Raw genomic sequence first — 56,198 nt, 5'->3', positions numbered from 1 at the left:
TCGCCTCGGCCGAGCGGGCCTTCGGGTGCGCGCTGGAGTACGCCAAGGACCGCACCGCCTTCGGCCGGGTCATCGGCGAATTCCAGGCCAACCGGTTCGCCCTCGCCGACATCAAGGCCAAGCTGGGCGTCGCCCGGGTCTATCTGGACGGCTGCATCATGGCCCTGGTCGAGGGCGAGCTGACGCCCGAGGAGGCCGCCGCCGCCAAGTACTGGACCACGGAGACGGGTTGGGCGGTCATCGACCGCTGCATGCAGCTCTTCGGCGGCTACGGCTACGTCAACGAGTACGAGATCGCCCGCATCTGGCGGGACAGCCGGGTGCAGCGGGTGTTCGGCGGCACCTCCGAGATCATGCAGGAGATCGTCGGACGGTCCCTGGGTCTGTGAAGGACTGCGGGTGTTCGCCATTGATTGGTTCGGCTAAATAGGTTATCTATTTAAGCTGTACGGATGTGAGGGCACCGGGCTCCAGGAGGCACCGTGGTCACGGTCGACGTGAAGCTGCACCAGGATCGGGCCGAGCGGGACTTGCCGCGCCCCCGGCTCGTCATCGGGGGCAAGGACCTCCACGAACCGAGCGGCGGGCTCTACGAGCACGTCAACCCCGCCACCGGCCTCGTCCAGGCCCACATCCCACTCGCGGGGCCCACCGAGGTGGACCAGGCCGTGGCCGCCGCCCGCCAGGCCTTCGAGGTGTGGGGCACCATGCGGCCCGCCGAGCGCCGCCGCCTGCTCACCCGCTTCGCCGGACTGCTGCGCGACCACATCCCCGACTTCGCGGCGATCTGCCCCCTGGAGAACGGCGTCTGCATCGGAGGCTGGGCCGAGAACGTCGGACCCCACGTCGCCGAGTGGACCGAGTACTACGCCGGCTGGGCGGACAAGATCGAGGGCATGGTCGGCGCGGCCTACAGCCCGCACGAGAACGTCGAGTACACCCTTGCCGAGCCGTACGGCGTCATCGGGCACATCATCACCTGGAACTCGCCCGCCCTGTCCCTGGCGATGAAGGTCCCGCCCTCGCTCGCCGCCGGCAACACCGTGGTCATCAAACCGGCCGAGTCCACGCCGTTCTCCGCCCTGCTCTTCGCCGACCTGGCCCGCGAGGCGGGCATCCCCGACGGCGTGATCAACGTCGTCACCGGACTCGGCGACGCGGGCGAGGCCCTGGTGACACACCCCGGCGTCGACAAGATCTCCTTCACGGGCGGTCCGGCCACCGCGCGCCGCATCATGGCCAGTGCCGCCCAGAGCCTCAAGCCCGTCCTGTTCGAGCTGGGCGGCAAGTCCGCCAACCTCCTCTTCGCCGACACCGACCTCGACACGGTCGTGCCGTACTGCGCGGCCTTCGCCATGAGCAACACCGGCCAGGGCTGCGCACTGCCCACCCGGCTGCTCGTCGAGCGCTCCATCTACGAAGAGGTCATCGCGCGAGTCACCGGGGTGATCGCCCACCTGCCGGTCGGCGACCCGCTCGACCCTACGACGTACATCGGACCCCTGATCAACGAAACCGCCCGCGACCGCGTCCAGGGCATGGTCGACAAGGCGATCGAGGACGGTGCCGGCCGGCTCGTGTACGGCGGCGAACGCATCGCGTCCGACGGTTACTTCGTCTCGCCGACCGTCTTCGCGGACGTCGACAACCGCAGCGCCCTCGCGCAGCAGGAGGTCTTCGGCCCGGTCCTGGCCATCACCCCGTTCGACACCGAGGACCAGGCCGTCGCCCTGGCCAACGACAGCGAGTACGGCCTGTCCGCCTACATCCAGTCCCGTGACATCGCGCGTGTCAACCGCCTGGTGCCGCGCCTGAAGGCCGGGACGGTCTACGTCAACCCCGGTCCGAATCCGATCACTTCGCCCGCCACACCGTTCGGCGGCGTCGGCATGAGCGGGTTCGGCCGGGAGGGCGGCAAGGCCGGCCTGGACGAGTTCATCAACGTCAAGGGCGTGGGCATCGGCCGCGTCTGACGGCACCCCACCTCACGAAGCCACTGGAGCCCATCGCATGCATTCCGCCCGCCGCCTGACGTTCGGCGACCTCATCCGCGAGCACCGCAGGTCCTACCCCGACGGAGTCGCCCTCGTCGACGGCGACACCCGGCTGACCTGGCCGCAGCTCGACGAACGCACCAACCGGCTCGCCCACGCCCTCACCGAGGCGGGCGTCGGCACCGGCGACCGCATCCTGTGGCTGGGCCAGAACTCCTTCCGCATCTGGGAGCTGCTCGGCGCCGCCGCGAAGATCGGCGCCATGGTCTGCCCCGGCTACTGGCGCTGGGCCGCCCCCGAAATGGCGTTCGCCGTCGAGGACTTCGACCCCCGGGTCGTGGTCTGGCAGGACGAGGAGATCGGCGACACCGTACGCAAGGCGCGGGCCGAACTGGGCACCGACCACCGGGCGTTGTGGCTGCGGCACGACACGCAGAGCACCGCGGAACCCGACTCCTACGAGTCCTTCCTCGCCACCGGCTCCCCCGAGGGCCCGCCCGCGGACCTCGAGGTGGATCCCGACTCCGCACTGCTCGTCATCTACACCGCGGCGATCTCCGGACGGCAGTCCGGCTCGATGCTCTCGCACCGCAACCTCCTCGCCATGGGCGCGAGCGCCGCCTGGATGGGTGACATCGGCACCGAGACCGCCTTCCTCGGCGCCGGACCGATGTTCCACATCGGCAACTACCAGTTCTGGGGCGTCCCGGCCTTCGTCCACGGCGGCAAGAACGTCATCGTCCGCCGCGTCGTCGCCGAGGAACTGCTCCCGCTCCTCGCGGCGGAACAGTGCACCCACGCCTATCTGATGCCGCCGACCATCGCCCAGCTCGTCGCCCTGAACCGCGAGGCCGGACATGATCTCTCCCACCTGAAGGCGAGCGTCGCCGCCCCCCTGTGGCAGGGCACCGTACCCACCGACACCAGCCGCTTCACCCGCAACGGCGGCGGCGAGGGCCGCGGATACGGGCAGACCGAGGTGACCGGCTTCGCCGTGACCGGCGCCTACGGCGGCACCGGCACCGGCAACGCGGGACGCCCCGGCCCCTTCACCGCCGTACGCGTCCTGGACGGCACCGGCGAGGAGTGCGCGGTCGGCGTGGCCGGCGAGATCTGCGTCCGCGGCGACCTCGTGCACCTCGGCTACTGGAACCGGCCGGAGATCAACGAGGAACGCTTCCGCTTCGGCTGGTGGCACACCACCGACCTCGGCCGACGGGAGAGCGACGGCACGATCAGCTTCCTCGGGACCACGACCCGCATGCTCAAGTCGGCCGCCGAGAACATCTTCCCCGCCGAGGTCGAGAACTGCATCGAAGCGCACCCCGCTGTGAAGGAGGCAGCCGTGATCGGCGTGCCCAACGAGCGCTGGGCGCAGGACGTCAAGGCGGTCGTCGTACTGCGCCCCGACGCCGAGCCGGTCACCGCGGCCGACGTCATCGAGCACTGCCGGGCGCGGATCGCCTCGTACAAGAAGCCGAAGACGGTGGAGTTCGTCGAGGCGCTGCCGCGCACCAAGGACTACGCGAAGGACTACGAGGCGCTCGACGAGCGCTTCGGCGGGGGCGGTTACCCCGGCGGCGACACGCTCGGCGCCGGACGATGAACCCCGCGGACCGCCGGCTGCCGGTCGTCGTCGGCGTGCACGCCACCGAACAGGCGCTGTCGCTCCCGGACCGGGACGCCATGGACCTCGCGCTGGAAGCGGTGAGCGGCGCCATCGCGGACGCCGGGCTGACACCCGACGACGTGGACGGCGCCCAGGTCGACTGGCCCGGTCCGGGCGGCGTGCCCGGCGAGGGCAGCTCCTGGGCGCGGATCCTCGGCCGGGACCTGCGCTGGACCAGCGACTCGATGCTCGACAACGCGGGCTCGCGAGGCTTGCTGAAAGCGGCGGCCGCCGTCCGGGCAGGGTTCGCGGACACCGTCGTGGTCGGCGGCTGCAAGCTGGTCGCGCGCGGGGCGGGCCCGGTCGGCGCCGGGACGCCGCTGGAGTTCGCCGACGTCTGGGGCAGTTACGTCGTCGCCCAGTTCGCGCTGGTGGCGGCACGGCACATGCACGAGTACGGGACGACCCCCCGCCAGCTCGCGGAGGTCGCCGCCACCATCCGCAACAACGGCACCACCAACCCGGAGGCGATGATGTACGGCCGCGGCCCGTACACCGCCGCCGACGTGCTCGCCTCCCGCATGGTCGCGACCCCCTTCCATCTGCTGGACTGCTGCATCGTCGGCGAGGGCGGCGCCGCGCTCGTCGTGACCACCGCCGAACGCGCCCGCGACCTGCCGCACCCGCCCGTGGCCGTCCTCGGCGGCGGCATGGAGTACCACCAGGCCGCGTACGCCAACCCGGCGCTGCACCGGGAGGTCGGCGGGCTCGGCCGCGACGCCGCCACCCGTGCCTATGCGATGGCCCAGGTCAGCCCGCACGACGTGGACGTCTTCTCCCTGTACGACCCCAACTCCTTCGAGATCATCAGGCAGTTGGAGGTTCTCGGGCTGTGCGGGGAGGGCGAGGGCGGGCCGCTCGCCGCGAGCGGGGCCATCGCCGTCGGCGGCAAGCATCCCGTCAACCCGGACGGCGGCTGTCTTTCGTACGCCTGGAACGGGACGCAGCAGATGACTCTCAAAGTCGTGGAAGCCGTACGGCAGTTGCGCGGCACGGCGGTGCACCAGGTCGAGCGCGCGGAACTGGCGGTGGTCGGGAACGCCGGCTCGGGAGCCCAGCACTACGAGATGAGCGTCCTCGGGAGGATGCGATGAGCAGGCCCGTCCCCGTCCCCACCGAGCTGTCCCGGCCGTTCTGGGAGGCCGCCCGGCGCGGCGAGCTGGTGGTCCCGCAGTGCCCCTCCTGCGGGCTGCGCTTCTTCGTTCCCGAACCGGCCTGCCCCGGCTGTATGACGCGGGACTGGGGGTACGCGCCCAGCGCGGGCCGGGGGAGCGTCTACTCGGTGACCGTCGTGCACCGCGCGCCCGGCCCCGGCTTCGAGACCCCCTTCGCGCTGGCCGTGATCGACCTCGACGACGGGGGCACCCTCCTCTCCCACGTGGACGCCGGAGACCCCGACAACGTGGTCATCGGAATGCGCGTGCGCGTGGACTTCCGCGCCCTCACCGACGAGATCGCGCTGCCGTACTTCGTACCGGAGAGGTGAACGACCCCCGGGGCCGCTCCACAACCTCACCATAATTTAAACACCGATTACTCTAAGTGTATTGAGTTAGCGGTTTCCAGCGATAGCATCTCCCGCATCGCGCGGGCCCCGCTGGGGCGGCCCGCCTCTGTGAGCATCGCTGAGGTCCTGAAGTGGCAGTGCATGCGCGAGCGTCGAACAGACAGGGCCGACGGGAACCCCGAGCCGGAAGGCAGCCCGCGCTGCGCACGGTCCTGCTCGTCCTGGCCCTGGTGCCCATCGTGACCCTGGTGGCGCTGTGGGCGGTCGACTCCGAACAGCTCTACTCCGACTGGCGGCGCCAGCAGGACCGCAACGACGTCTCCACACAGGCCGCCCGGCCGGTACTGGGCGCCTTCTTCAGCCTGCAGGAGGAACGCCGGCTCAGCGCGGCGGCCCTGGCCGACCCCGCCGGGTACCAGAAGCAGCTGACCGCCCAGCGGACCCGAACCGACGCGGCCGTCAAGGCTGTGGAGGCGCTGCCCGACAGCGGGTGGAACGCGCCGGCCGACATCCGCGGCGACGTCGTCGACCTGGACAGGGCCCTGCGGAACCTGCCGGACTACCGCGCGGGCGTCGACGGGCGGACCACCTCGCCACAACGGACGTTCGACAACTACACGGGTCTGATCTCCCGGCACCTGAAGGTGTTCAACACGCTCAGCACCGTCGGCCTGCCCGGCATCGACCACCTGGTGCGCCCGGTCATCGACGAGAACTGGGGCGCCGAGATGATCTCGCGTGAGGACGCGCTGTTCACCCGCGCCTCGGCGAGCGGCAAGCTCACCGGTGACGAGCGGGCACAGCTCGCCGGCTGGATCGGCGCCCAGCAGTTCATCTACGACGACAAGGTCGTGCCGCTGCTGTCGGACGACGAGGCGCGCCAGTTCCGCGCGCTCATGGCGGGCAGCGTGTGGAAGAAGAAGACCGCCGTTGAACAGGCCGTGCTGGCGGGCTCCGCCACCGGCGGCGACACGGACCGGTTCTCCAAGGAGCTCGGGCGGAACTGGCGCGACAGCGTCCAGCAGGTCACCGCGCAACTCCAGGTGCGCAACGCCGCCTACGCGAAGACACTGACGGCCGCCACCGACAAGCAGTTGCGGGCGATGGAGACCCGGCTGATCGTCACCAGCGCCACCAACGCCGTCGCCGTACTCGTGGTCGCCCTGATCACCGCCCTGTTCACCCGCATGCTGCGCCGCAGGATCTCCGCACTGCGCACCGCCGCCACCGACCTGCAGACCCGGCTGCCGGACGTGGTGGCCCGTCTGCGCCGGGGCGAGGTCGTCGACCCCGACGCCGAACTCCCGGCGATCCAGCACGGCGGCGACGAACTCGGGCAGCTGGGCCGGGCCCTCAACCTCGCTCGCCACACCGCCCTGGACACCACGGTGGCCCAGGTGGGCCAGCTCCACGGCTTCGAGAAGCTTCTGCAACGCATCGCCCGGCGCACCCAGTTGCTCATTGGCCTGCAGATGAAGAAGCTCAGCGAACTGGAGCGCAAGCACGAGGACCCCGAGATCCTGGAGGACCTCTTCGACCTCGACCACCTCACCGCGAGGCTGCGCCGCTATGAGGAGAACCTGGTCATCCTCGGTGGCGGCCAGCCCCAACGGCGCTGGCGCAAACCGGTGTTGGTGCTGGACGTGCTGCGCTCCGCACAGAGCGAGGTGCAGGACTACCGGCGGATCCAGATCGAGGTGCAGGGCCGCGTCTGGCTGTCCGAGCGAGCCGTCGGCCTCGTCATCCACGTTCTGGCCGAGCTGATGGAGAACGCGGTGGGCTTCTCCCGGCCGCCGACCCCCGTGGAGGTGTACGCAGCCCAGGTGGGGCGCGGTCTCGCCGTGGAGATCGAGGACCGCGGAGTGGGCATGGACGCCGGGCAGTACGAGGCGGTCAACCACCTGATGGCCGACCCGCCCCGCATGGACGTGATGTCGCGGGCCGACGACGTCAGGCTCGGGCTGTACGTCGTCGCCCGACTCGCGCAGGGCCTGGGCATCCAGGTGGAGTTGCGGCCCTCGGCGTTCGGCGGCACACGGGTGGTCGTCCTCATCCCGGACGAACTCGTCGTCATCGAGGACTCCGGGCCCGTCGAGGAGATCGTCACTTCCTGGCCGCCCACGCCCGACCCGGTCGCGTCGGCCGTAGAGGCGGCACCGGTCGCGGCTCACGGTCCGGACCCGCGCGTCCGACAGCCGGCCACGAGTGGTGCACCGCCCGGTGCGGCCGCCTTGCGGGAGAGGCTGCAGAACGGCGCGTCGCGCCCCCGTCCCGTACCGCACCAGCCGGGCACGGGGGAGGACCCGGCCCGCGCCCCGCGCCGGCGTCTCCCGTCCCAGCCGTTCGACATGCCGCCGGTCCACCCGGCACAGGCCGCCCCCGGCGCGCCGACCCGGACCGCCGCCCCGGATGTGCGACCGCTGCCCAAACGCGTGCGCCAGGCCAGCCTGGCCGACGAACTGCGCGACCCCGACGCGGCCGCACAACCCGCCCCGGACGAGCGGGAGGCCCGCCCCCGGCCCGCACCGGCCCGCTCCGGCGCCACCGTCGGTGCCTTCCAACGCCAGTCCCGGATGGCCCGGCGTACCACCACCACGGCAGACCACGGCCCCGCCGACGCCCTGCCGACCCGCAGAAGTTCCCCGACGGAAGACTGACCATGACGCTGCGAACGACCGCCACCCATCAGGATCTCGACTGGCTGCTGGACGGCCTCGTCGAACAGGTCCCCGGCACCCGGCACGCCATCGTGCTGTCCGACGACGGCCTGGTGGTGAGCCAGTCCAGCACCATCGCCCGGGGCGACGCCGAGCGCCTCGCCGCCGTGGCCACCGGCCAGCAGAGTCTGGCCCGCGGGGTGGGGACGCTCTTCGACGGGGGGCCGGTCCACCAGGTGATCGTCGAGCTGGCCGACCTGTGGCTGTTCATCTCGGCCGCCGGCCGTGGCACCCACCTGGCGGTCGTGGCCTCCCAGGAGGTGGACGCCGAACTGATGGCCGTGGCCATGCACACGCTCATGCAGCAGGTCGGCCGGCGCCTCGGCGCGGAGGCACGCGTCGTCATCCCCACCGTCGAGGGCGGTGTACGTGAGTGAGCCACTGGACGGACGGCATGGAGGCGGACGACGCGGACGCCCAGTCCGTGCGCCCCTACACGATCACCCGGGGCCGCACCGCACCGGTCCGTGACGACCTCACCCTGATCACCCTCGTCACGACCGTCGAGCCGGAGGCCCCTGGTGGGTCCTCGCGCGGTCTGCAACCCGAGCACCGCGCCATCCTGCGGCAGTGCCGCACACCGGCGGCGGTGGCCGAGATCGCCGCCGGACTGGACCTGCCGATCTCGGTGGCCAAAATTCTGATCGACGACCTGGTCGCCCTGGGCAGGGCGACCACCCGTCCGCCGCTCGCAGTCGCGGCAGGAAGCACCGTGGACATGAACCTACTTCGGGCGGTGAGGGATGGCCTCCGTAGACTCTGACCTCACCCCACGCACCGTCGGCGCGGCTCCCGCGGCCGTCAAGATCCTCGTGGCCGGCGGCTTCGGCGTCGGCAAGACGACCCTCGTCGGCGCGGTGAGCGAGGTGGCGCCCCTGCGCACCGAGGAGTACCTCACCGTCGCCAGTGTCGGCGTCGACGACGTCGATGGCGTCGAGCGCAAGTCCACCACCACCGTCGCCATGGACTTCGGCCGCATCATGGTCAGCCCCCGCCTTGTGGTCTACCTCTTCGGCACGCCAGGACAGGAGCGCTTCTGGTTCATGTGGAACGACCTCGTGCACGGCGCCCTGGGCGCGGTCGTCCTCGCCGACACCCGCAGACTGGAGAGCAGCTTCGCGTCCATCGACTTCTTCGAGAGCCGGCGCATTCCCTTCGTGGTGGGCGTCAACTGCTTCCACGGGCGCCGGGACCGGGACGAGGGCGAGGTGCGCGAGGCGCTCGATCTCGACCCCGACGTCCCGCTGATGATGGGAGACATGCGCGAACGGTCGGTCGGCCGCGACCTGCTGCTGTCCCTGGCCGACCACCTCATCCGAACCAACTCGATAACCTAGTTCAAATAGTTATCTAGTTGTACAGTGGGTCATCCGGTTCGGGCCGCGCTGCGCGCCTGCCGGTCGGACGGAGGTGGTCCCGCGATGAGTGAGACCGGAAGACGGGTCGGCGGCGGGATCAACGGCGGCCAGGTGCGGGTCCCCAAGATGGCCGAGCTGGTGGCGGCACGGCTGCGCCGGATGATCGTGCGCGGCGAACTCGTCGAGGGGGACGCGCTGCCGTCCGAGACGGCCCTCATGGAGGAGTTCGCCGTCTCCCGGCCGACGCTGCGTGAGGCGTTCCGGGTCCTCGAGTCCGAGTCGCTGATCAACGTGCGCCGGGGCGCCCGCGGCGGCGCACGGGTCCAGGTCCCGGAGGGCACGGTGGCCGCCCGCTACGCGGGCGTGGTGCTGGAGTACCGGGGGACGACCCTCAAGGACGTGTACGACGCCCGTACGGTCATCGAGGCGCCGTGCGCCGGACTGCTGGCCGAGCGGCGCACCGACGAGGACCTCCAGCGGCTGCGGGCCGCCGTCGCCGAGGCCGAGGAACTCATGGACGACCCGTCGGCGTTCATCCGCGCCCACATGGAATTCCACGCCCTCGTCGTCGAGTTGGCGGGCAACGAGACGCTCGCCGTGCTCAACGGCATGGTCCGCCACATCATCGACCAGGCGAACTGGTCCCACGTCGACCTCGACGCCGGCAGCCCCGAGAACATCCGGGCCAACCGCCGGGGCTTCCGGGCCCACGGCGCTCTCGTGGACCTGGTCGCCGCACGCCGGAGCGAGGACGCCGAGGAACTGTGGCGGGTCCACCTCCAGGAGGCCGAGGACTATCTGCTGCAGAGCAGGTCCATGACGACGGTCCTGGACCTGCTCGGCTGACCGTTCAGCTCTCGCGCAGCTCCCGCACGATCGGCTCCCACACCTCGGCGTCGATCTCGTACGCGGTGTAGAAGGACACCCGGTCGACGAGTGCCCCGTACCGGCGCCGGATCTCGTCCGCCACCCGGTCCGGTTCCGCCACCACCGCGAAGGTGCCCAGCACCTCGTCGTCGACGAGCCGGCCCATCGCCTCCCACTTGTCCTCGCGGGCCGACTTCGAGAGCGCGTTGAGCTCGTCGCCGAGTTCGCCCCAGCCGTGCAGTTCGAGGACCCCGCGGTAGGCGGGCGTACTGCCGTAGAAGGCGATCTGGCGACGGGTGCCGTCCACCGCGCGGGCCATCTCCTCCTCGGTGCGGCCGGTCGCCGTCAGCAGCAGATGGGACACCGAGAAGTCGCCGCGCGTACGGCCCGTGGCCGCGAGGCCGGCCTCCACGGTCGGCAGCGTGACCTCTCGCAGATAGCGCTCGGTGGTGAACCCGTGCGCGAGGAGCCCGTCCGCGACCTCGCCCGCCACCCGCGTCATCGCCTCCCCGACGGCGGCCACGAACACCTTGGGCGCGCCGCCGGTCGCGGGTGGCGGGGAGAAGAAGGGCGCCATGAGGGTGTGCGTGTAGAAGTCGCCGCGGAAGTCGAGCTTCACGCCCTCGTTCCAGGCGGCCCAGATGGCGTGCAGCGCGCTCACGTACTCCCGCATACGGGCCGCGGGCCGGCTCCACGGCATCGAGAACCGCCGCTCGATGTGCGGTTTGATCTGGCTACCGAGACCGAGGGAGAAACGCCCACCGGAGTAGGTCTGCAAGTCATGCGCTGTGTACGCGAGTTGCATGGGGGAGCGGGCGAAGGCCACCGCGATGGCGGTGCCGACCTCCAGGCGGTCGGTGTGTTCGGCCGCGAGCAGCAGCGGCAGGAACGGGTCGTGCTTGGACTCCGACGCCCACAGGCCGTCGTAGCCGGCCTTCTCGTGGTGCCGGGCCTCCTCGACCACCTCGCCGGTGCTCCACACGTTGAGTTTGCCGTCGACCTTCATGCCGCTCCTTCGACCGCGTCCAGTCCGATGCGCCGTGCGAGCAGTTCCCGGTGGTACGCCGGGTCGCCGAACAGCAGTTGTGAGGTCTTGGCCCGCTTGAGATACAGATGGGCCGGGTGCTCCCAGGTGAAGCCGATACCGCCGTGGACCTGGATGTTCTCTGCCGTCGCCCGCAGACAGGCGTCGGAGCAGAAAGCCTTGGCCAGGCTCGCCACGGCGGGCAGGTCCGGGGTCTCGTTCTCGGCGGCGAGCAGCGCGTAGTGCGCGGCGGCACGCGCCGACTCCACCTCCAGGAGCACGTCGGCCAGCAGGTGCTTGACGGCCTGGAAGGAGCCGATCGCCCGCCCGAACTGGTGCCGCACCTTGGCGTACTCCACCGCCATGTCGAGCGTGCGGGAGGCCACGCCGACCTGTTCGGCGGCCAGCGCCACCGCGGCCCGGTCCAGCACTTCCGCGACCAGCTCCCAGCCGTCGCCGTGGGTCCGCAGCCGGGTCGCCGGTACGCCCGCGTAGTCGAGGCGTGCCTGCCGACGCGTGGGATCCATGGTGGGCAGCGGAGTGCGGCTCAGGCCGGGCGCGTCGCCGTCCACGAGGAAGACGCCGACGCCGTCCTCGGTACGGCCGACGGTGAGCACGACATCGGCGGCCGCGCCGTCGAGGACGAACGTCTTGTGTCCGTTGAGCACCCAACTCCCCGCCGATTCGCGGGCGGTGAGCCGCACTCCCGTCTCGTCCCAGCGGGCGGAGTCCTCGGTCAGGGCGAGCGTCGCCACGAGCTCGCCGGAGGCCAGCCCCGGCAGCAGGCGCTTACGGGCCTCCTCGTCGGCGCACCGCAGCAGCGTGGTCGTCGCGAGCACGGCCGAGGACAGGAAGGGCGCGCACAGCAGCGCACGGCCCATCTCCTCCATGACCACGCCCACTTCGACCGGCCCGCACCCGGCCCCGCCGTACTCCTCGGGTACGGCCAGCCCCTGGAGCCCCAGCTCCGATCCCATCCGGCGCCACAGCGCCCGGTCGAAGCCCTCCGGGGTCTCCATCAGGCGCCGCACCTCGGTCTCGGGCGAGGTGTCCGCGAGGAACGCCCGTACCGTGCGCCCGAGTTCCTCCTGCTCCTCGCTGAACGCGAAGTCCATCCGGGTACTCCTCTCAGGCTCGACTCGCCTGCTCAGCGCTCGGGTTCAGCGTCGGCCGCGCGACGCGATGATCCGCTCGACCGCGGCGATGTGGTCCGGGGCGTGCATGGTGTCCCGCTCGGCGAGCAGGGCCGGTTCCATCACGGTGTCGAGGGCCTGCTCCAGGTGCCGGTTGACCGCGCGCTTCGTCTCGCGCAGCGCCTGCGCGGGCAGGGCGGCCAGGCGTCCGGCCAAATCCATGGCCTCGTCCAGGAGCTTGTCCCCGGGCACGGCCCGGTTGGCGATGCCCAGCCGGACGGCGTCCTCGGCGCTCACCCGGTCGCCCAGGAACAGCAGTTCCTTCGCCCGGGTCAGCCCCACGAGCAGCGGCAGGACGTACGCACCGCCGTCACCGGCGACGAGTCCGACCTGGACGTGCGGGTCGGCGACGTAGGTGTCGTCGGCGATCAGCACGAGGTCGCTCAGCAGGGCCAGGCTGCAACCGAGGCCGACGGCCGGGCCGTTGACCGCCGCGATCACGGGGAGGGGGCAGCGGACCAGGCCGGTGACGATCCGCCGGGCCTCGTCGACGTTCTGCTGCCGGAAGGCGCTCTCGCGCTGGACCCGGGTCATGATGTCGAAGTTGCCGCCGGCGCTGAACGCCCGGCCGCGCCCGGTGAGCACGATCACCCGTGCCTCCGGGTCGGCGGCGATCTCCTCCCACACCGACGCGAGTGCGGTGTGCAGCTCCTCGCTCATCGCGTTCAGCTGCTCCGGCCGGTTCAACTCGACCAGCCGGACCGGCCCGACGGCCGTCACCACCAGATCCGTCATCTCCACCGCCATCGTCCAGGATCAGTTATGAGAGTTGAATGCTATAACTAATTAAGCTTTCTGGGAACCGGCCCGCGGAGTGACGGAGGACGCGCATGGCGGAGCAGGAGTACGAGACCGTGCGGGCCGAGGTGGCCGATCGGATCCTCACGGTCACACTGAACCGGCCCGAGCGGCTCAACGCCTTCAACCCGCAGATGATGCAGGACCTGCTCGACGTCCTGGACGCGGCCGACGCGGACGACGGGATACGGGTGACCGTCGTGACCGGCGCCGGACGCGGCTTCTGCGCGGGCGCCGACGTCAGCTCGGGCGGCTCCTCCTTCGACCACCGCAAGGCGGGCGCCTGGCACCGGGACACCGGCGGCCGGGTCGCGCTGCGGATCTTCTCCAGCACCAAACCGGTGATCGCGGCGATCAACGGCCCGGCGGCCGGTGTCGGCGCCAGCATGACCCTGCCCATGGACATCCGCCTCGCGTCGACCTCGGCGAAGTTCGGCTTCGTCTTCGCGCGCCGCGGCATCGTGCCGGAGTCGGCGGCGAGTTGGTTCCTGCCGCGGGCGGTCGGTGTGCAGCGGGCCATGGAGTGGGTGGCGACGGGCCGCGTCTTCGGCCCCGAGGAGGCACTGGCCGCCGGGCTGGTCCGCTCCGTCCACCCCCCGGAGGAACTGCTGCCGGCGGCGTACGCGCTCGCCCGGGAGATCGCCGAGAACACCTCCGCGATCTCGGTGGCCCTGTCCCGCCAGATGATGTGGCGGATGCTCGGCGAGCCCCACCCCATGGCGGCGCACCGGCTCGACTCACGGATCATGAGCCAGATCGGCGGCGGCCCGGACCCCGTCGAGGGAGTCGAGTCCTTCCTCGCCAAACGGCCACCGGCCTTCCCCGGCCTGGTCAGCAAGGACATGCCGGCCGTCTACCCCTGGTGGCAGGAGGAGGAGTTCCGGCCCCTGGGGGAGTAAGCACCGACACCGGACAGCCGGACAGCCGGACAACCGGACGCAGGCTCGGAGCGCCAGGAGACGTGATGACGACGTTCGACTACATCGTGGTGGGTGCCGGTTCGGCGGGATGCGTGCTCGCCAACCGTCTCTCCGAAGACCCGGGGACGACCGTGTTGTTGATCGAGGCGGGCGGCAGGGACACAACACCGCTGATCAGGATGCCCAAGGGGTTCGGCAAGCTGCTGGGGGACCCGCGGTTCGCCTGGCACTACCCGGTCGAGCCGGTGGGCCCGGCCGGGCGGGTCGAGCACTGGGTGCGGGGCCGGACGCTCGGCGGCTCCAGCTCGGTCAACGGCATGGTCTACAACCGCGGCGACCGCGCCGACTACGACGAGCTGGAGCGGCTCGGCAACCCCGGCTGGGGCTGGGACACGATGCTCCCGGTCTTCCGCCGGATCGAGGACAACGCGCTCGGCGCCTGCGAAGTCCGGGGCGCGGGCGGGCCCTTGCATGTGTCGACCGCGCCGGAGCGCGAGCCGCTGTGCGAGGAGGCGATCGCCGCCGGAACCGGACTCGGCTGGCGTCGGACCGACGACCTCAACGCGAGCGACGACGAGCGCGTCGGCTACGCCATGGCCACCATCAAGAAGGGGCAGCGGTTCAGCGCCGCCCGCGCCTTCCTGCACCCGGTCGCGGACCGGCCGAACCTCACCGTGTCGGTGGACACCCTGGTGACGAGAGTCCTGACGGCCCGGGGCAGGGCTGTGGGCGTACGCACCCGCAGCGGAGGCCGGGAGGACGACGCAAGGGCTCGGCGCGAGGTGATCCTCTCTGCCGGCAGCATCGCCACGCCCAAGATCCTTCAACTGTCGGGCATCGGCCCGGCCGAAACGCTGAAGTCGGCGGGCGTCGACGTCCTGGTCGACAGCCCCCACGTGGGCGGCAGGATGCGCGAACACCGCTGCTTCGTCGTCCAGTACCGCCTGAAGGACGACCTCGGCTACAACAAGGCCCTGAGCACGCCGCTGCGGCAGGCCCTGTCGGGGGCGAAATACCTGGCGACCCGCCGCGGACCGCTGGCCGCGCCCGCCTTCGACGTCATCGCCTTCTTCAAGACCCGCCCCGAACTCGCCCGCCCCGACGCGCAGTTGCTCATCGCACCGGTGTCGCTGCTGCCGGACGTCCGCGGCAAGGAGACCGGCGTCGAGCGCGAACCCGGGGTGATGGGCCTCGGCTACATTCTGCGCCCCACCGCCGAGGGCAGCCTGCACATCACGTCCGCCGATCCCGAAGCCCCCCTCACGATCACGCCGAACTACTACGGTTCCGACCACGACCGCACTGTCGGAACCGCCCTGTTCCGCCGCATGCGGGAACTCTTCGGGACCGAGCCGATCGCAGGCCGGATCACGGCCGAGACGCTGCCGGGCCCGGCAGCCCGGGAGGACCAGGAGATCATCGACTCCGGCCTGGACCACGGGCGCTGCGGCTACCACGCGGTCGGCACCTGCGCCATGGGCCCTGCCGAGGACGACGTCGTCGACTCCCAGCTGCGCGTGCGCGGTGTCGAGGGCCTGCGGGTCGTCGACTGCTCGGTCATGCCGACGATGGTGTCCGGCAACCTCAACGCGCCGATCATGGCCATGGCCTGGCGGGCCGCCGACCTGGTTCTCGGCGACTGCTGAGCGGTCGGTGCTTTACAGACCGACGAGATCTGGCTGAAACATTGTCGTAGTTTGCTCGAAGTGTTAGCGTCCCGACGGCGGGCATTCAGTTGAATGCGCTGAACCATTTGACCGCCTGGACGGTAAACCATGAGCGATGGTTTCCTGCACGAATCCCTTCGCGGTGTCGACTGGGGGGTCGCCACCGCGGACACCATCGCGGCCCCGCCGCCGCCCCCGCCCGAACGCGGTGGACACTTCCGGCAGTGGACCGACGACATCCGGCAGCTGCTCGGCGTCCGCGCGGACACCCATCGCATGGTCGCCGGATGGCCGCGGCTCCAGCCCGAAGGACCCGGCAGCTGGGACCGGGCGGCACTGGACCGCTGCGACCGCGCACTGGACGCCCTGCTCGCGCAGGGGACGCGGCCCGCGCTCACCCTGTTCGACAGAACGCTGCCACCCTGGCTGGACGACGCCGGTGGCTGGCTCGCCCGCGACACCGCCGAGCACTTCGCCGCGTACGCCGCCGAACTGGGCCGCCGCTTCGGCGACCGGGTGGAGCGCTGGATCACCTCCACCGACCTGGCCGGCCCCACCCTCGCCGACCACGTGGCCGGAATGTACTCACCGGGCAGGGGCGCGGGCCGGGCCGGACTGCCCGCCGTCCACCACATCCTGCTCGCCAACGGACTCGCCACCCGGGCCCTGCGATCGGCGGGCGCCAGTGGGCGGATCGGTACGACGATCACCCTCGTCGGCGGCTATGCGGCCACCGACGACCCCTACGACCGGCTCGCGCTGGAGCGACTGGAGAGCTGGACGAACCGGCTGTTCCTCGACCCCCTGCTGCTCGGCGAGCACATGGTGACGGAGGATGACGTCGCGCCCGTACCGGCGACCGGCTGCGTCCGCCCCGGCGACCTGGAGATCATCGCCACCGCCCAGGACCTGCTGGGCCTGTCCTGGCACACCCCGTTCCGGGTCACCGCGCCGGAGAACCTGCCCCGCGTGCTGCCCACCACGAAGTGCCGCAGCGCCCTCAACGAGGTCAACCGCCTGCTGGTCGGCCTCGGCTTCGCCATCGTCCCCTTCGACGACGTCGAGACGACCGCCTACGGCTGGCCCATCATCCCCGAGGGCCTCGCCGACGCCGTCGCCGGCCTGTACGAGCTGTACGGCGACGACCTGCCCCCGCTGTCCGTCGTCGACAACGGCATGGGCGACCTGGACCTGGTCGACGAGACCGGACACAGTGACGACACCCGGCGCCGCGCCCTGCTCCGCGCCCGCCTGTCCTGGCTCGCGGGCATCGTCGCCGCCGGAGTGGAGGTGTGCGGCTACGAGTACTGGTCGGTCCTCGACAACCTGGAGGCCAAGTTCCGCTACACCCGCCTGTACGCGATGGCGGTCCCGGACCACGAGGTCGCACCGGGGCCCACGATGCCGTCGGACTGGGTGCACGGGGGAGCGTTCGCCGCAGAGCCCGGCACCGGTCCGAAGGGCGGACTGAGCCTCGTACCCGGGAGTCAGGGCGTCGGCGCCTCGTAGTCGCGGCCACGGATGAGCCGTACCGGGCAGTAGACCAGGACGTCCTCGTCCCGCTGGTTGCGTACGGTGATCCGGCTGGTCACGATGCCCCTGCCGGGCTTGCTGGAGGGGCGGCAGCCCGTCGTCTCCACGATCGCGTGCAGCGTGTCCCCGACGTACACCGGCCCCCGCACGGTCAGTTCCATGTGCAGGAACGCGAGACCCGTGCCGTGCAGCACGTTCGTCTGCAGGACGAGCCCCTCGGCGAGGCAGTACGTCAGGCCGCCCGGGACCAGCCGGCCGGTGTATCCGCCCTCCGCCGCGTGCGTGGCGTCCCAGAAGAGGGGCTCGGTGAAGCCGCCCCAGGTGACGAAGTTGACCAGGTCGGTCTCGGTGACGGTCCGGCGGGCGGTCCGGAAGACCTGCCCGACCGGCATCTCCTCGTACGTCAACCCCTTGACCAGGGGCGGGACTGCGGTGGTGGTCTGCTGTGGCGTCATGATCGGTCGGTTCCTCTCGTGGGTGGTCAGAGATCGAGCGGGTGCTTGCTGCCCACGCCCTCGAAGTCCGGGGCGCGCTTGTCGCGGTGGGCGGCCAGCCCCTCGACGACCTCGTGGCCGCCGAACCCGAAGAACTCCAGCCCGAGGGAGGCCTCGAAGATCGGCTGCGCGGTGCGGTACCAGTGGTTGAGGGACCGCTTGGTCCAGCTGATCGCGCTGGTGGGACCGTCGGCCAGGACGGTCGCCACGCGCAGTGCCTCGGTGTGCACGTCCGCGTCGTCCACGCACTTGGACACCAGGCCGATCCGCTCGGCCTCCTCACCGGTGAGCGCCTCGCAGGTCAGCAGGTAGTACTTGGCCTTCGCCATGCCGCACAGCAGCGGCCAGCAGATGGCCGCGTGGTCACCGGCCGCGACCCCGAGACGCGTGTGCCCGTCGACGATCTTCGCCGTACGGGCGGCGACGGAGATGTCCGCGAGCATCCCGATGACCAGGCCCGCGCCGACCGCCGGACCGTGGATCGCCGAGACGACCGGCTTGGAGCAGTTGATGACCCCGTAGACCATGTCCCGGGCCTCGCGCATCACCCGGGTACGCACCGCGTAGTCCCCGGTCATGGCATCGATGGAGTCGAAGGTCCCGCCCGCCGAGAAGGCCCGGCCCGCCCCCTGGACCAGCACGGCCCGGGTCTGCTCGTCCCGGTCGATCACCGGCCAGATGTCGGCCAGTTCCCCGTGCATCCGGGGATCGACCGCGTTGAGGTGCGGGGCGTCGAGCACGACGCGCAGCACGCCGGGCGCGGGCCGCTCGAAGGTCAGGCTCGTGAACGGGGCGTAGATATCGGTCACGTCGCGCTCCTGGTGGAATCAGTGCGGATACTATAATTATCTAACTGTATCGAGTGGAGTGCGGCAAGCGGTCGGCAGCCGCGTCGCACCGAGGACGGGAAGGAAGGCATGGACCTCACCTTCACCCAGGAACAGGACGAACTACGCAAAGTCGTACGGTCGTTCCTGGCCAAGTACTCCGACGAGGCGGCCGTACGCCGTCTCGCCGCCGACCCGGAGGGCCACGACGACCTCGCCTGGCGCCGCATGGCCGGCGAACTGGGACTCCAGGGCCTCGCCGTACCGGAGGAGTACGGCGGCTCCGGCTTCGGCTACGTCGACGTCGGCATCGTCTTCGAGGAGGCCGGCCGCGCGCTGCTGTGCGGCCCGTACTTCGCCACCGTCGCCCTGGCCGCCGAAGCCCTGCTGCGCTGCGACGACGAGCAGGCCCGGCACGACCTCCTGCCGGGCATCGCGTCCGGCGCGACGGTGGCCACGCTGGCGCTCACCGAGGACATCGGCCGCTGGGACGAGCCCGGCATCCGCCTCACCGCCCACCACACGGGGTCCGGCTGGCAGCTGACCGGCACGAAGACCTACGTCCCCGACGGCCATCTCGCCGACCTGCTCCTCGTCGCCGCCCGCACGCCCGCCGGCGTCAGCCTCTTCGCGGTCGACGCCGCCGACGCACCGGGTCTCACCCGCACACCCCTCCCCACCCTCGACCAGACCCGTAAACAGGCCCGGCTGGAGTTCACAGCCACCCCTGCCCGGTTGCTGGGCACCGAGGGCACGGCGTGGCCCGCGCTGCGACGCACCCTCGCCACCGCCTCCGTCCTGCTCGCCGCCGAACAGGTCGGGGGAGCGGCCGCGGCCCTGGACGCCGCCGTGGACTACGCCAGGATCCGGGTGCAGTACGGGCGGCCCATCGGCTCCTTCCAGGGGATCAAGCACAAGTGCGCCGACATGCTGACGGACATCGAGTCGGCCCGCTCCGCCGCGTACGGCGGACTGTGGGCACTGGACGCCGGGGACGAGACGGAGATCGCCGTAGCGGCCGCACTGGCGCAGGTCTTCTGCTCGGAGGCGTTCACCAGGGTCGCCGGCGACAACATCCAGGTCCACGGCGGCATCGGCTTCACCTGGGAGCACCCCGCGCACCTGTACTTCAAGCGGGCCAAGAGCTCCGAGGCGCTGCTCGGCCCGCCGTCGTACCACCGGGAACTGCTGGCCGCCCGGCTCGGCATCTGAACCACAGGAGGACGTTGGCATGGAGCTGGACTTCGGATCCGCCGTACGCGACTTCCGCGACGAGCTGCGGGACTGGCTCGCGGACCACCTCGTGGGCGAGTTCGCCGCGCACCGGGGCGTGGGCGGCCCCACCGATGGCGCCGCCTGGGAGGTCCGCCTCGCCTGGGACCGCGAGCTGTCCGCGGGGAACTGGCTGGGCGTCGGCTGGCCCAGGGAGTACGGCGGACGCGGTCTCGGACTCCTTGAGGAGATCGTCTTCGAGTACGAGTACGCCCGCGTGAACGCCCCCTACCGGGCCACCGGCAACTCCCTCGACCTGCTCGGCCCCATGCTCCTCAAGGTGGGCGCCGAGGAGCAGAAGAAGCGCTTCCTGCCGCCGATCCTCGCCGTTGAGGAGCTGTGGGGCCAGGGCTTCAGCGAGCCCGGCGCGGGCTCGGACCTGGCGTCGGTCCGCACCCGGGCCGAGCGCGACGGCGACAGCTGGGTGGTGAGCGGACAGAAGGTGTGGACGTCCTTCGGCATCCACGCCGACTGGCTCTACGTCCTCGCCCGCACCGATCCGGACTCCGTCCGGCACAAGGGCCTGACCATGCTGCTCCTGCCCACGGACCAGCCCGGCGTCGAGATCCGCCCCATCCGCAACCTCGCCGGCCAGGACGAGTTCGCCGAGGTGTTCCTCTCCGACGCCCGGACCGGCGCGGACATGGCCGTCGGCGAGGTCGGCCAGGGCTGGCGCACCGCGATGGCCACCCTCGGCATCGAACGCGGCACGACCCTCCTGCCCCAGCAGCTCACCTTCGAGCGGGAGGCGGAAGCGCTGATCGACCGGGCCCGGGAACGCGGAGCGCTCGACGATCCGATGCTGCGCCGTCAGATCATCGACGCCTGGATCTCCGTACGCATCATGCGCACCACCAACCTCCGCACCATCGCCGAACTCACCGCAGGCCGCACCCCGGGCGCCCAGGCCACCACGGCCAAGCTGTACGCCTCGACCCGGCACCAGCAACTCGGCCACCTCGCCCAGGAGTTGGCGGGCCCAGCCGGCCAGATCGTCGGCGAGGACTACGGCCTGGACACCCGGCAGCGCTCCTTCCTGCTCTCCCTCGCGGAGACGATCTACGGCGGATCGAGCGAGATCCAGCGCAACATCATCGGCGAGCAGGTGCTCGGTCTGCCGAAGGAGCCCCGGCCGTGATGTCGGTCGAGGAGCGCGTCGACCGCATCGAGTCGCACCTCGCCGTCCAGCAGCTGCCCGTCCGCTACGCGCTGGCCGTGGACGCCCGTGACCTCGACGCCTGGGTGCACTGCTTCCCGCCCGACGTGGACATGGGGCGCCACGGCCGCGGCCGGGACGCGTTGCGGGCGTACATCGAGCCGCTCGTCCGGGGCTTCCACCGTTCGGTCCACCAGATCTGCGGCCACCGCATCGAGTTCACCGGCCCCGACACCGCCACCGGGTCCGTCTACTGCCGTGCCGAACACGAGGTGGGGGAGCGGTGGATCGTGATGGCGATCCGCTATCTCGACGACTACGCGCGCGTGGACGGCGAGTGGTACTTCACCCGGCGCCGCGAGCAGCACTGGTACGCGGCGGATGTGACCGAGCGCCCCCAACAGGTGGGATTCGAGGGCTGGGAGGGCGCCGGAGCACCGGCCCTGCCCGCCGCCTTCCCCTCCTGGGGCGCCTTCTGGAAGGAGACGTGATGCTGCGGTTGTCGGGGAAGACAGCACTGGTCACCGGCGGCGGCCAGGGCGTGGGCCGCGGGATCGCCCTCGCCTTGGCGGCCGAGGGCGCGGCGGTGGTGATCACGGGCCGCACCGAAGGCACGCTCAAGGACACCGCCGCTGAGATCACCGGCCGCGGCGGCCGGGCCTGTGTCGTGGTCGGGGACGTCGGCGAACGGGCCGACGTCGACCGCATGGTGGCCGAGACGGTACGGGAGTTCGGCGGCCTGGACGTGCTCGTCAACAACGCGCAGACCTCGGTCCAGCGTCGGCTGGAGCAGACGTCCTACGACGATGTCGAACTCGCCTACCGCAGCGGCCCGTTGGCGACCTTCCACGCCATGCAGTCGGCCCTTCCCCAGCTGCGGGCCAGTCGCGGCAGCGTCGTCAACCTCGGGTCCTCAGCCGCGGTGCAGGGCGAGGTGAGCTTCGCCGCGTACGCGATGGCCAAGGAGGCGATACGGGGACTGACGCGGGTCGCCGCGCGGGAGTGGGGCGCGTACGGTATCCGCGTGAACGTCGTCTGCCCGGCCGCGCTGAGCCCGGCGGCGGAGGCGTACTTCACCGACCACCCTGAGAGGGCCGAACAGGTGCTGGCCGGCATCCCGCTCGGACGGATGGGTGACCCGGAGTCGGACATCGGCCGGGCGGTGGCCGCACTGGTCAGCGACGACATGGCGTATCTGACGGGGGCGACACTGATGCTGGAGGGCGGCCGTACGCTGCTCGGCTGAGGCAGGAGTTCTTCTCGCCCCCGCCGCCCCTACCCGTCCCGTACCTGGGGGCTGCGCCCCCAGACCCCCCTTCGGGCCGAAGGGCCTCGTCCTCAAACGCCGGACGGGCTGAAAATAGCCCCTCCGGCGTTTGAGGAGCGGGGGTGCGGGGGCGGAGCCCCCGAAGGACGGGACGGGTAAGGGCGGCGGGGGCGAGAAAAACCCCTCACACCACCCCCCGCCCCCGCAGCTCCGCCAGCCGCTCCTCCGTCACCCCCAGCACCCCGCCCAGGACGTCGGCCGTGTGCTGACCCAGCCGCGGCGGCGCCACATACCCCTCGACCGGCGTCGCCGCGAACCGGATCGGATTGGCGAGCAGCGGCAGCCGCCCCGACACCGGGTCCTCGACCTCGACCAGCATCTCCCGGTGCAGGATCTGCGGATCGGCGAAGACCTCGGGCAACTCGTTGAACGGCCCCGCAGGGACGTCGTGCCGGTCGAGCACGGCCAGCCACTCGTCCCGGGGACGGGCCCGCAGGATCGCCGCCAGCACCGGCAGGATCTCCTCACGGTGACTGATCCGGGCGGAGGTCGTGGCGAACCGCGGATCCTGGAGCAGGTCGGTGCGGTCGGCCGCGGCGCAGAACCCCGCGAACTGCTTGTCGTTGCCCGCCACGAGAAAGATCGGCTGGTCCGCGCACTGGAACGCCTGCGAGGGGATCCCGCCGTACCCGCCGTTGCCGCGCCGCTGCGGAACCTCCCCGGAGACCAGGTAGTTCATCGCGAAGTGCGACAGCGAGGCCAGTCCGCAGTCCAGCAGCGACAGGTCGATGAACTGGCCCTCGCCGGTGACGTCCCGGTGCCGCAGCGCCGCCAGCACGGCTGTCGAGGCGTACAGGCCGGTGAGGATGTCGACCATGCTGATGCCGACCTTCATCGGCTCCTCGGGGTGCCCGGAGACGCTCATCATCCCGGACATGGCCTGGAAGATGCCGTCGTAGCCGGGACGTTCGGCGTAGGGCCCGGTCTGCCCGAAGCCCGTCACCGAGAGATAGACCAGCCGGGGGTTGAGCTCGCGCAGGCTCTCGTGGTCGAGGCCGTACTTCGCCAGCGTTCCGGTGCGGAAGTTCTCGACCAGCACGTCCGAGCGGGCGGCGAGGGCGCGGATCAACTCCTGTCCCTCGGCGGTGGCGTGGTTCACCGTGACCGACCGCTTGTTGCGGTTGCAGGCGAGGTAGAAGGCGGCGGTGTCCGTGTCGGCGGCGAACGGCGGGCCGTACGACCGCGAGTCGTCACCCGCGCCGGGCCGCTCGACCTTGATCACCTCGGCCCCCAGGTCGGCCAGCATCTGGGTGGCGAGCGGTGCCGCGAGGATGCGGGACAGGTCGAGGACGCGGATCCCGGCCAGGGCGGTCGACGGCATCAGGTCTCCCTCTGTTCACGGACAGCGAATGAGTTATATAAATAATACATCTGGCGCCAGGATCGTGCCCCGCCTGATTGCTCAACTATCTTATTCATGTAACTATATAAACCGGCCGCCAGGCCGAGACCGGAGGCCGTGCTGATGACCGTCGCGGCGAGGACCCTCACCGACCAGGAACAGCGCGAACGCCGCGAGTGGTTCCGGGCCCGCTGGGAGCGCGGGGTCGCCTTCAACCGATACTGCCGCCTCCGCGTGACGCGCTGGGACCCGGACGGCGTCGAGATCGTGCTCCCCTACACCGAGACGCTCTCCGCACACGAAGGGATCTTCCACGGCGGAGTCGTCTCGGCGCTCATCGACACCGCAGGCGCCGGCGCCGTGATCGCCGGACACGACTTCACCAAGGGCAGCCGGCTCAGCACCGTCTCGATGTCGGTGCAGTACCTCGCCCCCGCCCGGGGCCGGGAGGCCGTCGCCTACGCGCGCTGTGTCCGGCGCGGCCGCAAAGTGCACTTCGCCGACGTCGACGTGATGGCGGACGGCCGCATCTGCGCGCGCGGACAGGTGGTGGTGACCATCTCCGGGGAACGGCAGGGCGTCGGCGATCCGATAGCCCCCGCCGACCCCATCGAATCGCTGACGGAGGAATGACCGCGATGACTGACGAGCCCGCCCAGGACGACGACCTGGTGCTGTACGAGGTCGACGAGGACGGCGTCGCCACCGTCACCCTCAACCGCCCCGAGCGCAAGAACGCCTGGAGTATCCCCATGGAGCGCCGCTTCTTCGCGCTCCTGGACGAGGCCGCGAACGACCCCGCCGTCCGCGTCGTGATCATCACGGGTGCGGGCAGGGCCTTCTGCCCCGGCATGGACGTCCAGCGTCTGGAACAGAACTCCCAGCCGGGCCAGTCCCTCAACCTCCAGGCCCGTGTCCCCATGTACAGCAGGCGCCTGCTGCCGAAGCCGATGATCGCCGCCGTCAACGGCGCCTGCGCGGGCATCGGTCTGATCCAGGCACTCATCTGCGACGTCCGCTTCGCCGCCCGTGGCGCCCGCTTCACCACCGCCTTCACCCGGCGCGGCCTGGCCGGCGAGTACAACCTGCCGTACGTGCTGCCACGTGTCATCGGCCTGGAGAACGCCCTCGACCTGCTGCTGTCCGGGCGGGTCTTCGACGCCGACGAGGCCAAGGACCTCGGCGTCGTCAGCCGCGTCGTCGAACCGGAGGACCTGCTCGACGCCGCCCGCGCCTACGCCCGGGACATCGCCCGCAACTGCTCCCCGCGCGCCATGGCCGTGGTACGCCACCAGGTGTACGGCGACCTCGACCGCACCTTCACCGACGCCCTCGCCCGCTCCTACTCGGCCATGGAGTTCTTCGCGGGCTCGCCCGACTTCCGCGAGGGCGTGGCGAGCTTCACCGAGAAGCGGGAGCCGAAGTTCGAGGGACTGCCGCCGGACTTCGACCCGGACGAGGCCACCCGCGACGCGTTCCTGCCGTACTGACCGCGTACCGACCGAGGAGCTCACGACGATGACAGCGCAACCGTTCCCCGTCGAGGCCGGGCACATCATGATGTTCGCCCGCGCCATCGGCGACGAGAACCCGGACCACCAGGGCGCGAGCGCGCTCGCCCCGCCCACCTTCACCATGGCGAGCGCCCACTACGACCCCGACTACCACCTGCGGCCCAAGCCGGACGAGGAGTGGTTCGGGTCCGGCCGTGGCCCCGGGGTGATGGCCGAGGGCGCCGGGGGACTGCACGCCGAGCAGCACTTCGAGTACCACCGCCCGGTACGCGCCGGCGAGACGCTCCACGCACACACCGTCCCCGGCCGCAGCTGGGAGAAGCAGGGACGCACCGGCCGTCTCCTGTTCAGCGAGCGCATCACCGAGTACCGGGACGCCGACGGCAACCCGGTCGTCAGCGCCGTCACCGTGGCCGTCGTGCCCGAGGGCCCCGCAACCCCGAAGGACGCCCGATGAGCCTGAGCGCGGACGACATCAAGGTCGGCGAGACCCGCGAAAGCGTCCTGGTCGACGACCTGAAGCGGACCCGGATCGTGCAGTACGCCGGTGCCTCCGGAGACTTCAACCCGCTGCACACGGACGAGAGGTTCGCCGTCGAGGCCGCGGGATACCCCGGAGTGTTCGCCCACGGCATGCTCACGATGGGCATGACCGGACGGGTCCTGACCGACTGGGTCGGCACCGAGTCGCTGCTGCGCTACGGCGTGCGCTTCAAGGCCCAGGTCTGGCCCGGCGACACACTCACCGCCACGGCCACCGTCGACTCGGTCGAGGACACTCCGACCGGCCCGGTCGCCCACTTCTCCGTGCGCACGGTCAACCAGGACGGCGTCGAGGTGGTCACCGGCACCGCGGCGGCCCGCCTGGAGCAGTGAAGCCGGTGGGCGGCGCGCGGGAGTCCGGAGAATCGGTCGCCTGGACCGCCATGGTGAGCCGTGCCTACGACCATCCCCGGCCCGCCGCCCGGTTCGGCGACCTGACCTGGACCGGCCGCGAACTGCTCGACCGGGCCGGCGGCGCCGCGCACTGGCTGGACTCCCTCGGCCTCGAACCCGGCGCGCCGGTACCGGCGTTGGTCGCCACCTCCGCCGACGCCCTCGCGCTGGTGATCGGCGGAGCGGGGTCCGGCCATCCGCTCGCGCCGCTCGGCGTCCGGATGACCGCACACGAGATCGCGACCGTGGTGAAGGCGACGGACTGTCAGACCCTGCTGGCGCAGCGCGAGTTCGCCGCACTCGGCTTGCAGGTCGCCGAACTCGCCGGACGGCGACTGTGCATCGTGCCGGAACTGCACCCGGTCCCACGGGAGTTGACGTCCGCACCGGACGACCTCGCCGCCGTCCTGCACACCTCCGGCACGACCGGCCTGCCCAAGCCCGTCCCCATGACCCAGCGGCGCCTGGCCGCCCGCGCCCGCGTCAACGGCAGCCTGTGCGCGCTCGACCCCGACAGCTTCTACGGCGGCAGCGCGCCCTTCCATCACATCGCGGGCCTCGGCAACATCGCCGTCGCCCTCGCCGCGGGCGCCCTGATCACCGGCCTGCCCCGCTTCACCGTCGAGGGCTGGGCCCTGCTGCGCGAGCTCGGCACCACCCACACCAGCATGGTCCCGGCGATGCTGGAGACCCTGCTGGCCGCGGGCGAGGCCCGCCACGAGACCCTGCGGACCCTCCAGTACGGGGGAGCGCCCGTCCGCCCCGGCACCCTGCGGCGGACGTACGAGGCGATGCCCGGTGTCCGCATGCTCAACATGTTCGGACAGACCGAGGGCTCACCGATCAGCGTGCTCACCCCCGAGGACCACCGGGAAGCGGTCGCGGGACGCACCGAACTGCTGCGCTCGGTGGGGCGGCCCGCCCCCGGCGTCGAGGTCAGGGTGGCCGGTGCCGGACCCGACGGCGTCGGCGAGATCCACGCCCGCGCCGACCACTTCTTCCGGATCGACGCCGAGGGCTGGCTGCACAGCGGCGACCTCGGCCGGATCGCGCAGGACGGCTACCTCTACCTCCTCGGCCGGCGCACCGACATGATCATCCGCGGCGGGGAGAACGTCCATCCGCTGGAGGTCGAGACCGTCCTGACCGCGCACCCCGGCGTGGCCGACGCCGCGGTGACGGGCGTGCCCGACGAACGGCTCGGCCAGACCGTCGTCGCCTTCGTCGTCCCGGCCGATCCCGGCGCCCCGCCGGACCCGGCGGCGCTCAGCAGCCATACCCGCGCCCGGCTGTCCGGGTTCAAGGTCCCCGTCCGCTGGTGGTTCGTGGACGACCTGCCGCGCAACGCCAACGGCAAGGTCGTCCGGCGCCTGCTGCGGGAACCGCACGAAGGAGGAACCAGTGCCTGACCACGTCGACCCGAACCGCCTCGACACCCTCCTCGGCCGGATCCGCCGGGAGGTCGACCACGGCCCCCTGCCGTCCGCGCAGGTCGCCGTCGCCCACGAGGGGCACCTGGTGGCCTTCGAGACCTACGGCGACGCCCGCCCCGACACCCGGTACGTCCTGCAGTCCGTCGGACGGTCCGTCGTCGCGGGCGTGGTGTGGAAACTGATCGGCGACGGACTCCTGGACGTCAGCGAGCAAGTCGCCGCGATCATCCCGGAGTTCGCGCCGAACGGAAAGGAGTCGGTGACGGTCGAGCAGGTGCTCACACACACCGCGGGCTTCCCCTTCGCACCCCTCGGATACCCGAAGATGCTCGACCGCGAGCAGCGGCTGGCCGCCTTCGGGCGCTGGCGTCTCGACTACCCGCCGGGCAGCCGCTTCCAGTTCCACCTCACCTCGGCGGCCTGGCTGATCGCCGAGATCGTCGAGCGGCGCACGGGCCTCGCCTTCGCCGACCACCTGCGCGAGCACATCGTGGAGCCACTGGGTCTGTCGTCGATCGAGCTGGGGGTCCCGGTGGACCGGCAGCCGGGCAGCGTCGCCCCGATGCTCGCCACCGACCGCACCGGCGACGACCAGGAACCCGACCCCTGGGGGCCCTGGTACCTGTCCGACCCGAAGGTCCTGGCGGCCGGAGAACCCAGCCACGCCCTGGTCGCCACCGCCGCCGACGTCGCCCTCTACTTCCAGGCGCTGGTCCACTCCGGCCTGTGGAAGCCGGAGGCGGTGGCCGAGGGCACCCGGATCAGGCTCACCGATCACCCCTACGGGGAGCAGATCTACGGGGGCGGCGGCAGTCGCCGTACCAGCATGGGACTGTTCGTCACGGTGGCCGGACCCGACGCGGGGAGCAACCTTCCGTCGACCGGCTCACCGGCCCTCTTCGGCAGCGCCGGCGCGGCCTACCAACTGGGCTTCATGGACCCGGAGTCGGGCCTGTCCTTCGCCTGTCTGAGCAACGGCTACCCGCTCGCCGGCTACGACAACTCGCCCCGCGGCACCGCACTGCTCACCGACATCGCGAACCTGGCGGCGGGCCTGGTCGGTTAGTACCGGACCGGACCCGCCGCCAGGCGGAGTTCTGGTGCTACGACGCTCAGCGGCTGATCAGCTGCTGAGCGTTGTTGTACATGATGTCGTCCTGCGCGGACTCGCCCAGCTCCGCGATGAGCTTGCGGAAGTCGGCCGGCTGCGCCAGGCCCTCCGCGTGCGGGAAGTCGGAGCCCATGACGATGGACTCGTGGTAGCCGAGGCGCTTGACGACGTTCACGATGTCGTCCTCGGGGTAGGGCACCACGCGGATGTGCTTGCGGAAGATCTGGCTCGGCCGCTCGTCCAACTGCCCGCCGATCCAGGGGCCGTTGCGGCCCATGCCCCGGCTCTTGTCCATGTGGCGCACGAAGTGCGGCACCCACTCGGAGCCGAACTCCGAGACCAGGACGTTGATGTCGGGGAAGCGCCCGAAGAGGTTGTCGAAGATCAGCGCGGACAGCGTCTCCTCGATGGGGCGCTGGCCGTAGGTGTTCTGCCACTGCCAGGCCGACATCCGGAAGTGGATGGGGTGCGGGTCGAAACCCCACGACGGCGCCACCTGCGAGTTGTAGTAGAACTCGCTGATGTGGTAGCAGACGCTGGCCTTGGCCTCGTTGACCAGCTTCCAGAACGGGTCGAAGTACGGGTCGCCCGGCGAGCGGCCGTACACCGGTCCGGTGGGCAGCAGGATGAAGCGGGCGCCCTGGTCCAGGACGTACTCCAGCTCCTTGACCGCGCTGGGCAGATCGCGCAGCGACATCAGGGCGGGGGCGTAGATGCGGCCCTGGTGGTTGAAGCCCCAGACCTCGTTCATGTACCGGTTGAACGAGTGGTAGTTGGCGTAGAGCGGCTCCACGCCCTTCACGTACTCCTCCGCGACCAGGGCCCAGCCGCCCGGGTAGATGATCGACTGGTCGAGACCCTGCTCGTCCATGACCCGCAGCCGGGCCTCGCGGTTCTGGTACGACTCGTGCATCGGCTCGAACTGGTAGGTCTCCTCCGGGTTGCCCGAGGCCATCGCCTTGAGCATCTCCTTCAGCGACCCCGGGCGGTAGACCTGCCCGAACTCCGGCTCCAGACAGACCACGATCCGGTCCCCGGCGAGGATCACCTCCCGCCCGTCCGGCAGTGTCACCGGTGCGACCGCGGCGCCGAGGAACTCCTTGGGGAGATAGCGGGTGAAAGAGTCCCGCTCCTCGTACATGTGCTGGTCGCAGTCGAAGATGGGCTTGCGCTGTTCGGCCATGGCCGTCGCCTCCGGACCCCGTCGCTAATCGGTACGACTCCTATAATTATCTAACTGTTTCTCTGAGGCAAGGGGGTAGCCGAAAGCGGGGTGGTTGGGTGCGGGGAAGCGGGGCCTGTACGGGGTCAGTCGAGGAGTTCGAGCACCGTCTTGGGTCCGGCGGAGTTCACCACGTCGTCGGCGCCGGAGATGTGCCGCTGCCAGAGCTTCTCGGCCTCGTCCGCCTTGCCGGCCTCGATCAGGCCGACCATCCGCACATGCGCCCGGTGCCCCTTGAGCGCCTGCGTCTTCTGGGCCTCGGCGTCCACGGCGGCCGCGGTGTACGAGGCGTTGGCCCGGTCGATGATGTTGCGGACCATGCTGCACAGCAGGATCAGGGTCTGGTTGCCGGTGAGCTCGACCAGGAGGGCGTGGAAGGTGTCCTGCGCCTCGACCAGGCCGAGCGGGTCGTCCAGGACCGCCTTCTCGGCCGCCACCGCGTCCCGCAGCGCCTTGATGTCGTCCGCGGTGTGCTTGGTCGCGAGCTGCCGGGCGCAGGGCGGCTCGATGAGGGCGGCCGCGCGGTACAGGTCGCCCAGGGTGGCCCCGCGGTACTCGAGGATCAGACCGGCGAAGCGGGCGGCGACGTCGGCGTCGGGTGCGCTCACCCGGGCGCCGCCGTGGGCGCCGCGGCGCACCGTGATCAGCGACTCCGATTCCAGTACGCGGAACGCCTCGCGCAGCGTCGGCCGCGAGATGCCGAACTGCTCCATCAGGCCCGACTCCGGCGGCAGCGCGTCGTCCGGCTTGAGCTCGCCCCGCACGATCTGGCGGCGCAGGTGTGCGGCGACCAGTTCGGCGGTCTTCGGCACCCGCACCTGGCGTCCGACGCGAGTGCGGGCGGGGACGGGCACGGTCGCCGTTTCGCTTGCGCGGGCTGCCTCGGCCACGGTGGGCTCCTCATATAGCGAAATGAATCGTCTTAGTGCATCGAGGGTACCAGGTCAAGGGCCGGGTGATCTTCCCTCGGCGGGGTCGGATCTGGTGCCCCGAGAGTCTTTGGTATATAGATGATTCATCTAGCTATAAATCGAAGCTGTGAACCGAACAGGCCCGTGGGAGTGACCTCGATGACCGAGACTTCGACCCCGGTGATCCTCACCGAACTCACCGACGACGGGGTCATGCTCCTCACCCTGAACCGGCCGGAGCGGCACAACGCCTGGACGCTGGAGATGGAGCTCCTCTACAACGAGCTGTTCGACCGGGCGGAGGCGGACCCGAGGGTCCGGGCCGTGCTGCTCACCGGAGCCGGGCGCAGTTTCTGCCCCGGCATGGACATGAGTGTCCTGGACGGGGCCTCGTCCGGCGCCCGCCCGTGGCCCACCGACCAGCTGCCCCCGCGCACCCGCCCCATGACGTTCCCCAAGCCGGTCGTGGCTGCCGTGAACGGCGCCTGCGCGGGCATCGGGTTCAATCAGGCCCTGATGTGCGACGTCCGGTTCGCCGTGCCGCACGCCAAGTTCGCCGCCGCCTTCAGCGCGCGCGGGCTGGTCGCCGAGGACGGTGTGTCCTGGCTCCTGCCCCGGCTCGTCGGTCACGGCAACGCCGCCGACCTGCTGCTGTCCTCGCGCCGCTTCACCGGGACGGAGGCCCACGCGATGGGGCTGGTCAACCGCCTCGTCGAGCCGGACCAGCTCCTCCCCGCGGCCCTCGCCTACGCGACCGAACTGGCCCGCAGTGTCAGCCCGTACGCGATGTCGCTCATCAAACGGCAGCTCGTCGACGACCAGGCGCGGTCCTTCACGGAGAGCCGTGACAGCGCGGCCGCACTGCTGGCCGTGGCCAAGCGCGCCCCGGACTACCGGGAGGGCGTGCTCAGCTTCATCGAGCGCCGGCAGCCGGAGTTCGCGGGGCTGGGGGAGACGGTGCCGGAGGTGACGTCATGACACACTCCGCCCTTCCGCTGCACCGCCGTACGATCACCGTCACCGCGTACGAGGAGGACGGCGCCGAGATCCGGGTCGAGGCGGAGCTGTGCGACGAGCGCCCCTGGGAGCAGCCGCCGGGCGGGGTCGTCCACCGGATGGTCCTGGCGGTGCGGGTACGCCTCGCGGACATGGTCGTCGTGGCCGCCGACGCGGAGATGCGTGACTTCCCGCATGTCGAGTGCCCGTTGATCACCCCGGCCTTCGGGGGGCTGGTGGGGCTGAGTGTCGCCGCCGGCTACAACCGGGCCGTCCAGGAGCGATTCCGGGGCGTCTCGGGCTGCTCCCACCTCTACGAGCTGACTCGCGCGCTCGGCCCGGCGGTGGTGCAGTCGGCCATGTCCGTCAACGCGCGCCGACGGGCGGCGGGCGACTTCGGCGAGGACCCGCGGGCCTCGGCCGCGGTGATGAACAGCTGCCACATCTGGGCACCGGACGGCGTGGGCCTGCGCAAACTCGACGCGGGCTGGCGCCCCGGAACCGGCCCGCGTCCGGTCCCGGAGCTCGGCGCTTTCGAGCGTCCTACGGGGTCGTGATCCGCGGTTTACGCGGTAGTCCCAGGACGAGGTGCCCGCGTAGGTGTGGGCTGCGCAAACTCGACGCGGGCTGGCGCCCCGGCACCGGCCCGCGTCCGGTCCCGGAGCTCGGCGCCGTCGAGGGCTCTACGGAGCCGTGAGCCGCGGCTCGCGCGGCAGCCCCAGGACCTTCTCCGCAAGGATGTTCCGCTGGACCTGGGAGGTGCCCGCGTAGAGCGTGCCCGACAGGGCGATGAGGTACGTCGTGGACCAGGACGCCGAGGAGTTCGCGGCGCCGGGGTCGTCGGTGCGGTAGGTGCGCAACGGGGGCCGGCCGACCGGTACCTGGCCGTGCAGGCCCATGATGTCCATCGCCAGATCGGTGACCTCGGTGTGGTACTCGCTCCAGTACAGCTTGGCGATCGACGACTCGGGACCGGGCTCGGCGCCCTTGAGCCAGCCGGTGAGGATCCGGTAGCCGAGGCAGCGCATGATCTCGACCTTGGACCAGCACCAGGCGATCCGCTGCCGGATGACCGGGTCCTGGTCCCTGCCGTACTGCCGGGCCAGCTGCACGAGCCGCTCCACCTCGGCCCGGAACAGGATCGGGTTGGTCGCCGCCTCCTCGCCGCGCTCGATGCCCAGCAGGCTCTGGGCCACCGTCCAGCCGTTGTCCACACCCCCCACGACGAGGTCGGCGCGGGTGCGGGCGCCGCTGAAGAACACCTCGTTGAAGTGCAGCTGCCCGCTCATCATGCGGAACGGCCGTACCTCGACGCCGGGTTGGTCGAGCGGGACCAGGAGGAAGGAGATGCCGCGGTGCTTGGACGCGTCCCGGTTCGTACGGGCCAGGACGAAGATCCAGTCGCTGTGATGGGCGCCGGACGTCCACACCTTCTGGCCGTCGATCACCCACTCCTCGCCGTCCTGCACCGCGCGGGTTTTGAGGGAGGCCAGATCGGAACCGGCGTCCGGCTCCGAGTACCCCTGGCACCAGGTGTCCTCACCGCTGAGGATGCGGGGCAGGAAGTGGCTCTTCTGCTCCTCCGTGCCCCAGCGCAGCAGCGTGTTCGCCAGCATCTTCACGCCGAAGGTGTCCTGCGGCAACCCGAACGGCACGCCCGCCAGGGCCAGTTCCTCCATCAGGACGACCTGGTGGAGCTTGGACAGGCCCCGGCCGCCGTACTCCTTCGGCCAGGTCAGGGACAGATAGCCGCGCTCGACGAGCCGGCCGCGCCAGTCGCGGGCGAAGGCCCAGGCCGCGTCCTCGTCCAGGGCGCCGATGCCCTTCCAGTCCGGCGGCAGCGACTCGGCCAGGAACGCCTTGACCTCGGCACGGAACGTCCCGGTCTCCGGGGGATAGCTGATGTCCACCTGTGTTCGCTCCTCGTCCGACGCCCCGCCCGCACAGCTGGTCGCTGTATTGATTGTTTCAGCATAATAGGTTATCTATTTAACAGGAATAGCGTCGAGCCAGGGGCGGGCGGACATGGGACTGCTGGACGGCCGGAACGCGGTGATCACCGGCGGCGCACAGGGCATCGGCTTCGAGATCGCCGGCGTCCTCGGCGGCGCGGGCGCACGCATCGTCCTCGGCGACATCAACGAGGCCGCCGCCGCCGAGGCCGCCGAACGCCTCGCCAAGAACGGCGTGGCCGCCACCTCGCTGCGCTGCGACGTCACCGACGAGGGCGAGGTCGCAGCCCTCGTGGCCCACTGCGCCGAGACCTTCGGCCCGGTCGACGTCATGGTCAACAACGCCGGGATCACCCGGGACGCGACCCTGCGCAAGATGCCCCTCGCCGACTTCCGCGCCGTCATCGACGTCCACCTCACCGGCGCCTGGAACGGCACCCGGTACGCCGCCGAGGCGATGCGGGCGCACGGACAGGGCGGGAGCATCATCAACATCTCGTCCATCGCCGGCAAGGTCGGCAACTTCGGCCAGACCAACTACAGCGCCGCCAAGGCCGGACTCGTCGGCCTCACCAAGGCCTCCGCCAAGGAACTCGCCAAGGCGGGCGTCCGCGTCAACGCCGTACAGCCCGGCCTGATCCGCACCGCCATGACCGAGGCGATGCCCCCGGCCGCCTGGGACGCGAAGCTCGCCGAGATTCCCCTGGGCCGCGCGGGCGAGCCCGCCGAGGTCGCCCAGGTCGTCCTCTTCCTCGCCTCCGACATGGCGAGCTACATCACCGGAGCCGTGGTCGAGGTGACCGGCGGCCGGTACATGTGAGCCCCGAACCCGCTGATGAAAGGCATGACCGATGCGTGACGCGGTGATCTGCGAACCCGTGCGTACCCCCGTCGGCGGCTACGGCGGAGTCTTCCGCGACGTGACGGCGGCCGAACTCGCCGCCACGGTCGTCCGCGCCGTCCTGGAACGCACCGGGATACCCCCTGCGGCCGTCGACGACGTCCTGCTCGGCCAGTGCTACCCCAACGGGGAGGCACCCGCCATCGGCCGCGTCGCCGCCCTGGACGCCGGCCTCCCGGTCGAGGTGCCCGGACTCCAGATCGACCGCCGCTGCGGCTCCGGCCTCCAGGCGGTCATCAACGCGGCGATGCAGGTGCAGACCGGAGCGAGCGACCTCGTCCTCGCCGGCGGCGTCGAGTCCATGAGCCAGGCCGAGTTCTACACCACCGACGTCCGCTGGGGCGTACGCGGCGCAGGCACCACCCTGCACGACCGGCTGGCCCGCGGCCGCGTCACCTCCGGCGGCGTCAACCACCCCGTGCCCGGCGGCATGCTGGAGACCGCCGAGAACCTGCGACGCGAGTACGCCATCCCCCGCGAGGAACAGGACGAACTCGCCCTGCGCTCCCACGAGAAGGCCGTTGCCGCCCAGGCGGCGGGTCGCTTCGCCGACGAGATCGTGCCCGTCACCGTACGGACCCGGAAGGGCGAGACCGTCGTCGACACCGACGAACACCCGCGCCCCGACTCCTCGTTGGAGAAGCTCGCGAAGCTGCGGCCGGTGCTCGGCCGCCAGGACCCGGACGCCACCGTCACGGCCGGCAACGCCAGCGGACAGAACGACGGCGCCTCGCTCTGCGTCGTGACCCACCCGGAACGCGCCGCCGAACTCGGACTGCGCCCCCTGGCGCGCCTGGTCTCCTGGGCCGTCGTGGGCGTGCCGCCACAGACGATGGGCATCGGGCCCGTACCCGCCACGGCCAAGGCCCTGGAGCGCGCCGGGCTGAAGCTCTCCGACATCGACCTGATCGAACTCAACGAGGCCTTCGCCGCCCAGGTCCTGGCCTGCACCCGTGAATGGGCCCTGACCGACGCCGACTTCGAGCGGTTCAACGTCAACGGCTCCGGCATCTCGCTGGGCCACCCCGTCGGAGCCACCGGCGGACGCATCCTCGCCACCCTGCTGCGCGAACTCGACCGCCGCCAGGCCCGCTACGGCCTGGAGACCATGTGCCTGGGCGGCGGACAGGGCCTGGCAGCCATCTTCGAACGCACCGGCAACCACGCTCCTGGAGGACGCTGATGCCCGGACTCATCGCGTACGGCGCCCATGTGCCGTACCACCGCCTCGCCCGCGCCGATGTCGCGTCGACCCTCGGAACCCCGGCCGGCAAGGGGACGAGGGCGGTCGCGAGTTACGACGAGGACACCACGTCCATGGCCGTCGAAGCCGCCCGCACCGCACTCTCCCGCGACTGCCTGCGCCCCCGCGTCGGCCAGCTCTTCCTCGCCACCGCCGCACCCGCCTACCTCGACAAGACCAACGCGACCGCCGTCCACGCCGCGCTCCGCCTCGACGAGCACGTGCTCGCCGTCGACATGGCGGGCTCCGTACGCTCCGGACTCGGCGCGCTGGTCACCGCCGCCCGCTCCGCCGTGCCGACCCTGGCCGTCCTGTCGGACCTGCGCACCGGGCTGCCCGGCGGAAACGACGAGGTCGCGGGCGGGGACGGGGCGGCGGCGTTCGTCTTCGGCGGCCACCGCAACGGCGCCCCCGTCCTCGCCGAGCTGCTCGCCCACGACACGGTCAGCGACGAGATCCTGGACCGCTGGCGGCTGCCCGGCGCCCCCGCCTCCCGGGTCTGGGAGGAACGCTTCGCCGAGGAGATCTACGTCTCCCTCGCCGACAAGGCACTCACCGCCGCCCTCGACCAGGCCGGTCTGGAGCGCGGCGCCATCGACCACCTCGTCGTCTCCGGCCTGCACGCCCGCGCGTGCGCGACGGTCCGACGCTCGGCCGGGGTACGTCCCGAGGCGGTGACCCCGGACCTCACCGGCGCGATCGGCAACGCCGGCACCGCCCAGCCCGGCCTGCTCCTCGCCGACGTCCTCGACCGTGCCGCACCCGGCGAGACCATCGCCCTCGTGGTGCTCGGCGACGGCGCCGGAGTCCTCCTGCTGCGCACCACCGACGCGCTCCCGGCCCACCGCAGCGCCCGCCCGGTCGCCGCCCAGATCGCCGCGGGCAGCGCCCCGATGCCGTACGCCACGTACCTCACCTGGCGCGGCCTGCTCGACCGTGAGCCACCGCGGCGCCCCGACCCCGAGCCGCCCTACGCCCCGCCCGCACACCGCCGTACCGCCTGGAAGTACGGCTTCGTCGCCTCCCGTTGCGACAAGTGCGGCACCCGGCATCTGCCGCCGGACCGGGTGTGCTCCTCCTGCCGGAGCGTCGACGCCATGACCGACGAGCCGATGGAGCAGGTGCGCGGCACGGTCGCCACGTTCACCGTGGACCGGCTGGCCCACACACCGAGTCCGCCGATGCTCGTCGTGGTCGTCGACTACGACGGCGGCGGCCGGTTCCGCTGCCAGCTCACCGACGCGACAGAGGCGGACGCCGTCATCGGCGCCCGCGTCGAGATGACGTTCCGGCGCACGGTCACCGCCGCCGGCGTCCACAACTACTTCTGGAAGGCCCGGCCGGTGCGCACCGGCGGCGAGACCGAGGAGACACACGGATGAGCTCGCACGGAATCCGGGACCGGGTCGCGATCGTCGGCATGGGCTGCACGCCCTTCGGCGAGCACTGGACCCGTTCGGCCGAGGACCTGCTGATCGACGCCGTCGGTGAGGCGGTCACCTCGGCCGGCGTCACCCTCGACGACATCGACGCGTACTGGTTCGGCACGCAGGCCTCCGGGGTGTCCGGGCTGACCCTGAGCCGGGCGCTCCACCTTCCCAACAAGCCGGTCACCCGCGTCGAGAACATGTGCGCGACCGGCTCCGAGGCCCTGCGCAACGCCTGCTACGCCGTCGCGTCCGGGGCGTACGACGTGGCCATGGCCGTCGGCGTGGAGAAGCTCAAGGACTCCGGGATGTCCGGGCTGTCCGGCACCGCCATCCCGGGCGCCGGCGACGACAGCCGCGGCGAGATCACCGCCCCGGCCAACTTCTCCCTCCTCGCGCCCGCCTACGCCGCCAAGTACGGCCTCGCGGACGAGGAGATGAAGGACGTCATCACCCGGATCGCCTGGAAGAACCACGTCAACGGGGCCCGTAACCCCCGCGCCCAGTTCCGCAAGGAGGTCCCGCTGGAGCGCATCAGGTCGGCCCCGATCATCGCGGGCATGCTCGGTGTGTTCGACTGCTCGGGCGTCTCCGACGGTTCGGCCGCCGCGATCGTGGTCCGCGCCGAGGACGCCTACAAGTACACGGACAAGCCGATCTTCGTGAAGGCGCTGTCCTTCGTCGCCGGACCGGCGGACGGGCTCCTCGACCCCGAGTACGACTTCACCTCCTTCCCCGAGGTCGTCGCCTCCGCCCAGGAGGCCTACCGGCAGGCCGGTGTCACCGACCCGCGCACCGAACTCGCCCTCGCCGAGGTCCACGACTGCTTCACGCCCACGGAGCTGGTCCTGATGGAGGACCTCGGGTTCTCCGCACGCGGCGAGGCGTGGAAGGACGTCAACGGCGGTTCGTTCGACCTGGACGGCTCACTGCCGGTCAACCCGGACGGCGGACTGAAGGCCTTCGGGCACCCCATCGGGGCCTCAGGCCTGCGCATGATGTTCGAGGCGTGGCTCCAACTGCGCGGCGAGGCACCGCCCGAGCGGACGGTGGCATCCGTGGCGGAGGGGCGTTCGCTCGCCCTGACCCACAACCTCGGCGGCGGACCCGGCGAGTGCGTCTCCTTCGTCTCCATCGTCGGCAACGAACTCACCGACTAGGAAGGGCGGTTGAGCATGGGACGACTCCAGGGCAAGATCGCGGTCGTCACCGGGGCCGCCTCCGGCATTGGCGCCGCCACCGCACACCGGGTGGCGGCGGAGGGAGCCCACACCGTCGTCGCCGACCTGAACACGGGCGGCGCCGAGGCGGTGACGAAGGAGATCCGCGCCGCCGGAGGCTCCGCCACGGCGGTCACCGTCGACCTGGGGGACATCGACAGCGTACGAGCCATGGTGGCCACGGCCGTCGACACGTACGGCGGTCTCGACATCCTGCACAACAACGCGGCGGCCACGCATCTCGCCGCCCGTCAGGACCTCGCCGTCACGGAGGCCGACCCGGCGGTCTGGGACGACACGATGCGGATCAACGTGCGCGGCACCATGGTCGCCATCCAGGCGGCCGTCCCGCACATGATCGCCCGGGGCGGTGGCTCGATCATCAACACCTCGTCCGGCTCAGGTCTCGCGGGCGACCTGCGCAACCCGGCGTACGGCGCCTCCAAGGCCGCCCTGATCAACCTCACGCAGTACGTCGCCACGCAGTACGGCAAGCAGGGCGTCCGCTGCAACGCCATCGCGCCGGGGTTCATCGTCACGCCGGCGAGCTCCGGCTCGGCGCACGGGGCGATCCGGGAGGCGATGCTGCGCCATCACCTCACCCCGCGTCTGGGCCGTCCGGAGGACGTCGCCTCGGCGGTCGTCTTCCTCGCCTGCGACGAGTCGGCCTTCATCACCGGGCACACCCTGCGCGTGGACGGCGGTCTGCTGTCCCATCAGCCGTACGTCGCCGACCTGCGGGACGCCTGAATGGCACAAAGGAGCAGGAGGCGCTTTCCGCACGGGAGGCGCCTCCTGCTCCGTTTCAGGCCAGGGGCTCCGGCTCCAGATCGCCCAGGTAGGCGGCCCGCACCGCCGGATCACCCCGCACCTCCTCCGGCGTACCCGCGCAGATCCGGCGCCCGAAGTCCAGCACGACGACCTGGTCGCAGACGCTCATGACCATGTCGACGTCGTGCTCGACGAGCAGCACCCCCATGCCCCAGTCCTCGGCGAGCCGTCGTACCAGGTGGGCCAGCTCCCGGGTCTCGTCGTCCGAGAGCCCCGAGGCCGGTTCGTCGAGGAGCAGCACGGACGGGGAGGCCGCCACCGCACGGGCGATGGCCAGCAGCCTGCGCTCCCCGTACGACAGGTCGCCCACCGGCCGGTCCAGACTGTCCTGAAGCCCGAACTCCCTTATGGCGACGAGGACATGGGCGGGCAGCGGGCGGCTGCCCGGGCGGATCAGATCGGTGAGCCAGGCCCATCGGCCGGGCCGGTCGCAGGCCGCGTACAGGTTGTCCAGGACCGTCATGTCCTCGAACAGTTCCAGCGACTGGAAGGACCGGCTCAGGCCTGCCGAGGCCCGCCGGTGCACCGGCAGGCGCGTCACCTCCCGGTCGCCCAGGCGTACTTCGCCGGACGCGGCCCGGGTGAACCCGGTGACGGCGTCGATGGCGGAGGTCTTGCCGGCGCCGTTGGGACCGATGAGCCCCACGACCCGGCCGGGCTCGACGTCCAGCGAGAGCCCGTCCACGGCGACGACACCGCCGTAGCGCACCGTCAGGTCCCGGACGTGGAGGGGGAGGGGCGCGGCGCGAGGCAGGTCCGGCGCGGTCGGCTCCTCCGTTCCCGTCGGCACGGTTCGGGGCCGCTCGCCGGGGAGGCGTCCGCGCTTCGGGGACAGCCTGCGGCGGAGGGCCTCCGCCGGTCTGCCGACGTCCTTCGCGATGCCGTCCTGGTTGCCCACGAGGGTCAGCACCAGGATGATCCCGCCGATCAGCGGCATCCAGTCGCTCAGTCCGGGCAGCACCAGGTCCCCGAACCGCGCGCCGACCGTACCGGCGGCGAAGGTCGCGCCGAACAGCGGTCCGACGAGGAAGCCGGTGCCGCCGATGACCGCGAGCCCCAGGGCGGTGATGGAGTCGAAGGAGGCGAAGTCGGAGAAGACGACGGAGGTCGAGCGGAAGCCGGTGAGCACGCCGGCGAGCGCGGCGATGGCCGAGGACAGGCCGAAGGCGTACAGCTTGGCTGCGCGGACGTCGATGCCGAGCGCGGCGGCGGCCCGCTCGTTGGCGCGTACGGCGATCAGTCGGCGCCCGGTGCGGCTGCGCCGTACGTTGGCGACGACGAGGGCGGTGGCGACGAACAGCACGAGCACGACGGCGGCGTACCGCTGCGGGTGGTCGACTCCGGAGATGCTGATGCCGAAGAGACTCTGCTTGCCCACCGCGATGCCGTCGCTGCCCGTGGTCGTCGACAGGTCGGTGTTCTGGAAGACCATCGCCTCCAGCGTGGTGCCGAGTCCGAGCGTGATGATCGCGAGGTTGACGCCGCGGGTGCGGACCGCCGGGAGCGCGAACAGCAGGCCGATCGGGACGGTCCCCAACACACCTGCCAGCAGGGCGAGTTCGAACGGCCAGCCCCAGTCGGCCGCCGCGTGTCCCGCGATGAAGGCGCCGGTCCCGGCGAGGGCGTAGGCGGCGAGGGAGACCTGGCCCGCGTATCCGGTGACCACCACGATCGACAGGATGATCAGCGACAGCACCAGCGTGCTGGTGATGGCGTCGGCCCACAGCGGTGTCGACAGGCTCACCAGCAGCAGTCCGACCACGACGGACAGGGCCAGCGGCACGGGGCGAACCCGCCCGGTGCCGAGGGCGGGCAGCCGGTCCAGGAAGGTTCCGCGCAGCGGCAGCGCCCGGCCGCGTGCGACCAGGACCAGGGCGATGCAGAGGAAGGGCACCGACGAGGCGAGACCGGTGACGCCGGAGCCGAAACGGGTGAGTTCGGACTGTACGACCCCGACGACCAGACCGCCCGCCAGGGTGACCGGGAACGACGAGAACCTGCCGACCAGGGCGGCGGCCAGGGCGCTCAGCAGGAGGGTGGTCAGGCCGGTCACCGACAGGCCGATGACCGGCACGATGAGGATGCCGGTCAGTCCCGCGAGCGCCGAGCCCAGCGCCCAGTTGCCGGTGGCGATCAGGTCGGGGGACCAGCCGAGCGAGGCGGCGGCGCCCTCGTTCTCGGCGACCGCGGTGGTGCCGAGGCCGAACAGCGTGTGTCTGTACAGGAGATGGAGGACCGCGGTCACGGCGAGCGCGATGCCGAGCAGCCACAGACGGTCCTCGGAAACCGTCGCCCCGGCGATGGTCAGCAGCTTGGTGGGCAGCTTGCCCGGCACCAGTTGCAGGCTGTCGCCGTAGCGCTTGACGGCGATCGCGGTGAGCACGATGAACACCGCCAGCGTGGCGACCAGCCGGGCCAGGACGGACGCGCGGCGCAGCGGGCGCAGCACCAGCAGATGGGTCAGCACGCCCAGAGCGGCGGAGGTGAGTACCCCGCAGGCGGTGGCGGGCCAGTACGGGACGCCGTGCCGGACGGAGAGTTCCCACTGCACGTAGGCGCCCGCCATGCCGATCGCGCCGTGCGCGAGGTTGAGGACGCCGGAGCCCCGGTAGACCAGGACGATGCCATGCGCGGTGAGCGCGTAGAGCGCACCGAGCCCGAGGCCCAGCAGTGCGAAACGCAGGATGTCGTCCATCGGGGAACCTCCCAGAGGCGAGTCGGAAAAGTGCATTCATTTAAATAATTGTGCCGAGAGTACTTCACTAACCTCCAAACGCACCCCATGCTGTTCGCCAACTCGACGAAGAGCCCCCGCGGAGGAACCATGAACGACTCACGCCGACGCAGAACCGCCGCAGCGACCTGTCTCGCGGTGACCGGAGCCCTGCTGGCCGCAGGCTGCGGCGGGAAGGCGTCCGACAGCGCGACGCAGGCGTCGGCCCTGAAGGGCGCACCGGTCAAGGTGATGGTGTGGAACCCGGAGAACACCCAGGGCAGCGCCCAGCCCGGGGTCCGGCAGACCGCCCAGGCCTACGAGAAGTGGATCAACGCCAACGGCGGCATCAAGGGCGGTCCGCTCAAGGTCCTCACCTGCAACGAGAAGAACGACCCCGACGAGGCGGAGAAGTGCGCCCAGCAGGCGGTCGCCGAGAAGGTGGTCGCGGTGGTGGGCTCCTACAGCCTCGCCGGCGACCGCTACATGCCCATCCTCCAGAAGGCCGGCATCCCCTACCTCGGCGGGACCGGCGTCTCCGCGGCGGAGTTCTCCAACCCCCTGTCGTTCCCGGTCAACGGCGGCACCCCGGCGGTGTTCGCGGCACACGGACAGCAGCTGGTCCAGAACGGCTGCAAGAAGATCTCCGGGGTGCGGTACGACGTGGCCGCGGCCGCCGTCGTCTCCCAGTTCCTGACCCTCGGCGCGGTCTCGGCCGGAGGGTCGGCACCCAAGGACATCAAGGTGCCGCTCACCGCCACCGACCTCGCGCCGCAGGTCGCCGCCGCGACCAAGGGCAGCGACTGCGTGAGCGTCATCATGGGCACCGCCTCGGGCCTGTTCGTGAAGTCGTACATACAGTCCGGCGCGAAGACGAAGCTCGCCAGCGTCGTCGGCAACCTCACCCCGGAGCTCGCCGCGAGCACGGGCGGCAGTGGCAGCCCGCTGGAGGGCGCCGCGATCACCGGCTACTACCCGCCGACCTCCGACGCCGTCTGGAAGAACTTCGTGCAGGCCGCCAAGGGCACGGACATCGACACCAGCAACGGCGCCAACGAGACGACCTGGGTGGCCTTCAAGGTCCTCACCGAGGCGGCCGAGAAGCTGCCGACGGTGTCCTCCGCGGCCCTCGTGAAGGAACTGAACAGCACCTCCGGCATCGACACCGGCGGGCTGACCCCGCCCCTGAACTGGAAGTCGTCGACCGCCCTGCCGATCAAGGGGCTGAACCGGATCCACAACACGACGGCCACCGAACTCACCATCCGCGACGGGAAGATCGAATGGGCCAAGAAGGGCTCGACCTTCGTCGACGTCCGCAAGATGCTGACGGCGATGTCGGCCGGCTGACCGGAGGAGGACGGCCGTGCACGACACCGCACCACCCCTGATCGAAGCCCGCGCCCTGTCCGCCGGATACGGCACTCAACCCGTCGTACGCGATCTCGACCTGGAGGTCAGGCCCGGCGAGGTGGTCGCCCTGCTCGGCCCCAACGGCGCCGGCAAGACCACCACACTCCGGGCCCTGTCGGGCGACCTGGCCCCGATGGGCGGCGAGGTGCGCTGGCTGGGCGATGCCGGCCGGGCACCACTGCATCGCCGTGCCCGGCAGGGCCTCGCGTACGTCGGTGAGCGGGCCGTCTTCACCCGGCTCGACACCGCCGACAACCTGCGGGTCGGCCGCGTGCCGACCCGGCTCGCCCTGGACCTCTTCCCCGAACTGGAGAAACGGCTGAACACGGGCGCGGGCATGCTGTCCGGCGGCGAGCAGCAGATGCTGTCGCTGGCCCGCGCCCTGGGCCGCGCCCCCAAGCTGCTCCTCGCGGACGAACTGTCCCTCGGTCTCGCCCCGCTCGTGGTCGACCGTCTCCTGCGCGCGGTGCGCGAGGCGGCCGACCGGGGCCTCGGCGCCCTGCTCGTCGAACAGCATGTGCGCAAGGTGCTGGACATCGCGGACCGCGTGTACGTCCTGCACCGCGGCCGCATCACGATGACCGGCACCCCGGCCGAACTGCGCGGCGACCTGGCCGCGATCGAGTCGTCCTATCTCGCCGAAGGGACCGGCGCCGAGAGGACCGGCGCCGTGACGTCAGGACCCGGGACGGCACGAGCCGACAAGACCCTCGCCGACAAGACAACTGTCACAACCGATTGAGGTGGGTGCCCTGCCCAGCACACGCGATCAGATCCGAGCCCTGGTCCTGTCCGGCGACGCCTTCGACCAACCCCGCGACGAGCTGCGGGAGTTGCAGCTGGAAGCCGCACGGGAGGCCTTCACCGCCCACCGGGCGCGCGTCCCGTTGCTGCGCACCCGGGCACAGGAGACCGGCGTGCACGAGATCACCGGTCTCACCGACCTCGTGCCGCTGCTGTTCTCCCACACCAGCTACAAGTCGTACCCCGTCTCCCTCATCACCGCCGGCCGGTGGGACCGGCTCCTGCGCTGGTACACCACCGTGTCGGCGGTCGAACCGGGCGACGTCGACGTGGCCGGCGTCCGTGACATCGACGAGTGGACCGACCGCATCACGGCCGCCGGCCACCGCCCCTACATCACCAGCGGCACGTCCGGAAAGGTGTCCTTCCTCAACTGCGCCGCGAGCGACCTGTACTTCCTGCACGACATCCTCGAACACCTCACCTGCTGGCCCGATCCGCTGCCGCCCAAGCCCACCCGCCGCGGCTACCTCCTCGCGCCGGCGAGCGGCCCGATGCGTTCCATAGACGGCTTCCGGTGGCACGCCGACGTCTTCGCCCGGCCCGAGGAGACCTTGCTGCTCACCGAGGACCCGATGCGGGTCTCGGAGCTGATGAGCAGCGCGCTGCTGCGCCGCCGGATGGCGGAGGGCACCGCGACCCCGCAGGAGATCAGCTCCTTCGAGACGGGGTCAGAGGCGCGGGAGCAGGAGCTGGGAGTGGCCGTCGCCCGCATGGTCGACGACATCGCCGCCCATCGCGACGAGCCGCTGCTGATCGCCGGGATGAACAACCAGCAGTTCGCCCTGATCCAGGCCCTCCGCGCCCGAGGGGTGCCCGACGGGAGCCTGCACCCCGACACCCTGGTGCTCAGCGGCGGCGGCAACAAGGGCCGCGCGCTGCCCGACGACTACCAGGCGCAGTTCGCCGCCTTCTACGCCGGAGTGCGGCGCGTGCGCAGCTACGGCATGACGGAACTCCAGGGCTCCTGCCTCGCCTGCGAGAAGGGCAACTACCACATACCGCCGTGGGTGATCCCGCTCGTCCTCGACGAGCCGGGCGAGACACTCCTGAACCCCGAACACGGCGTCGTGGAGGGGCGGTTCGCGTTCCTGGACGTCTCCCTGGAGGGCCGCTGGGGCGGACTCATCAGCGGTGACCGGGTCTTCGTGAACTTCTCACCGTGCGACTGCGGCAGAGCGGGTCCCACCGTCCTGCCGAACATCCGGCGCTACGGCGACCTCGGCGGCGACGACAAGATCACCTGTGCCGCGACACTCGACTCCTATGTGCGGGGGATGATCCACGGATGACGCCCACGACACTCGGCGGCACGGCGGCGGACCCGGTGGCCGTCGTCCACGTGATCCGCGGCGAGGTCGACGCGGGCCCGCGCACCACCCACGGCCGCGCCGACGCCACCTTCACCGCACCCGCGCTCGACCTGGACCGCCTGGTGTGGCCCCGCACCGAACCGGGCCCGGCCTTCCATGTGCCCGTGGCGGAGATCGTCGACCTGCTCGTCGAGACCGGCGAGGCCCTCAGGGCGGACCGCGAGGGCCTGCTCGCCGAGGCCCTGGACCGCATGGCGCGGGTCAGCCCGCTGCCCGCCGAGGTCCTGGAACGCGCCTACGCCGCCCTGTGGCGCACCTTCCAACGGCCGGGCCTGTACGCCCAGATCGACCACGAACTCGGCGGCGCGGAGGTGCTGGACGGCTGGCGGGAGGTGCGGCTGCCCGAACAGCGCGTCGCCGCCACCCGCGCGTTCCCGCCGCGCCTGGTGCACATCATCGCGGGCAACGCACCGGGTGTCGCCGCGATGTCCGTCGTACGCGGAGCGCTGACCAAGGGCGTCAACCTCCTCAAGCTGCCCTCCAACGACCTGTTCACGGCGACCGCCATCCTGCGCACGATGGCCGCCGTGGCCCCCGGTCACCCCGTGGTGCGTTCGTTCTCCGCCGCGTACTGGCGCGGCGGCGACGAGAGCGTGGAGAGCGTGCTGTTCCGCCCGCAGTTCTTCGACAAACTGGTCGCCTGGGGCGGCGAGGCCACGATCCGCGGGGCGTTGCGGTACGTCGGTCCGGGGTTCGAGCTGGTGTCCTTCGACCCGAAGACCTCCATCTCGCTGATCGGCCGCGAGGCCTTCGACTCGCCCGGTTCGCTGGCCCTGGCTGCCGACGCGGGCGCCGCCGACGCCACGTTCTTCAACCAGCAGGCGTGCGTGGCCAGCCGCTTCCAGTTCGTCGAGGGCACGGAGGAGGACGCCGACCGGTATGCCGCGCTGCTGTGCGAACGCCTAGGCGTCGCCCGGGAGTTCAGCTCGGCCGACGGCCCGCAGGTGGCCCCGGAACTCCGCGAGGAGATCGACGTACTGCGCTTCCTCGCCCCCGACTACCGGGTGTGGGGCGGATACGACGGCCGGGGCCTGGTCATCCGTTCTCCGGAACCGGTGGACTTCCATCCCGACGGGAAGATCGTCAACGTCGTCCCGGTCGCCGCGCTGTCCGAAGCCGTCCCGCACGCAGGTGTCGCCACCCAGACGGTCGGCGTCTACCCCGACGCCCGCAAGGCGGAACTGCGTGACGCCCTCGCCTGCGCCGGAGTCCAGCGCGTCGTGTCCCTCGGCAGAGCGGGCGGCATGCCACCTGGGCTCTCCCACGACGGCTTCTACCCACTGCAGCGGCTCATGCGCTGGGTGAACGACGAGTGATCCGGTTACCGGGAGGCAGGAGTCCGAGGGCTCCTGCCTTCGGATGCCGCGGTGTCCCCGCGACCGACAGGGGTCAACTGAGCGGCGGGCACCGTTCGTGGCCGCAGACCGACGACGAGGCCGACGATCACCACGGCGATGCCCAGCCATACCGTCGGTCCCGGCACGCCCGTGCCCGTGGCGGCGCTGACGACCGCGGCCGCCAGAGGCGCGATGCCGGTGAGCAGCCCGGCGCGCCCGGCCCCGACGGAACGTACCGTCGAGTACCACAGGACGAACGCGACCGCCGTCACCAGCAGCGTCAGATAGCCGACGGCCGCCCACTGGACCCCCGTCAACTCCCGCACGGCCGAAGGCCCTTCCCGCGTCACGCCGAGGACGGCCAGCAGTGCTCCGCCCAGCCATGTCGCGTGCACGGACACCCCCCACGGCGAGTGCCGTCCCAGCACCGGTACTGCCAGCAGTGTGAACGCCGCCTCGCAGCCCAGGGCGAGCGCCGCCCAGGCCACCCCGACCGCGTCCGTGCGGCCCGTCCCCTCCACCAGCACCGCACCCGCCATCACCACGGGCGCCGCGAGCAGGACCTGCCGACTGGGCCTGCGCCGCTCCAGCAGAGGGCCGATCACCCCGAGAAGCAGCGGCACGCACGCCACCGCGACGGCGATCACCGCGGGCTCCGCATGTGCGACGCCCCGGACCACGGCCACGTTGAACAGCACCAGACCGGTGACGGCGAGCCCGGCCAGCCACAGCCACTCCCACCCGCGCGGCCACACCAGGCGGGCACCGGCGAAACGGGCGAGGACCACGAGAAGCGCGGTCGCTGCCACGTACCGGACGGCCTGGGTGCTGAACAAGGGGGCGTCCACGAGGGTGTGCGAGACGGTGACACTGCTGCCGACGAATGTCATCCCGATCATGCCGGGGACGAGTCGGGTGAACGAGGTGGAAGGGGTGTCCATGCCGTCCACCCTGCCCCCACAATGGACGTCATGGGCAGGTCCACAACCCCACCATCCAAGGGGTCCAAAGAGCCGCAGCCGGGCATCGGCTCGGACTTCCTCCAGCTGGACGCCGGCCAGGCGCCGCCCGGCGGCCGTACGGCCTGGCTCGCCGACCGCCTGCGCTCGGCGATCGCGGACGGCCGGCTGCCCGTCGGCACCAGGCTGCCCGCCAGCCGTGTGCTCGCCGAGGAGCTGCGTGTCACCAGAGGCGTGGTCACCGAGGCCTACCGACGGCTCGCCGAGTCCGGCCAGATCGCCGGTCGCGGCCGACTCGGCACGGTGGTCGTGGCGGCGCCCGCCGCGCCCCACGGCCGCGTCCACACCGCGAACGGTCCGGCACGCCCCGGCCACGCGCTCTTCGGCTCGGCCGTCCGCGACGGAGTTGTCGACGCCCTGCGCGCCCTGCCGTGCCGCATCGACCTCTCCCCGGGCCTGCCCGACCTCGCCGCCTTCCCCCGCACCGCATGGCTGCGCGCCGAGCGTGCCGTCCTCGCGGGCCTCACCCCGGCCGACTTCGGCTACGGCGACCCCAGGGGCGCCCCCGCCCTGCGCCGGGCCGTGGTCGGCTGGCTGGCCCGCAACCGAGGCATCCGCGCCGATCCGGACGAGGTCGTGGTGGTCGCCGGAGTGGCGCAGGCCCTCGTCCTGTTCGGACAGCTGCTGCGGGCGGAGGGCATCCGCCGTATCGCCGTCGAGGACCCCGGATCGCTGGGCGCGCGCCAGCAGTTGGAGTACGCCGGTCACACGCTGGTCCCCGTCCCGGTGGACGCGGGCGGCCTCGACGTGGGCGCACTGCGTGCCAGTGGCGCCCGGGCGGTGCTGACCACCCCGGCCCACCAGTTCCCCACCGGTGTCGTCCTCGACGGGGAACGCCGGCGCGAGCTGCTGGACTGGGCGGCCGACGGCGGGGTCGTCATCGAGGACGACTACGACGCCGAGCACCGCTACGACCGACCGCCGGTGCCGGCCCTGCGCTCACTGATGCCCGACGGCGTCTGCTACGCGGGCAGCGTCTCCAAACTGCTCGCGCCCGCGCTCCGGGTGGGCTGGCTGCTCGTCCCGCCGCAGCGCCTGGACGCCGTCGTGACGGCCAAGCGGTACGCCGACCTCGGCAACGGCGTCCTGACCCAGCTCGTCCTCGCCCGGCTGATGGAATCCGGCGAGCTGGAACGGCATCTGCGCCATGTCCGCCGGCGCCACCGCCGACGCCGGGACGCCATGCTGCGCGCCGTCGAGGCACACCTGCCCGGCGCCCGTGTGCACGGAGCCGCCGCCGGACTGCACCTCACGGTCACCTTCGACGAGTGGGGGGCCGGCCTGCGCGACACCGACCTGGCCGCGGCCGCGTTCGCCCGGGGCGTCAAGGCGCACCCGTTGTCCTGGCACCGGATCGGCCCCGGACCGCCCGGTCTGGTTCTCGGCTACGCGGCGGGCCCCGCCCATGAGAGCGACGAGGGCATCGCCCTCATCGGCGACGCGCTGAGGGAGGTGCGGGCGTGAAGGGCAGGGTCAGCTTTCGGGCGCCGGACCGCTGCTCGCGCGGATCACGAGGTCGACCGGGACGAGCGAATCGGCGCGGGGTGGTTCCGCCGAGTCGTCGATGCGGCTCAGCAGGAGGCGCAGGGAACGCGTGCCGATCTCCGCGAAGTCGGTGCGCACGGTCGTCAGCGGCGGCAGCAGATGCGCCGCCTCGGGGATGTCGTCGTACCCCACCACGCTGATCTCGCCCGGCACCGAGCGGCCCGCCTCCTGGAAGGCGTGCAGGGCGCCGAGGGCCATCTGGTCGTTGGAGACGAACACCGCGCTGACGTCCGCGCGCCGGGCCAGCCGACGGCCCAGGTGGTAGCCGGAGTCGGCGCTCCAGTCGCCGAACAGCGGCTCGGGGACCGGCGCACCGGCCGCTTCGAGGGTGGACCGCCAGCTCGTCAGCCGGTGGTCGGCGGAGGTCCAGCCGCTGGGACCCGCGATGTGCCAGACGGTCCGGTGACCGAGGCCCAGCAGATGCTCCGTGGCCTTGCGCGCACCCTCCCGCGAGTCGCCGGTGACCCGCTCGGTCTCGGCGTCGAAGCCGTTCTCCAGCACCACCAGAGGGGTGTCCAGACGGGTGTCCGCCAGGGCGTGGCCCACCCACAACTGCGGGGCGATGGCGATCACCCCGTCCGCGCCCTCGGCCGAGAGCCGGCCGACGGCCTCGACGACCGTGTCGCGTTCGGCCGTGTCCAGGGAGATGGAACTCAGCAGGTAACCGGCCTCCTGGGCCGCGGTGTTGATCGCCGTCAGGATCGCGGAGGGCCCGTAGCGGGCCGCGTCGAAGGTGATGACCCCGACCATCCGGGTCCGGCCGCTGGCCAGCGACCGGGCGCTGCGGCTGGGCCGGTAACCGAGGGTCCGCATGGCCGTCAGGACCACCTCACGGGTCTCGGGGCGGACGGACGGATGCTCGTTGAGCACCCGGGACACGGTCTGCTTGGAGACACCGGCCAGCCGGGCCACGTCGTCCATCACCGGGCGCGAGCCGGCGAAGTTGCGTCGGCTGCGCCCCTTGGGGGCAGCTCCTTCGGCGGCGTTCGGGGTCATGATGGCGCTTCCCTCGACGTGGTGGTGCGGTGACGGCCCCCTCGGGGAGCACAGCATAGGCGGGACCGTCTCGAGGAACCGGCCACGGCACCGGGCCCTCGAAACGGACAAGGAGCAGGTCAGCCCGCCCGGACCGACCGCGAGCGGCGAGTGATCCAGTCCGCGCGGGTGACGGCGGCCTTCTCCCCGGCGCCGCCCGCCTGTTCCGGCAGATGCACCGGGGCCCGGGCGGGCAGCGGCAGTACCCGCAGCCGCAGACCTACGGCCCGAAGCTCGTCCGCGGGAAGCCGGTCCAGGGCGATGTCCCAGACGCGCCCCGAGAAGAACTGGTCGGCGACGAGCGTGTCTCCCACGTACGCCCGCCCTACGTCCCCGCTCCAGTGCAGCCGCAGCAGCGTTCCGGGCGGCAGCGCGTCCGGAACCTCGACGCGGTACTCGGCGGCCACGGTGTCGAAGTGCTTGTCGTCCGGCGCGCTCGCCCGGCCCAGGACGCCGGTGACGGTCTCGGGGGCCGGCCCTGCGGCCCGGACGAGGGTGACCTCGGCGGCGAAGTCCTCGACGTCCCCCGCCGGGACCGCGTACCGGGTGAACACCCCGTCCGTGTCCGGCTCCGACGGCACGCCGTCCACCGCGGGCACCCGCTCCGGTGCGGGCAGCACGGCGAACGACGTGGCCGTCCCCGGACCGTGCAGCCGTACCTCGTCCCGGTCGAAGACCACCCCGTCCGCGCTCAGCACCAGCCGCTCGGCGCCCCACGCCGTGCCCCGGTAGGCGGTACGGGCGGTCGCCGCGTCCAGCACCAGCAGGCCGACCCGCTCGCCGCCGGCCGTGTCCACCTCGACGAGGGCGTCGGTGCCGGGACGCAGGCCGGTCACCATCAGCCGGTCGTCGACCGGGGTGACATCCCCGGAAGGGGTGGAGACGGCGGCCACCGTGCGGGCGTCCAGGGCGAGTTCGGGCTCGATGCCGTCCGTCGCCGCCAGCACCAGGACCGTCCGTCCGTCGACATCGAGCGTGCACACCGGCTGTGCGGTGGCCCACTCCAGCCGCAGACCGGCCACGTCGAGACGCAGGGGCCAGCAGAAGTACGCGCCGGTCGGGATCGTGACGGGAGTGCCGGGCAAGGTCAACTCGCCTGCAGGGGAAGGGAACTCGACCGTGAAGGACGTGTCCGGATGCTCCGGCAGCGGCTCGTGCGGCTGGTGGTTGTTGACGAACAGGAACCCCGAGCCGCCGTCACCGCGCACCGCCCACCGCAGGGTGTCCCGGTCCGACTGCCCGTCCGGCCGCAGCTCCGGAAGCGCGGACCCCATGGGCGCGATCAGGTGCCCGAAGTCCGCCAACAGCAGGTGCTGGAGCCGGAGTTCGTGGTAGGTGCGCCGGTACTGGCCGTACTCGCCGAGCGGCGCCTGGAAGTCGTACGTCAGGACCGGCAGGTCGTTGGGATAGCCGGTGGCGTGCGACTCCTGGAGGGTGCTCAGCTCACCCGGCGGGTTCGTGCCGCCGTGGAACATGTAGTAGCCCTGCCAGACCGAACCGCAGCCGATCTTGGTGAGACCGAGCGCCCCGATGTCGTCGGGGTCGACGTGGGGCCTGCGGTGGTAGGACACCGCCATACCGCCGCCCAACTCGCAGGTGGCCCAGGGGAACCGGTCCGCGAAGGCGTCCGGCTCGCTGCCGCGCACGGTCACGGGCCGCAGGTCGGATCCGATGCCCTCGTCGTCGCGCTGGTGGGTGAAGAAGAAGTGCTTGCGGCAGGTGTCGGGCCAGCCGCCGTCGGCCTCCGTCCAGAAGGTCTCGGTGTAACCGCCGTACAGCGGGAGCAGTTCGTCCGGCGGGAGTTGGACACCGCCCCACGCGGTCGACGTCCACAGGGGCGCGCTCAGGCCGGCCTCCTGGGCCATCCGCTTCAGCGTCAGCAGATGACCCGGCTGGTCGTACAGCTCGTTCTCGATCTGGACCGCCACGATCGGTCCGCCGTGGGCGCGGTCCAGGCCCCTCAACTGCTCGGCGATCGCCGCGAACCAGGGGCGTACGGCGTCCAGGTACACCGGGTCGTCGGTGCGGGGTGTGCAGTCCCGGGCCAGCACCCAGTCGGGCAGGCCGCCGCCCCGGACCTCCGCGTGGGACCAGGGGCCGATCCGGGGGACGAAGTCCAGGCCGTGCCGGGCGCACAGCTCGGCGAAGCGGCGCAGATCGCGGTCGCCGTCGAAGCGGACGCGGCCCTCGGTCTCCTCGTGGTGGATCCAGATGACGTAACTGGCGACGGCGGTGACCCCGCCCGCCTTCATCTTCAGCAGCTCCTCCTCCCACTCCCCGGCGGGGTAGCGGGAGTAGTGGAACTCGCCGGACACCGGGAACCAGGGGCGGCCGCCCCTGGTGAGCCAGCGGCTGGTGACCTCGATCGGATCGGGCACCCCGGGGGCGTCCGCGAAGGGCAGGTGCCCGGTCAGCGGAGGCCCGGCGGGGGTGGGGATGCGCAGCCGGTGCGGGCGGGTCATCAGTCGCTCTCCGGTCCGAGGTCGGGCGTGTCGGTGAGCTGGGCGCGGGTCCCGGTGGTGGCGTGCAGTTCCAGCAGCACCAGTTCGTTGGTGCCGGGGCGCAGTACGGGACCCGGGACGTACAGCGTGTGCTGGGGGCCGCGGTTCCAGTAGCGGCCGAGGTGGAAGCCGTTGACCCAGGCCTGTCCCTTGGTCCAGCCGGGCAGCGAGAGGAAGGTGTCGGCCGGGCTCGCCACCTCGAACGTGCCCTTGTGGAAGGCGGGCACGGTGTCCGTACCCGCGTCGGACGGGCCGAACGGCACGGTGTCCAGGCCGTCCTGGGGAACGGCCCGGCACTCCCAGTCCCGCAGGGCGGTGCCCTGGAAGGACACCGGGCCGAGCAGCCCCTTGGGCGCCCCGATGCGCGGACCGTAGTTGACCCCGCCCATGTTCTCCACGAGCACTTCGAGGACCGCCCCGGCATGCGGCACGCGCACGGACAGCGTCTCGTCGTGCCGCTCCCGCTCCAGTACGCCGAAGGCGGCGCCGTCCACGAAGACCTGGGCGCGGTCGCCGACCCCGCCGGGGAAGTGCAGCAGACCGTCGCCCGAGCCGGGAAGCGTGGTGCGGTAGAGCACGTAACCCGTGTGCAGGCCGAGCTCGTTCATCGTCACGGGGGTCTCGGTGCTCGTCGACGGCAGTCCGCGCAGGTACGGCAGCAGCGGCGCCCGGCGGTCGAGGTCGACGTCCGTCACGGGGAGCTTCGGCGCGGGCGCCGGGGCCGGCTCGTCGGCGGCGGCCGTGTGACGGGCGATGACCTCGCGGAAGGCGTGGTACTTGGGGCCGGGGTCGCCGCTCTCGGTGAGCGGGGCGTCGTAGTCGTAGGACGTGACGGTGGGCTCGTAGGCGTGCTTGTGGTTGGCGCCGTTGGTGAAGCCGAAGTTGGTGCCGCCGTGGAACATGTAGATGTTGACCGAGGCGCCCGCCGACAGCAGACGGTCCAGGTCGGCCGCGGCGTCGGCGGCCGACCGCACGTGGTGCGGGCCGCCCCAGTGGTCGAACCAGCCGATCCAGAACTCCGAGCACATCAGCGGGCCTTCGGGCTGATGGGCGCGGAGCGCGGCCAGGTTCTCCTCGACGCGGCTGCCGAAGGTGGCCGTGGCGAGCGTGCCGGGCAGGCTGCCGGCCGCCAGGTGCTCGGCGTTGGCCTGGTCGCAGGTGTACAGGAGCTCCTCGACCCCCCGGTCCCGCAGCGACTGCTGGACGTGCTTGAGATACGCGGTGTCGTCGCCGTAGGCCCCGTACTCGTTCTCCACCTGCACGGCGATCACCGGACCGCCGTGCGCGGCCATGAACGGGCGCAGTGCCGGCAGGAGCCGGTCGAGGTAGCCGTCGAACGCCGACGTGAAGCGGGGGTCGCTGCTGCGCAGCCGGATGTCGGGGTCCGCGAGCAGCCAGGCGGGCAGACCGCCGTCGTCCCACTCGGCGCAGATGAAGGGACCCGGGCGCAACAGGACGTTCAGGCCCTCGTCCTGGGCCAGGCGCAGCCAGCGGGGAAGGTCGAGGATGCCGTCCAGGACCAGCTCACCCGGCACGGGCTCGTGGAGGTTCCACGGCAGATACGTCTCGATGGTGTTGAGGCCCATCAGCCGGGCCTTGCGCAGCCGGTCGCTCCACTGGTCGGGATGGATCCGGAAGTAGTGCATGGCTCCGGAGATGATCCGGAACGGCTCGCCGTGCAGGAGGAAACCGTCGGAGGACGTCGTCAGAGCGGGCATGCGGAAGCTTCCCTTCACATGGGTGGGGAGTTCAGTGCGGACGGGTGGTGCGGATGAGCCAGAGCGTGGCGGCCAGGCACAGCGCCGAGACACCGCTCAGCAGGAGCGGAACGGCCCGGATCCCGGACCACTCGATGGCCTTGCCCAGCGCCGGTCCCGCCGCCACCCCGCCGACCATCGACGCGGCGATGACCAGGGCACCGGCCCGGCGGGCGCCGGGGGCCGCCCGGTGCAGCCAGGGCAGGCCGGTCGGGAAGATCGGGGCGATGAACAGACCGACGCCCGCGTACGCGTACGGTGCCAACTCCCGCACGGACGCCAGGAGGAGACAGGCCGTCATGCCCGCGCAGGACACGGTGATGATGGCCTGTGCGGAGAACCGCAGAGCGATCGGGGCGACCAGGAAACGGCCCACGGTCATCATCAGCCAGTAGACGGAGGTGGCGGTCGCGGCCACCCCGGCGCCGTATCCGACGGTCTCCAGATGCGTGGGCTCCCAGCCGCCGACGCCGGCTTCGACGCCGACGTGCAGGACGTAGAGCGCCACGAACACGCAGAGCACCGAGACCAGACTGCGGCCGAGGGCGCCCGAGGAGTCGACAGCCGGGTCGGACGGATGTGGCGCCCGGTCCTGCACGCCTTTGAGGCACAGCAGCAACGGCAGGGTGACCAGTGCGAATCCGAGGAAGACCGCGGGATAGTGCCCGGAACCCACCGCCGCGACGAGTGCCGGACCCAGGATCGCCCCCACGCCGAAGTGCGCGTTGAGGATGTTGAGCATCGCGGTCGAACGGTGGCCGAAGCCGACCGCGAACAACTGGTTGAGGCCGTAGTCGATGCCACCGAAACCGAGGCCGGCCAGCAGTGCAGCGGACAGGGCGCTCGGCCAGTTCGGCGCCAGCGCGAAGCCCGCGGCGCCTACGGCCATCAGGAGGTACGAGGCGCCGAGGAGCTGCCGGTTGCCGATCCGGCCGTGGAGCCGGTCGAACAGCAGGACGCCGGCGACGCCGCCGCCGAAGTGGGCGCTGAGACCGAGCCCGGCCTGGGAAGGAGACAGCCCGAACTCCGCGCGGAACGCGGGGATCGCCGGGCCGTACAGGGCCTGGAGCACGCCGATGAGGACGAAGCCGACGCAGGAGGCGACCACTGCGGCCGGACTGAAGACCGGTGTGCGCGCGGGCGCCGTCGTCGAGGACATGAACGTTGATGTTACCGGTAACATTCGAGCCGTCAAGATCCACGGCCAACACGGAAGAGTGAACGGTTTGGACTGGTGGTCCAGTGCTTGGATTGCTAGTCTGATGGAACTGTCGGAGCTGGAAGGGGCGGGACGATGACCGAGCGGGATGCGATCCTTGCCGCGCTCACACCTGTCGTC

General features: G+C 71.5%; 51 protein-coding genes (2 of these 51 cut by a window edge). 36 read left to right on the top strand and 15 right to left on the bottom strand.

All coding sequences use genetic code 11. The features are described from left to right. The 10 genes from ACFYRX_RS07005 to ACFYRX_RS06960 form a co-directional block, all read left to right on the top strand. On the top strand, window positions 1-389 hold the end of the coding sequence (locus tag ACFYRX_RS07005; protein ID WP_389097279.1) for an acyl-CoA dehydrogenase family protein. Its footprint begins 754 nt before the window's first position; only the last 389 of its 1,143 coding nucleotides appear in the window; its start codon lies off the left edge, out of view; the stop codon is at window positions 387-389. A gap of 93 nt (window positions 390-482) precedes the next feature. Then, window positions 483-1,973, top strand: coding sequence for an aldehyde dehydrogenase family protein (locus ACFYRX_RS07000; protein WP_389097278.1), 1,491 nt, complete (start codon window positions 483-485; stop codon window positions 1,971-1,973). Between the two features lie 37 nt (window positions 1,974-2,010). Continuing rightward, window positions 2,011-3,600 carry an AMP-binding protein gene (locus tag ACFYRX_RS06995; RefSeq protein WP_389097277.1) on the top strand — a complete coding sequence of 530 codons (1,590 nt, stop codon included), beginning with the start codon at window positions 2,011-2,013 and terminating at the stop codon, window positions 3,598-3,600. Then, window positions 3,597-4,757, top strand: coding sequence for a thiolase family protein (locus ACFYRX_RS06990; protein WP_389097276.1), 1,161 nt, complete (start codon window positions 3,597-3,599; stop codon window positions 4,755-4,757). Before ACFYRX_RS06995 ends, ACFYRX_RS06990 begins: the two co-directional genes overlap by 4 nt. Then, on the top strand, window positions 4,754-5,149 hold the full coding sequence (locus ACFYRX_RS06985; RefSeq protein ID WP_389097275.1) for a Zn-ribbon domain-containing OB-fold protein: 396 nt from the start codon (window positions 4,754-4,756) through the stop codon (window positions 5,147-5,149). The genes ACFYRX_RS06990 and ACFYRX_RS06985 overlap by 4 nt, the downstream gene beginning before the upstream one ends. Before the next feature lie 152 nt (window positions 5,150-5,301). Beyond that, window positions 5,302-7,827 carry a nitrate- and nitrite sensing domain-containing protein gene (locus ACFYRX_RS06980; RefSeq protein ID WP_389097274.1) on the top strand — a complete coding sequence of 842 codons (2,526 nt, stop codon included), beginning with the start codon at window positions 5,302-5,304 and terminating at the stop codon, window positions 7,825-7,827. Between the two features lie 2 nt (window positions 7,828-7,829). Then, a complete protein-coding gene (locus ACFYRX_RS06975; RefSeq protein WP_389097273.1) occupies window positions 7,830-8,264 on the top strand; it encodes a roadblock/LC7 domain-containing protein in 435 nt (144 codons plus the stop codon). A gap of 17 nt (window positions 8,265-8,281) precedes the next feature. After that, window positions 8,282-8,650: a DUF742 domain-containing protein gene (locus ACFYRX_RS06970; RefSeq protein ID WP_389097579.1), complete on the top strand. Its 369-nt coding sequence runs from the start codon at window positions 8,282-8,284 to the stop codon at window positions 8,648-8,650. Next, window positions 8,631-9,224, top strand: a complete 594-nt coding sequence (locus tag ACFYRX_RS06965) for an ATP/GTP-binding protein (protein WP_389097272.1) — start codon at window positions 8,631-8,633, stop codon at window positions 9,222-9,224. The genes ACFYRX_RS06970 and ACFYRX_RS06965 overlap by 20 nt, the downstream gene beginning before the upstream one ends. Before the next feature lie 84 nt (window positions 9,225-9,308). Beyond that, window positions 9,309-10,091: a FadR/GntR family transcriptional regulator gene (locus ACFYRX_RS06960; RefSeq protein ID WP_389097271.1), complete on the top strand. Its 783-nt coding sequence runs from the start codon at window positions 9,309-9,311 to the stop codon at window positions 10,089-10,091. Window positions 10,092-10,095: 4 nt separating this feature from the next. Here ACFYRX_RS06960 and ACFYRX_RS06955 read toward each other — a convergent pair whose 3' ends face one another. Genes ACFYRX_RS06955 through ACFYRX_RS06945 form a run of 3 tightly spaced genes read right to left on the bottom strand, consistent with a single transcriptional unit; the run spans window position 10,096 to window position 13,064 of the window. After that, a complete protein-coding gene (locus tag ACFYRX_RS06955; RefSeq protein ID WP_389097270.1) occupies window positions 10,096-11,118 on the bottom strand; it encodes an LLM class F420-dependent oxidoreductase in 1,023 nt (340 codons plus the stop codon). Further along, window positions 11,115-12,251 carry an acyl-CoA dehydrogenase family protein gene (locus tag ACFYRX_RS06950; protein WP_389097269.1) on the bottom strand — a complete coding sequence of 379 codons (1,137 nt, stop codon included), beginning with the start codon at window positions 12,249-12,251 and terminating at the stop codon, window positions 11,115-11,117. Before ACFYRX_RS06950 ends, ACFYRX_RS06955 begins: the two co-directional genes overlap by 4 nt. A gap of 45 nt (window positions 12,252-12,296) precedes the next feature. Next, a complete protein-coding gene (locus ACFYRX_RS06945; protein ID WP_389097268.1) occupies window positions 12,297-13,064 on the bottom strand; it encodes an enoyl-CoA hydratase/isomerase family protein in 768 nt (255 codons plus the stop codon). Between the two features lie 95 nt (window positions 13,065-13,159). On the opposite strand from ACFYRX_RS06945, the gene ACFYRX_RS06940 reads away from it, so the two are divergent. The 3 genes from ACFYRX_RS06940 to ACFYRX_RS06930 all read left to right on the top strand — a co-directional run bounded on the left by ACFYRX_RS06940 (window position 13,160) and on the right by ACFYRX_RS06930 (window position 17,223). Continuing rightward, entirely contained in the window at window positions 13,160-14,026 is an 867-nt protein-coding gene (locus tag ACFYRX_RS06940; RefSeq protein WP_389097267.1) for a crotonase/enoyl-CoA hydratase family protein, read from the top strand. Between the two features lie 65 nt (window positions 14,027-14,091). Then, window positions 14,092-15,693 (top strand): GMC family oxidoreductase, encoded by a 1,602-nt coding sequence (locus ACFYRX_RS06935; protein WP_389097266.1) that lies wholly within the window; start codon window positions 14,092-14,094, stop codon window positions 15,691-15,693. A 129-nt stretch (window positions 15,694-15,822) separates the two neighbouring features. Next, window positions 15,823-17,223 (top strand): glycoside hydrolase family 1 protein, encoded by a 1,401-nt coding sequence (locus ACFYRX_RS06930; protein ID WP_389097265.1) that lies wholly within the window; start codon window positions 15,823-15,825, stop codon window positions 17,221-17,223. Here the strand turns inward: ACFYRX_RS06930 and ACFYRX_RS06925 are convergent. Both ACFYRX_RS06925 and ACFYRX_RS06920 read right to left on the bottom strand, forming a co-directional pair. After that, window positions 17,202-17,702: a MaoC family dehydratase gene (locus ACFYRX_RS06925; protein ID WP_389097264.1), complete on the bottom strand. Its 501-nt coding sequence runs from the start codon at window positions 17,700-17,702 to the stop codon at window positions 17,202-17,204. The two genes, ACFYRX_RS06930 and ACFYRX_RS06925, sit on opposite strands and share 22 nt — an antisense overlap. 26 nt (window positions 17,703-17,728) lie before the next feature. Further along, window positions 17,729-18,550: an enoyl-CoA hydratase/isomerase family protein gene (locus tag ACFYRX_RS06920; RefSeq protein WP_389097263.1), complete on the bottom strand. Its 822-nt coding sequence runs from the start codon at window positions 18,548-18,550 to the stop codon at window positions 17,729-17,731. 108 nt (window positions 18,551-18,658) lie between these two features. Between ACFYRX_RS06920 and ACFYRX_RS06915 the strand changes: the two genes are divergently transcribed. From ACFYRX_RS06915 to ACFYRX_RS06900, 4 genes are read left to right on the top strand one after another with little or no spacing between them, the layout of a single operon-like run. Next, a complete protein-coding gene (locus ACFYRX_RS06915) occupies window positions 18,659-19,780 on the top strand; it encodes an acyl-CoA dehydrogenase family protein (protein WP_389097262.1) in 1,122 nt (373 codons plus the stop codon). Window positions 19,781-19,799: 19 nt separating this feature from the next. After that, window positions 19,800-20,978 (top strand): acyl-CoA dehydrogenase family protein, encoded by a 1,179-nt coding sequence (locus ACFYRX_RS06910; protein WP_389097261.1) that lies wholly within the window; start codon window positions 19,800-19,802, stop codon window positions 20,976-20,978. After that, complete coding sequence (locus tag ACFYRX_RS06905) at window positions 20,978-21,487, top strand: nuclear transport factor 2 family protein (protein ID WP_389097260.1); 510 nt, start codon at window positions 20,978-20,980, stop codon at window positions 21,485-21,487. The genes ACFYRX_RS06910 and ACFYRX_RS06905 overlap by 1 nt, the downstream gene beginning before the upstream one ends. Then, the gene (locus ACFYRX_RS06900) at window positions 21,487-22,242 is read left to right on the top strand and encodes an SDR family NAD(P)-dependent oxidoreductase (RefSeq protein ID WP_389097259.1); all 756 of its coding nucleotides are present in this window, start codon (window positions 21,487-21,489) and stop codon (window positions 22,240-22,242) included. The genes ACFYRX_RS06905 and ACFYRX_RS06900 overlap by 1 nt, the downstream gene beginning before the upstream one ends. Window positions 22,243-22,447: 205 nt before the next feature. Here the strand turns inward: ACFYRX_RS06900 and ACFYRX_RS06895 are convergent, their stop codons facing one another. Then, window positions 22,448-23,644, bottom strand: coding sequence for a CaiB/BaiF CoA transferase family protein (locus tag ACFYRX_RS06895; protein ID WP_389097258.1), 1,197 nt, complete (start codon window positions 23,642-23,644; stop codon window positions 22,448-22,450). A gap of 144 nt (window positions 23,645-23,788) precedes the next feature. Here ACFYRX_RS06895 and ACFYRX_RS06890 point away from each other — a divergent pair, with 144 nt between their 5' ends. From ACFYRX_RS06890 to ACFYRX_RS06865, 6 genes are read left to right on the top strand one after another with little or no spacing between them, the layout of a single operon-like run. Beyond that, window positions 23,789-24,298, top strand: coding sequence for a PaaI family thioesterase (locus tag ACFYRX_RS06890; protein WP_389097257.1), 510 nt, complete (start codon window positions 23,789-23,791; stop codon window positions 24,296-24,298). 5 nt (window positions 24,299-24,303) lie between these two features. Then, window positions 24,304-25,155, top strand: a complete 852-nt coding sequence (locus ACFYRX_RS06885; protein WP_389097256.1) for an enoyl-CoA hydratase-related protein — start codon at window positions 24,304-24,306, stop codon at window positions 25,153-25,155. A 28-nt stretch (window positions 25,156-25,183) separates the two neighbouring features. Beyond that, window positions 25,184-25,636 (top strand): MaoC family dehydratase N-terminal domain-containing protein, encoded by a 453-nt coding sequence (locus ACFYRX_RS06880; protein ID WP_389097255.1) that lies wholly within the window; start codon window positions 25,184-25,186, stop codon window positions 25,634-25,636. Beyond that, the gene (locus ACFYRX_RS06875) at window positions 25,633-26,055 is read left to right on the top strand and encodes a MaoC family dehydratase (RefSeq protein ID WP_389097254.1); all 423 of its coding nucleotides are present in this window, start codon (window positions 25,633-25,635) and stop codon (window positions 26,053-26,055) included. Before ACFYRX_RS06880 ends, ACFYRX_RS06875 begins: the two co-directional genes overlap by 4 nt. Continuing rightward, on the top strand, window positions 26,052-27,524 hold the full coding sequence (locus ACFYRX_RS06870; RefSeq protein ID WP_389097253.1) for a class I adenylate-forming enzyme family protein: 1,473 nt from the start codon (window positions 26,052-26,054) through the stop codon (window positions 27,522-27,524). The genes ACFYRX_RS06875 and ACFYRX_RS06870 overlap by 4 nt, the downstream gene beginning before the upstream one ends. Next, complete coding sequence (locus ACFYRX_RS06865) at window positions 27,517-28,614, top strand: serine hydrolase domain-containing protein (RefSeq protein WP_389097252.1); 1,098 nt, start codon at window positions 27,517-27,519, stop codon at window positions 28,612-28,614. Before ACFYRX_RS06870 ends, ACFYRX_RS06865 begins: the two co-directional genes overlap by 8 nt. Window positions 28,615-28,660: 46 nt before the next feature. On the opposite strand, the gene ACFYRX_RS06860 is transcribed toward ACFYRX_RS06865, so the two are convergent. Then, window positions 28,661-29,842: an amidohydrolase family protein gene (locus ACFYRX_RS06860; protein WP_389097251.1), complete on the bottom strand. Its 1,182-nt coding sequence runs from the start codon at window positions 29,840-29,842 to the stop codon at window positions 28,661-28,663. A 125-nt stretch (window positions 29,843-29,967) separates the two neighbouring features. Beyond that, the gene (locus ACFYRX_RS06855) at window positions 29,968-30,771 is read right to left on the bottom strand and encodes a FadR/GntR family transcriptional regulator (RefSeq protein WP_389097250.1); all 804 of its coding nucleotides are present in this window, start codon (window positions 30,769-30,771) and stop codon (window positions 29,968-29,970) included. A gap of 180 nt (window positions 30,772-30,951) precedes the next feature. Here ACFYRX_RS06855 and ACFYRX_RS06850 point away from each other — a divergent pair, with 180 nt between their 5' ends. Continuing rightward, window positions 30,952-31,770: an enoyl-CoA hydratase-related protein gene (locus ACFYRX_RS06850; RefSeq protein ID WP_389097249.1), complete on the top strand. Its 819-nt coding sequence runs from the start codon at window positions 30,952-30,954 to the stop codon at window positions 31,768-31,770. Beyond that, on the top strand, window positions 31,767-32,345 hold the full coding sequence (locus tag ACFYRX_RS06845; protein WP_389097248.1) for a DUF2889 domain-containing protein: 579 nt from the start codon (window positions 31,767-31,769) through the stop codon (window positions 32,343-32,345). The genes ACFYRX_RS06850 and ACFYRX_RS06845 overlap by 4 nt, the downstream gene beginning before the upstream one ends. Window positions 32,346-32,471: 126 nt before the next feature. Here the strand turns inward: ACFYRX_RS06845 and ACFYRX_RS06840 are convergent, their stop codons facing one another. Next, window positions 32,472-33,698: an acyl-CoA dehydrogenase family protein gene (locus ACFYRX_RS06840; RefSeq protein ID WP_389097247.1), complete on the bottom strand. Its 1,227-nt coding sequence runs from the start codon at window positions 33,696-33,698 to the stop codon at window positions 32,472-32,474. A gap of 115 nt (window positions 33,699-33,813) precedes the next feature. Here ACFYRX_RS06840 and fabG point away from each other — a divergent pair, with 115 nt between their 5' ends. Genes fabG through ACFYRX_RS06815 form a run of 5 tightly spaced genes read left to right on the top strand, consistent with a single transcriptional unit; the run spans window position 33,814 to window position 39,281 of the window. Further along, entirely contained in the window at window positions 33,814-34,560 is a 747-nt protein-coding gene (fabG, locus tag ACFYRX_RS06835) for a 3-oxoacyl-ACP reductase FabG (RefSeq protein WP_389097246.1), read from the top strand. A gap of 31 nt (window positions 34,561-34,591) precedes the next feature. After that, window positions 34,592-35,824, top strand: a complete 1,233-nt coding sequence (locus tag ACFYRX_RS06830; protein ID WP_389097245.1) for an acetyl-CoA C-acetyltransferase — start codon at window positions 34,592-34,594, stop codon at window positions 35,822-35,824. Further along, entirely contained in the window at window positions 35,824-37,266 is a 1,443-nt protein-coding gene (locus tag ACFYRX_RS06825; protein WP_389097244.1) for an OB-fold domain-containing protein, read from the top strand. The genes ACFYRX_RS06830 and ACFYRX_RS06825 overlap by 1 nt, the downstream gene beginning before the upstream one ends. Continuing rightward, the gene (locus ACFYRX_RS06820) at window positions 37,263-38,471 is read left to right on the top strand and encodes an acetyl-CoA acetyltransferase (protein ID WP_389097243.1); all 1,209 of its coding nucleotides are present in this window, start codon (window positions 37,263-37,265) and stop codon (window positions 38,469-38,471) included. The genes ACFYRX_RS06825 and ACFYRX_RS06820 overlap by 4 nt, the downstream gene beginning before the upstream one ends. Window positions 38,472-38,486: 15 nt before the next feature. After that, a complete protein-coding gene (locus ACFYRX_RS06815; protein WP_389097242.1) occupies window positions 38,487-39,281 on the top strand; it encodes an SDR family NAD(P)-dependent oxidoreductase in 795 nt (264 codons plus the stop codon). A gap of 55 nt (window positions 39,282-39,336) precedes the next feature. On the opposite strand, the gene ACFYRX_RS06810 is transcribed toward ACFYRX_RS06815, so the two are convergent. After that, entirely contained in the window at window positions 39,337-42,057 is a 2,721-nt protein-coding gene (locus ACFYRX_RS06810) for an ATP-binding cassette domain-containing protein (RefSeq protein ID WP_389097241.1), read from the bottom strand. 129 nt (window positions 42,058-42,186) lie between these two features. On the opposite strand from ACFYRX_RS06810, the gene ACFYRX_RS06805 reads away from it, so the two are divergent. Genes ACFYRX_RS06805 through ACFYRX_RS06790 form a run of 4 tightly spaced genes read left to right on the top strand, consistent with a single transcriptional unit; the run spans window position 42,187 to window position 46,981 of the window. Further along, window positions 42,187-43,425, top strand: a complete 1,239-nt coding sequence (locus tag ACFYRX_RS06805) for an ABC transporter substrate-binding protein (protein WP_389097240.1) — start codon at window positions 42,187-42,189, stop codon at window positions 43,423-43,425. A gap of 16 nt (window positions 43,426-43,441) precedes the next feature. Next, entirely contained in the window at window positions 43,442-44,230 is a 789-nt protein-coding gene (locus tag ACFYRX_RS06800; RefSeq protein ID WP_389097239.1) for an ABC transporter ATP-binding protein, read from the top strand. 1 nt (window position 44,231) lies between these two features. Then, a complete protein-coding gene (locus ACFYRX_RS06795) occupies window positions 44,232-45,584 on the top strand; it encodes a hypothetical protein (protein ID WP_389097238.1) in 1,353 nt (450 codons plus the stop codon). Beyond that, entirely contained in the window at window positions 45,581-46,981 is a 1,401-nt protein-coding gene (locus tag ACFYRX_RS06790; RefSeq protein WP_389097237.1) for an acyl-CoA reductase, read from the top strand. Before ACFYRX_RS06795 ends, ACFYRX_RS06790 begins: the two co-directional genes overlap by 4 nt. Before the next feature lie 5 nt (window positions 46,982-46,986). Here the strand turns inward: ACFYRX_RS06790 and ACFYRX_RS06785 are convergent, their stop codons facing one another. Next, window positions 46,987-47,943, bottom strand: a complete 957-nt coding sequence (locus ACFYRX_RS06785) for a DMT family transporter (protein WP_389097236.1) — start codon at window positions 47,941-47,943, stop codon at window positions 46,987-46,989. 21 nt (window positions 47,944-47,964) lie between these two features. On the opposite strand from ACFYRX_RS06785, the gene ACFYRX_RS06780 reads away from it, so the two are divergent. Then, window positions 47,965-49,485: a PLP-dependent aminotransferase family protein gene (locus tag ACFYRX_RS06780; protein ID WP_389097235.1), complete on the top strand. Its 1,521-nt coding sequence runs from the start codon at window positions 47,965-47,967 to the stop codon at window positions 49,483-49,485. A gap of 9 nt (window positions 49,486-49,494) precedes the next feature. On the opposite strand, the gene ACFYRX_RS06775 is transcribed toward ACFYRX_RS06780, so the two are convergent. The 4 genes from ACFYRX_RS06775 to ACFYRX_RS06760 all read right to left on the bottom strand — a co-directional run bounded on the left by ACFYRX_RS06775 (window position 49,495) and on the right by ACFYRX_RS06760 (window position 56,018). Then, the gene (locus ACFYRX_RS06775; protein ID WP_389097234.1) at window positions 49,495-50,562 is read right to left on the bottom strand and encodes a LacI family DNA-binding transcriptional regulator; all 1,068 of its coding nucleotides are present in this window, start codon (window positions 50,560-50,562) and stop codon (window positions 49,495-49,497) included. Window positions 50,563-50,681: 119 nt separating this feature from the next. Then, window positions 50,682-53,063, bottom strand: coding sequence for a beta-galactosidase (locus tag ACFYRX_RS06770; RefSeq protein WP_389097233.1), 2,382 nt, complete (start codon window positions 53,061-53,063; stop codon window positions 50,682-50,684). Further along, window positions 53,063-54,820 carry a glycoside hydrolase family 35 protein gene (locus tag ACFYRX_RS06765; RefSeq protein ID WP_389097232.1) on the bottom strand — a complete coding sequence of 586 codons (1,758 nt, stop codon included), beginning with the start codon at window positions 54,818-54,820 and terminating at the stop codon, window positions 53,063-53,065. The genes ACFYRX_RS06770 and ACFYRX_RS06765 overlap by 1 nt, the downstream gene beginning before the upstream one ends. Before the next feature lie 31 nt (window positions 54,821-54,851). Next, on the bottom strand, window positions 54,852-56,018 hold the full coding sequence (locus ACFYRX_RS06760; RefSeq protein WP_389097231.1) for an MFS transporter: 1,167 nt from the start codon (window positions 56,016-56,018) through the stop codon (window positions 54,852-54,854). Between the two features lie 135 nt (window positions 56,019-56,153). Between ACFYRX_RS06760 and ACFYRX_RS06755 the strand changes: the two genes are divergently transcribed. Further along, window positions 56,154-56,198, top strand: partial view of a transcriptional regulator gene (locus ACFYRX_RS06755; protein ID WP_389097230.1) — the beginning only. Its footprint extends 606 nt past the window's final position; the window shows 45 of its 651 coding nt (coding positions 1-45); it begins with the start codon at window positions 56,154-56,156; the stop codon falls past the right edge of the window.

Source organism: Streptomyces sp. NPDC005374 (genome assembly GCF_042872225.1).
Lineage (GTDB): Bacteria > Actinomycetota > Actinomycetes > Streptomycetales > Streptomycetaceae > Streptomyces.
The sequence above is the reverse complement of the archived record's forward strand: the minus strand, read 5'-3'. Positions and strand labels throughout refer to the sequence as shown.

Bases quoted from the DNA above. Each gene is read 5' to 3' on its own strand.
- ACFYRX_RS06825 (WP_389097244.1), top strand. From the start codon at position 35,824: ATGCCCGGACTCATCGCGTACGGCGCCCATGTGCCGTACCACCGCCTC.
- ACFYRX_RS06915 (WP_389097262.1), top strand. From the start codon at position 18,659: ATGGACCTCACCTTCACCCAGGAACAGGACGAACTACGCAAAGTCGTA.
- ACFYRX_RS06990 (WP_389097276.1), top strand. From the start codon at position 3,597: ATGAACCCCGCGGACCGCCGGCTGCCGGTCGTCGTCGGCGTGCACGCC.
- ACFYRX_RS06965 (WP_389097272.1), top strand. From the start codon at position 8,631: ATGGCCTCCGTAGACTCTGACCTCACCCCACGCACCGTCGGCGCGGCT.
- ACFYRX_RS06780 (WP_389097235.1), top strand. From the start codon at position 47,965: ATGGACGTCATGGGCAGGTCCACAACCCCACCATCCAAGGGGTCCAAA.
- ACFYRX_RS06960 (WP_389097271.1), top strand. From the start codon at position 9,309: ATGAGTGAGACCGGAAGACGGGTCGGCGGCGGGATCAACGGCGGCCAG.
- ACFYRX_RS06790 (WP_389097237.1), top strand. From the start codon at position 45,581: ATGACGCCCACGACACTCGGCGGCACGGCGGCGGACCCGGTGGCCGTC.
- ACFYRX_RS06970 (WP_389097579.1), top strand. From the start codon at position 8,282: ATGGAGGCGGACGACGCGGACGCCCAGTCCGTGCGCCCCTACACGATC.
- ACFYRX_RS06910 (WP_389097261.1), top strand. From the start codon at position 19,800: ATGGAGCTGGACTTCGGATCCGCCGTACGCGACTTCCGCGACGAGCTG.
- ACFYRX_RS06955 (WP_389097270.1), bottom strand. From the start codon at position 11,118: ATGAAGGTCGACGGCAAACTCAACGTGTGGAGCACCGGCGAGGTGGTC.
- ACFYRX_RS06880 (WP_389097255.1), top strand. From the start codon at position 25,184: ATGACAGCGCAACCGTTCCCCGTCGAGGCCGGGCACATCATGATGTTC.
- ACFYRX_RS06925 (WP_389097264.1), bottom strand. From the start codon at position 17,702: ATGACGCCACAGCAGACCACCACCGCAGTCCCGCCCCTGGTCAAGGGG.
- ACFYRX_RS06895 (WP_389097258.1), bottom strand. From the start codon at position 23,644: ATGCCGTCGACCGCCCTGGCCGGGATCCGCGTCCTCGACCTGTCCCGC.
- ACFYRX_RS06830 (WP_389097245.1), top strand. From the start codon at position 34,592: ATGCGTGACGCGGTGATCTGCGAACCCGTGCGTACCCCCGTCGGCGGC.
- ACFYRX_RS06860 (WP_389097251.1), bottom strand. From the start codon at position 29,842: ATGGCCGAACAGCGCAAGCCCATCTTCGACTGCGACCAGCACATGTAC.
- ACFYRX_RS06775 (WP_389097234.1), bottom strand. From the start codon at position 50,562: ATGACCCCGAACGCCGCCGAAGGAGCTGCCCCCAAGGGGCGCAGCCGA.
- ACFYRX_RS06820 (WP_389097243.1), top strand. From the start codon at position 37,263: ATGAGCTCGCACGGAATCCGGGACCGGGTCGCGATCGTCGGCATGGGC.
- ACFYRX_RS06845 (WP_389097248.1), top strand. From the start codon at position 31,767: ATGACACACTCCGCCCTTCCGCTGCACCGCCGTACGATCACCGTCACC.
- ACFYRX_RS06815 (WP_389097242.1), top strand. From the start codon at position 38,487: ATGGGACGACTCCAGGGCAAGATCGCGGTCGTCACCGGGGCCGCCTCC.
- ACFYRX_RS06900 (WP_389097259.1), top strand. From the start codon at position 21,487: ATGCTGCGGTTGTCGGGGAAGACAGCACTGGTCACCGGCGGCGGCCAG.
- ACFYRX_RS06765 (WP_389097232.1), bottom strand. From the start codon at position 54,820: ATGCCCGCTCTGACGACGTCCTCCGACGGTTTCCTCCTGCACGGCGAG.
- ACFYRX_RS06940 (WP_389097267.1), top strand. From the start codon at position 13,160: ATGGCGGAGCAGGAGTACGAGACCGTGCGGGCCGAGGTGGCCGATCGG.
- ACFYRX_RS06985 (WP_389097275.1), top strand. From the start codon at position 4,754: ATGAGCAGGCCCGTCCCCGTCCCCACCGAGCTGTCCCGGCCGTTCTGG.
- ACFYRX_RS06875 (WP_389097254.1), top strand. From the start codon at position 25,633: ATGAGCCTGAGCGCGGACGACATCAAGGTCGGCGAGACCCGCGAAAGC.
- ACFYRX_RS06975 (WP_389097273.1), top strand. From the start codon at position 7,830: ATGACGCTGCGAACGACCGCCACCCATCAGGATCTCGACTGGCTGCTG.
- ACFYRX_RS06905 (WP_389097260.1), top strand. From the start codon at position 20,978: ATGTCGGTCGAGGAGCGCGTCGACCGCATCGAGTCGCACCTCGCCGTC.
- ACFYRX_RS06760 (WP_389097231.1), bottom strand. From the start codon at position 56,018: ATGTCCTCGACGACGGCGCCCGCGCGCACACCGGTCTTCAGTCCGGCC.
- ACFYRX_RS06850 (WP_389097249.1), top strand. From the start codon at position 30,952: ATGACCGAGACTTCGACCCCGGTGATCCTCACCGAACTCACCGACGAC.
- ACFYRX_RS06805 (WP_389097240.1), top strand. From the start codon at position 42,187: ATGAACGACTCACGCCGACGCAGAACCGCCGCAGCGACCTGTCTCGCG.
- ACFYRX_RS06785 (WP_389097236.1), bottom strand. From the start codon at position 47,943: ATGGACACCCCTTCCACCTCGTTCACCCGACTCGTCCCCGGCATGATC.
- ACFYRX_RS06810 (WP_389097241.1), bottom strand. From the start codon at position 42,057: ATGGACGACATCCTGCGTTTCGCACTGCTGGGCCTCGGGCTCGGTGCG.
- ACFYRX_RS06885 (WP_389097256.1), top strand. From the start codon at position 24,304: ATGACTGACGAGCCCGCCCAGGACGACGACCTGGTGCTGTACGAGGTC.
- ACFYRX_RS06995 (WP_389097277.1), top strand. From the start codon at position 2,011: ATGCATTCCGCCCGCCGCCTGACGTTCGGCGACCTCATCCGCGAGCAC.
- ACFYRX_RS06945 (WP_389097268.1), bottom strand. From the start codon at position 13,064: ATGACGGATCTGGTGGTGACGGCCGTCGGGCCGGTCCGGCTGGTCGAG.
- ACFYRX_RS06890 (WP_389097257.1), top strand. From the start codon at position 23,789: ATGACCGTCGCGGCGAGGACCCTCACCGACCAGGAACAGCGCGAACGC.
- ACFYRX_RS06930 (WP_389097265.1), top strand. From the start codon at position 15,823: ATGAGCGATGGTTTCCTGCACGAATCCCTTCGCGGTGTCGACTGGGGG.
- ACFYRX_RS06935 (WP_389097266.1), top strand. From the start codon at position 14,092: ATGACGACGTTCGACTACATCGTGGTGGGTGCCGGTTCGGCGGGATGC.
- ACFYRX_RS06950 (WP_389097269.1), bottom strand. From the start codon at position 12,251: ATGGACTTCGCGTTCAGCGAGGAGCAGGAGGAACTCGGGCGCACGGTA.
- ACFYRX_RS06770 (WP_389097233.1), bottom strand. From the start codon at position 53,063: ATGACCCGCCCGCACCGGCTGCGCATCCCCACCCCCGCCGGGCCTCCG.
- fabG (WP_389097246.1), top strand. From the start codon at position 33,814: ATGGGACTGCTGGACGGCCGGAACGCGGTGATCACCGGCGGCGCACAG.